48 protein-coding genes and 1 riboswitch (2 of these 49 only partly in view) are annotated in these 57,671 nt (G+C 54.3%); of the genes, 41 read left to right on the top strand and 7 right to left on the bottom strand.

From position 1 onward, the window contains the following. Together MHH78_RS13595 and MHH78_RS13600 are read left to right on the top strand one after the other, a co-directional pair. Nucleotides 1–1,002, top strand: the 3' portion of a protein-coding gene (locus tag MHH78_RS13595) for a pyrimidine-nucleoside phosphorylase (RefSeq protein WP_341167711.1). 330 nt of this gene lie to the left of the window's left edge; 1,002 of the gene's 1,332 nt are visible here — the last part of the coding sequence; the start codon falls outside the window, past its left edge; it ends in the stop codon at nt 1,000–1,002. 867 nt (nt 1,003–1,869) lie between these two features. Beyond that, nucleotides 1,870–4,257 (top strand): hypothetical protein, encoded by a 2,388-nt coding sequence (locus MHH78_RS13600; protein WP_341167712.1) that lies wholly within the window; start codon nt 1,870–1,872, stop codon nt 4,255–4,257. A 119-nt stretch (nt 4,258–4,376) separates the two neighbouring features. On the opposite strand, the gene MHH78_RS13605 is transcribed toward MHH78_RS13600, so the two are convergent. Next, nucleotides 4,377–5,426: a serine hydrolase domain-containing protein gene (locus tag MHH78_RS13605; protein ID WP_341167713.1), complete on the bottom strand. Its 1,050-nt coding sequence runs from the start codon at nt 5,424–5,426 to the stop codon at nt 4,377–4,379. Nucleotides 5,427–5,671: 245 nt separating this feature from the next. On the opposite strand from MHH78_RS13605, the gene MHH78_RS13610 reads away from it, so the two are divergent. From MHH78_RS13610 to MHH78_RS13695, 18 genes are all read left to right on the top strand, one after another. Continuing rightward, nucleotides 5,672–6,622, top strand: a complete 951-nt coding sequence (locus MHH78_RS13610; RefSeq protein ID WP_341167714.1) for a DUF1177 domain-containing protein — start codon at nt 5,672–5,674, stop codon at nt 6,620–6,622. A gap of 102 nt (nt 6,623–6,724) precedes the next feature. Beyond that, nucleotides 6,725–7,393 carry an AroM family protein gene (locus MHH78_RS13615; RefSeq protein WP_341167715.1) on the top strand — a complete coding sequence of 223 codons (669 nt, stop codon included), beginning with the start codon at nt 6,725–6,727 and terminating at the stop codon, nt 7,391–7,393. A gap of 17 nt (nt 7,394–7,410) precedes the next feature. Next, nucleotides 7,411–8,355 (top strand): aminopeptidase, encoded by a 945-nt coding sequence (locus MHH78_RS13620; protein ID WP_341167716.1) that lies wholly within the window; start codon nt 7,411–7,413, stop codon nt 8,353–8,355. A gap of 181 nt (nt 8,356–8,536) precedes the next feature. Next, entirely contained in the window at nt 8,537–9,193 is a 657-nt protein-coding gene (locus MHH78_RS13625) for an aspartate/glutamate racemase family protein (RefSeq protein ID WP_076086865.1), read from the top strand. 1,336 nt (nt 9,194–10,529) lie between these two features. After that, entirely contained in the window at nt 10,530–12,056 is a 1,527-nt protein-coding gene (locus MHH78_RS13630; protein ID WP_339310453.1) for a PucR family transcriptional regulator, read from the top strand. Between the two features lie 241 nt (nt 12,057–12,297). After that, entirely contained in the window at nt 12,298–13,308 is a 1,011-nt protein-coding gene (locus MHH78_RS13635) for an ABC transporter permease (RefSeq protein ID WP_340752795.1), read from the top strand. Nucleotides 13,309–13,338: 30 nt separating this feature from the next. Continuing rightward, complete coding sequence (locus MHH78_RS13640; RefSeq protein ID WP_341167717.1) at nt 13,339–14,235, top strand: ABC transporter permease; 897 nt, start codon at nt 13,339–13,341, stop codon at nt 14,233–14,235. Between the two features lie 142 nt (nt 14,236–14,377). After that, a complete protein-coding gene (locus MHH78_RS13645; RefSeq protein ID WP_076084319.1) occupies nt 14,378–15,979 on the top strand; it encodes an ABC transporter substrate-binding protein in 1,602 nt (533 codons plus the stop codon). A gap of 125 nt (nt 15,980–16,104) precedes the next feature. Continuing rightward, nucleotides 16,105–17,385: a M20 family metallopeptidase gene (locus MHH78_RS13650; RefSeq protein WP_341167718.1), complete on the top strand. Its 1,281-nt coding sequence runs from the start codon at nt 16,105–16,107 to the stop codon at nt 17,383–17,385. 106 nt (nt 17,386–17,491) lie between these two features. After that, on the top strand, nt 17,492–18,469 hold the full coding sequence (locus MHH78_RS13655; RefSeq protein WP_209870152.1) for an ABC transporter ATP-binding protein: 978 nt from the start codon (nt 17,492–17,494) through the stop codon (nt 18,467–18,469). Beyond that, nucleotides 18,466–19,428: an ABC transporter ATP-binding protein gene (locus MHH78_RS13660; protein WP_341167719.1), complete on the top strand. Its 963-nt coding sequence runs from the start codon at nt 18,466–18,468 to the stop codon at nt 19,426–19,428. Before MHH78_RS13655 ends, MHH78_RS13660 begins: the two co-directional genes overlap by 4 nt. A gap of 770 nt (nt 19,429–20,198) precedes the next feature. Continuing rightward, nucleotides 20,199–21,209, top strand: a complete 1,011-nt coding sequence (locus MHH78_RS13665) for an acyltransferase family protein (RefSeq protein ID WP_341167720.1) — start codon at nt 20,199–20,201, stop codon at nt 21,207–21,209. Between the two features lie 211 nt (nt 21,210–21,420). Continuing rightward, entirely contained in the window at nt 21,421–21,735 is a 315-nt protein-coding gene (locus MHH78_RS13670; protein WP_341167721.1) for a hypothetical protein, read from the top strand. Between the two features lie 131 nt (nt 21,736–21,866). Next, nucleotides 21,867–23,105, top strand: coding sequence for a D-alanyl-D-alanine carboxypeptidase family protein (locus MHH78_RS13675; protein WP_081751241.1), 1,239 nt, complete (start codon nt 21,867–21,869; stop codon nt 23,103–23,105). Nucleotides 23,106–23,277: 172 nt separating this feature from the next. Beyond that, entirely contained in the window at nt 23,278–23,631 is a 354-nt protein-coding gene (gene spoIIAA, locus MHH78_RS13680; protein ID WP_036727462.1) for an anti-sigma F factor antagonist, read from the top strand. After that, nucleotides 23,628–24,083 (top strand): anti-sigma F factor, encoded by a 456-nt coding sequence (gene spoIIAB / locus MHH78_RS13685; protein WP_036727460.1) that lies wholly within the window; start codon nt 23,628–23,630, stop codon nt 24,081–24,083. The genes spoIIAA and spoIIAB overlap by 4 nt, the downstream gene beginning before the upstream one ends. Nucleotides 24,084–24,094: 11 nt before the next feature. After that, nucleotides 24,095–24,850 carry an RNA polymerase sporulation sigma factor SigF gene (gene sigF / locus MHH78_RS13690; RefSeq protein WP_036727459.1) on the top strand — a complete coding sequence of 252 codons (756 nt, stop codon included), beginning with the start codon at nt 24,095–24,097 and terminating at the stop codon, nt 24,848–24,850. Between the two features lie 525 nt (nt 24,851–25,375). Next, nucleotides 25,376–25,915, top strand: coding sequence for an RNA 2'-phosphotransferase (locus MHH78_RS13695; RefSeq protein WP_341167722.1), 540 nt, complete (start codon nt 25,376–25,378; stop codon nt 25,913–25,915). A gap of 104 nt (nt 25,916–26,019) precedes the next feature. On the opposite strand, the gene MHH78_RS13700 is transcribed toward MHH78_RS13695, so the two are convergent. Beyond that, entirely contained in the window at nt 26,020–28,191 is a 2,172-nt protein-coding gene (locus MHH78_RS13700; protein ID WP_341167723.1) for a YDG domain-containing protein, read from the bottom strand. A 286-nt stretch (nt 28,192–28,477) separates the two neighbouring features. Here MHH78_RS13700 and MHH78_RS13705 point away from each other — a divergent pair, with 286 nt between their 5' ends. The 12 genes from MHH78_RS13705 to MHH78_RS13760 all read left to right on the top strand — a co-directional run bounded on the left by MHH78_RS13705 (nt 28,478) and on the right by MHH78_RS13760 (nt 42,442). Then, nucleotides 28,478–30,073 carry a sigma-70 family RNA polymerase sigma factor gene (locus MHH78_RS13705; RefSeq protein WP_341167724.1) on the top strand — a complete coding sequence of 532 codons (1,596 nt, stop codon included), beginning with the start codon at nt 28,478–28,480 and terminating at the stop codon, nt 30,071–30,073. Nucleotides 30,074–30,176: 103 nt separating this feature from the next. Then, nucleotides 30,177–30,938, top strand: a complete 762-nt coding sequence (locus tag MHH78_RS13710) for a metallophosphoesterase family protein (RefSeq protein ID WP_341167725.1) — start codon at nt 30,177–30,179, stop codon at nt 30,936–30,938. A gap of 87 nt (nt 30,939–31,025) precedes the next feature. Further along, nucleotides 31,026–31,634: a TetR/AcrR family transcriptional regulator C-terminal domain-containing protein gene (locus tag MHH78_RS13715; RefSeq protein WP_339310434.1), complete on the top strand. Its 609-nt coding sequence runs from the start codon at nt 31,026–31,028 to the stop codon at nt 31,632–31,634. Nucleotides 31,635–31,764: 130 nt separating this feature from the next. Then, entirely contained in the window at nt 31,765–33,459 is a 1,695-nt protein-coding gene (locus tag MHH78_RS13720) for an oleate hydratase (protein WP_341167726.1), read from the top strand. 123 nt (nt 33,460–33,582) lie between these two features. Then, nucleotides 33,583–33,894 carry a hypothetical protein gene (locus MHH78_RS13725; RefSeq protein WP_341167727.1) on the top strand — a complete coding sequence of 104 codons (312 nt, stop codon included), beginning with the start codon at nt 33,583–33,585 and terminating at the stop codon, nt 33,892–33,894. A 198-nt stretch (nt 33,895–34,092) separates the two neighbouring features. Continuing rightward, entirely contained in the window at nt 34,093–35,007 is a 915-nt protein-coding gene (locus MHH78_RS13730) for a phosphotransferase (protein ID WP_341167728.1), read from the top strand. Nucleotides 35,008–35,239: 232 nt separating this feature from the next. Then, entirely contained in the window at nt 35,240–36,298 is a 1,059-nt protein-coding gene (locus tag MHH78_RS13735; RefSeq protein ID WP_341167729.1) for a FecCD family ABC transporter permease, read from the top strand. A 2-nt stretch (nt 36,299–36,300) separates the two neighbouring features. Further along, a complete protein-coding gene (locus MHH78_RS13740; protein WP_341167730.1) occupies nt 36,301–37,335 on the top strand; it encodes a FecCD family ABC transporter permease in 1,035 nt (344 codons plus the stop codon). Nucleotides 37,336–37,362: 27 nt separating this feature from the next. Further along, nucleotides 37,363–38,403 carry an NAD(P)/FAD-dependent oxidoreductase gene (locus MHH78_RS13745; protein WP_341167731.1) on the top strand — a complete coding sequence of 347 codons (1,041 nt, stop codon included), beginning with the start codon at nt 37,363–37,365 and terminating at the stop codon, nt 38,401–38,403. A 179-nt stretch (nt 38,404–38,582) separates the two neighbouring features. Further along, on the top strand, nt 38,583–40,115 hold the full coding sequence (locus MHH78_RS13750; RefSeq protein WP_341167732.1) for a spore germination protein: 1,533 nt from the start codon (nt 38,583–38,585) through the stop codon (nt 40,113–40,115). Then, nucleotides 40,105–41,310, top strand: a complete 1,206-nt coding sequence (locus MHH78_RS13755; protein ID WP_341167733.1) for a Ger(x)C family spore germination protein — start codon at nt 40,105–40,107, stop codon at nt 41,308–41,310. Before MHH78_RS13750 ends, MHH78_RS13755 begins: the two co-directional genes overlap by 11 nt. A 34-nt stretch (nt 41,311–41,344) precedes the next feature. Beyond that, nucleotides 41,345–42,442, top strand: coding sequence for a GerAB/ArcD/ProY family transporter (locus MHH78_RS13760; RefSeq protein WP_341167734.1), 1,098 nt, complete (start codon nt 41,345–41,347; stop codon nt 42,440–42,442). Nucleotides 42,443–42,447: 5 nt separating this feature from the next. Here MHH78_RS13760 and MHH78_RS13765 read toward each other — a convergent pair whose 3' ends face one another. From MHH78_RS13765 to MHH78_RS13775, 3 genes are all read right to left on the bottom strand, one after another. Further along, nucleotides 42,448–42,681, bottom strand: a complete 234-nt coding sequence (locus MHH78_RS13765) for a hypothetical protein (RefSeq protein WP_341167735.1) — start codon at nt 42,679–42,681, stop codon at nt 42,448–42,450. A gap of 143 nt (nt 42,682–42,824) precedes the next feature. After that, the gene (locus MHH78_RS13770) at nt 42,825–43,850 is read right to left on the bottom strand and encodes an ABC transporter substrate-binding protein (protein WP_341167736.1); all 1,026 of its coding nucleotides are present in this window, start codon (nt 43,848–43,850) and stop codon (nt 42,825–42,827) included. Nucleotides 43,851–43,952: 102 nt separating this feature from the next. After that, a complete protein-coding gene (locus MHH78_RS13775; protein WP_341167737.1) occupies nt 43,953–45,539 on the bottom strand; it encodes an AraC family transcriptional regulator in 1,587 nt (528 codons plus the stop codon). A gap of 148 nt (nt 45,540–45,687) precedes the next feature. On the opposite strand from MHH78_RS13775, the gene MHH78_RS13780 reads away from it, so the two are divergent. From MHH78_RS13780 to MHH78_RS13805, 6 genes are all read left to right on the top strand, one after another. Then, the gene (locus MHH78_RS13780; RefSeq protein ID WP_036727434.1) at nt 45,688–46,047 is read left to right on the top strand and encodes a (2Fe-2S) ferredoxin domain-containing protein; all 360 of its coding nucleotides are present in this window, start codon (nt 45,688–45,690) and stop codon (nt 46,045–46,047) included. 110 nt (nt 46,048–46,157) lie between these two features. Further along, the gene (locus tag MHH78_RS13785; RefSeq protein WP_341167738.1) at nt 46,158–46,970 is read left to right on the top strand and encodes a GNAT family N-acetyltransferase; all 813 of its coding nucleotides are present in this window, start codon (nt 46,158–46,160) and stop codon (nt 46,968–46,970) included. A gap of 42 nt (nt 46,971–47,012) precedes the next feature. Further along, complete coding sequence (locus MHH78_RS13790) at nt 47,013–47,744, top strand: SDR family NAD(P)-dependent oxidoreductase (protein WP_341139779.1); 732 nt, start codon at nt 47,013–47,015, stop codon at nt 47,742–47,744. A gap of 101 nt (nt 47,745–47,845) precedes the next feature. Then, nucleotides 47,846–49,003, top strand: coding sequence for an AI-2E family transporter (locus tag MHH78_RS13795; protein ID WP_076084247.1), 1,158 nt, complete (start codon nt 47,846–47,848; stop codon nt 49,001–49,003). A 20-nt stretch (nt 49,004–49,023) separates the two neighbouring features. After that, nucleotides 49,024–50,505, top strand: coding sequence for a carboxylesterase/lipase family protein (locus MHH78_RS13800; protein ID WP_341167739.1), 1,482 nt, complete (start codon nt 49,024–49,026; stop codon nt 50,503–50,505). Nucleotides 50,506–50,902: 397 nt separating this feature from the next. Continuing rightward, nucleotides 50,903–52,135 (top strand): IS110 family transposase, encoded by a 1,233-nt coding sequence (locus tag MHH78_RS13805; protein WP_341167740.1) that lies wholly within the window; start codon nt 50,903–50,905, stop codon nt 52,133–52,135. A 426-nt stretch (nt 52,136–52,561) separates the two neighbouring features. Here the strand turns inward: MHH78_RS13805 and MHH78_RS13810 are convergent, their stop codons facing one another. Next, the gene (locus tag MHH78_RS13810) at nt 52,562–53,740 is read right to left on the bottom strand and encodes a PstS family phosphate ABC transporter substrate-binding protein (protein WP_341167741.1); all 1,179 of its coding nucleotides are present in this window, start codon (nt 53,738–53,740) and stop codon (nt 52,562–52,564) included. A 233-nt stretch (nt 53,741–53,973) separates the two neighbouring features. Next, nucleotides 53,974–54,121: riboswitch (FMN riboswitch) on the top strand. 127 nt (nt 54,122–54,248) lie between these two features. On the opposite strand from MHH78_RS13810, the gene MHH78_RS13815 reads away from it, so the two are divergent. After that, complete coding sequence (locus MHH78_RS13815) at nt 54,249–55,211, top strand: DMT family transporter (RefSeq protein WP_341167742.1); 963 nt, start codon at nt 54,249–54,251, stop codon at nt 55,209–55,211. 146 nt (nt 55,212–55,357) lie between these two features. Here MHH78_RS13815 and MHH78_RS13820 read toward each other — a convergent pair whose 3' ends face one another. Next, on the bottom strand, nt 55,358–56,515 hold the full coding sequence (locus MHH78_RS13820) for a hypothetical protein (RefSeq protein WP_341167743.1): 1,158 nt from the start codon (nt 56,513–56,515) through the stop codon (nt 55,358–55,360). A 187-nt stretch (nt 56,516–56,702) separates the two neighbouring features. On the opposite strand from MHH78_RS13820, the gene MHH78_RS13825 reads away from it, so the two are divergent. After that, nucleotides 56,703–57,368 (top strand): stage V sporulation protein AA, encoded by a 666-nt coding sequence (locus tag MHH78_RS13825; RefSeq protein WP_341167744.1) that lies wholly within the window; start codon nt 56,703–56,705, stop codon nt 57,366–57,368. After that, on the top strand, nt 57,365–57,671 hold the 5' portion of the coding sequence (locus MHH78_RS13830) for a stage V sporulation protein AB (protein ID WP_339249408.1). 119 nt of this gene lie beyond the right edge of the window; only the first 307 of its 426 coding nucleotides appear in the window; the start codon lies at nt 57,365–57,367; its stop codon lies off the right edge, out of view. Before MHH78_RS13825 ends, MHH78_RS13830 begins: the two co-directional genes overlap by 4 nt.

The raw sequence follows: 57,671 nt of genomic DNA on the forward strand, positions 1-57,671 counted from the left end.
GGGCGCGGCCTCGGCCACACCGGAGGCACGCTGGATAAGCTGGAGTCAATCACGGGATTCTCGGTGGAGATGGACCGGGAACGCTTCTTCGCCCAGGTGGGCGAGATCGGCGCGGCGGTGATCGGCCAGTCCGGCAACATCACGCCGGCGGACAAGAAGCTGTATGCTCTGCGTGATGTGACGGCCACGGTGGAATCCATTCCGCTGATTGCCAGCTCCGTCATGAGCAAGAAGATCGCCGCAGGCGCGGACGCCATCGTGCTGGATGTGAAGACTGGCAGCGGCGCCTTCATGAAGACGCTGGAGGATTCCATTGCGCTCGCCCAGGCGATGGTAGATATCGGCACTCACCTTGGCCGCAACACGGTAGCGGTCATCAGCGATATGGACCAGCCGCTGGGCTTCGGCATCGGCAATGCCCTGGAGATCAAGGAGGGCATCGAGACCTTGAACGGTCACGGGCCGAAGGATCTGCAGGAGGTCTGCCTGATCCTGGGCAGCCAGATGCTGGTGCTCGGCGGCAAGGCGAAGGATGAGGAAGAAGCGCGCTCTATGCTGCTGTCCCATATCGAAGACGGCAGCGCCCTCGCTAAGTTCAAGCAGATGGTGTCAGCCCAGGGCGGCGATGTCTCACAGATTGATTCTCCTGACACCTTGCCCGCTGCCCGCAGATTCATCGAGGTCAAGGCTGCGACCGCAGGCTATGTGGAGAGCATCCAGGCTGAAGAGATCGGTGTGGCTGCGATGCTGCTCGGTGCCGGACGCGAGACGAAGGAGTCCGTGATCGATCTGGCGGTCGGCATTCAGCTCTCGCTGAAGGTCGGCGACGCCGTGGCCGCAGGCGATACCCTGGCGGTGCTCCACGTGAACGATGCCGGCGAAGGCAAGGTGAAGGAGGCCGAAGCCAAAGTGCTGGAAGCTTACCGCATCTCTGCCCAGCCAGTTCCGCCGCAGCCGCTGGTCTTTGCGCTGGTGACCAAGGACGGGGTAACGCGTTACTAGCCGGAAACGGAGTATTACGCTGGAATCCTGTTAATACAAACAAGCCGTACGAATCAGCATATTGCTGGCGTACGGCTTGTTTTATTTTTGTATAGGAAACTATAGTTTCCTTCTGCTGTGGAAAAGGTGTGTGTAAATTTGTGGATACGAGTTCTTTGAAAGATTCGTAGAAGGACTTTAATGCTGAATGTGACTGAAGGCTGAGGGTATGCTTACAACCGAATACAATGGGCTGTTACAGCGGAATATGGATCCAATGTATGTGAAAAACAGCATACATTGTGCTCGCAAGCAGGCGCACGGCCTGAATATATGTGAAAAACAGCATACATTGTGCTCGCAAGCAGGCGCACGGCCTGAATATATGTGAAAAACAGCATACATTGTGCTCGCAAGCAGGCGCACGGCCTGAATATATGTGAAAAACAGCATACATTGTGCTCGCAAGCAGGCGCACGGCCTGAATATATGTGAAAAACAGCATACATTATACCCGCAAGTAGGCACACGGCCCGAATGTATGTGAAAAACAGCATACATTGTGTTCGCGCGAAGGTAATCTTATTCATCCTTTAGGATGATTTAGTTCTGAAGACATCTGGGTCATTCCTTCGCCTGTTGCCTGCATATCTAGTAATTCCCTTTACATAAGCCTGAATCTCGTAACGAATGGAACCAAATCACTGATTACTAGGGTCAACAGTATAAGCAATTGAATTTAGCATGAATATGATAGACTACATACTATTTTATTACCGGATTCATATAGAAGGAGCCGATAGGTTCTGGATGAAGCTGCAGTTCATTTAATAGAGATTGACACTTTAAGCAATGAAGTAGCTAAATTCTGGAGAAGGAGGCCAGGGAATGGCGGTATGGAATACGGGGCCTATTGAGAATAACGCTGTTAACGGCTCTAGACCAACGGTATCAACGACTGTAATAATCGCCAATCAAAGTACAACCCAACCCGTGATCGTATTAACTCAGGGTTACAATCTCAGTGGGCTTAGAACATTATTTATCTTGAGCCAGGATGAGATTTTACCCAATACGGTGATTTCAAGAAATTATTACAGTAATCTTAATTCCTTTGAATTTGTATTTACAATCACTGGTGGAGCTGTTGATAACACGGAAATATCTGTATGGGGAAAAGGAAGTTCAGGACAGCTAACTACCCCACATCGCTTAGTTTCTGCAGAATTACTAGGTTATTCTGGAGGGGCTGGTGTGACAGGGGCAACGGGAGCGGCTGGTGTAACTGGAGCCACCGGAGCGACAGGCTTGACGGGAGGAACGGGAGCAACCGGGGCAACTGGAAGTACGGGAGCAACGGGTGAGACCGGGACCACAGGTGTAACGGGAGCAACGGGAGCAACTGGAGCATCCGGAGGAACTGGAGTTACGGGAGCCACCGGAGCAACTGGAGTTACGGGAGCAACTGGGGCAACGGGTGCAACCGGAGCAACTGGAATTACGGGGGCAACGGGTGAGACCGGGACCACAGGTGTAACGGGAGCGACTGGAGCAACCGGAGGAACTGGAGTTACGGGAGCCACCGGAGCAACTGGAGTAACGGGAGTAACCGGGGCAACTGGCCTTACGGGAGCAACGGGGGCAACGGGAGCAACCGGGACCACAGGTGTAACGGGAGCGACTGGAGCAACCGGAGCGACTGGAGCAACCGGAGCGACTGGAGCAACCGGAGCAACTGGAGCAACTGGAGCAACTGGAGTAACCGGGGCAACTGGAGTTACGGGAGCAACGGGTGCAACGGGTGCAACCGGAGCAACTGGAATTACGGGGGCAACGGGGGAGACCGGGACCACAGGTGTAACGGGAGTTACGGGAGCCACCGGGGCAACTGGAGTTACGGGAGCAACGGGAGCAACGGGTGAGACCGGGACCACAGGTGTAACGGGAGCGACTGGAGCGACTGGAGCGACTGGAGCAACTGGAGTAACGGGAGTGACCGGGGCAACTGGAGTTACAGGAGCAACGGGGGCAACGGGAGAGACCGGAACCACAGGTGTAACAGGAGCGACGGGAGCCACCGGAGTAACAGGAGCTACAGGCGCAACGGGAGTCACTGGAGCTACAGGAGTAACCGGGGGAACTGGAGCAACTGGAATTACGGGGACCACAGGTGTAACGGGAGGAACGGGAGCCACCGGGGCAACTGGAATTACAGGGGCGACGGGAGAGACCGGGACCACAGGTGTAACGGGAGCCACCGGAGCAACTGGAGTAACGGGAGCAACGGGTGCAACCGGAGCAACTGGAATTACGGGGGCAACGGGTGAGACCGGGACCATAGGTGTAACGGGAACTACCGGAGCTACAGGAGTAACCGGGGGAACTGGAGCAACTGGAGTAACGGGAGCCACCGGGGGAACTGGAGTTACGGGGGCAACTGGAATTACGGGTGCAACGGGAGCCACCGGAGCAACTGGAATTACGGGGACCACAGGTGTAACGGGAGTTACGGGAGGAACGGGAGCCACCGGGGCAACTGGAATTACAGGGGCGACGGGAGAGACCGGAACCACTGGCGCAACAGGAGTCACTGGAGCAACTGGAGCTACAGGAGCAACCGGAGCAACTGGTGTAACAGGAACAACAGGAGTTACCGGAGTCACAGGAGTGACAGGCGCAACCGGAGTAACAGGAGCGACAGGTGTAACGGGAACAACAGGAGTCACTGGAGCTACAGGAGCAACCGGAGCAACTGGTGTAACAGGAACAACAGGAACAACAGGAGTCACCGGAGCAACCGGAGTAACAGGAACGACAGGCGCAACGGGAACAACAGGAGTCACAGGGACAACAGGAGCTACCGGAGCTACGGGTACACCTACACTGGCATTTACCAACACTACAGGCTCAATAGCTATCTATCCTCCTTTGAATACAGAAGTCGTTGTTGTTTCGGTGACTCAGAACGAAGTGATCTCTCAGCAGCTGAAAATTGATTACGCTATATCATTAGAAGCGATCACTTCGTCCAACTGGTCACTTGTTGCTGAACTTCGTATCTACCGCTCTGCGACTTTGATCTCTACCAGAACACTTAACCGTAGCGGAAATGCATCGGGAACGCAACGTTTTCCGATTGCGGACACTTATGTTGATACAGCTCCGGCTACTGGTTCTGTATCCTACCAAGTTCGTGCAATTGTTACCACGGATAGCAATATAACCTCAGCAACAGTTATCAATCGAAATCTCAATATTATTACGTTCACTCCCTAATCCCACTCCACCTAGCAGATTAAAAGTAAAATAGCCTTAGCCCAGAAACTGAGCTAAGGCTATAAGCGTATCTGAGGACAATTGAATCATACTCCGTAACTTCTAAACGGAACATACCGCTACCCCACCGGCAGATAGCCCTCCATAGCGGACATCATCGTGTAAGCCCCGTTACTCTTGTTACAGAGAGCAGTAATCGTTAGGCCACGTTCGGGATAGTATGCGGAGTGGAAGCTGATCCCGGGATCGTAGCCCATGATATGGTACTTAAGCACCTTTTCGCTGGGGCCGGCTTGTATCCACACGCCATAACCGTAATAACTGTCCTCACGCTCATGAATATGCGGTGTCAGCAGCAGAGCCGTGGTCTCTGCCTGTAACAGCTTGTGTTCAAGCAAGCCGCTCCACAGCTTATGCATATCCGCCGCCGTAACAAATGCCCCTCCGTCCCCGCCTCCGACCACCGGAATGGAGTAGATGTTGCTGGTCTTTTTCCCATTGCTGCTGTCGATGTATCCCTGAGCGGTGTGGGCCGGAAGCGCATCAAGCGCGAAGTAACCGGAATCCTTCATCCCGCAAGGCAGGAAAATATGTTGTTCTACATATTCCGTGAACGGTTGCCCGCTGACGGCTTCTACGAGCATAGCAAGCATGATATATCCTGCATTGTTATAGTGAAACCGCCCGCCTGGGACGAATTTCATAGGAAGTCCAGCAAACAGAGGAAGGAAATCCGCAGGCCGCCTCAGCGTGTACATCGGGGTCACCTTCCACAGTGCCGCGAAATCTTCCATCTCTTCTTCATCGAAGTAATCCGGTATGCCCGAGCTGTGAGTCAATAGCTGATGCACGGTGATCGCTGGGTCGAACAATGGGAATTCCTGCTTCGGCAGGATGTCCAGTATTTTGGCGTCAAAAGAAAACAAACCCTGCTCTGCGAGCTGGCAGACCGCAATGGCGGTAAATAGCTTGCTGCCGGAAGCGATGGCGAAGCGGGTGTGGGCCTGGTTGAGTCGTACGTCCCCGATATTAGCTATCCCAAAAGCTGCCGCTGCAAGGACATGCTCCCGTTCCGTCACTTGTACAACCCCTGAGAACCCCGTCCGCCGGGCCTCTTCACTGATAATCTGGACCAGCTTGTCCTTATTAATCTGATGTGCAGGCTTCATCCTATGAAGCACCTCCTGTCTGAAAATAAGCACCAGTACCCTGTTATATTTCGCTGCTTGGGAGAATTAACCTTTATTCATTGGCGGTAAGCCGTAAGAGTGTACTCTGCGCGTAAGGTTTATCTGCAAAGGACAAGAAATGCTGTTCCAGTTTGGCAGGACGGTACATTGTGGACATTTTGCCGGATGAGATAGTATAAATGCAAACATGACAAACATGAGCATGCATCCGGGGAGGAATTAGAATGGCACTTCATCAAACGATTACAGTCTTGAACGCACTGGACAGCGCTTATGTTAACGGTAAGCAGGTCAAGCAGTTATTCGCAGAATATCCTGCGGTTAAGGTTGAGATTCAGAAGGTGGAAGGGGAGAAGGGCAGCACAGAATTCGTTAAAATCATGATCCCTGGCAGCGAAGGCAAGCTTGGCGGCGGATCTGCCCCAACGTTCGGTATTGTCGGCAGACTGGGGGGTATCGGGGCGCGCCCGAGCCGAATTGGCCTGGTCTCTGATGCTGACGGTGCGGTAGCGGCGATTGCTTCTGCGCTGAAGCTGGCAGACATGCAGACCAAAGGGGATGTGCTGCTGGGGGATGTGCTGGTTACCACCCATATTTGCCCGGATGCGCCGACCCTGCCGCACGAGCCGGTGGATTTCATGGATTCCCCTGTAGATATTCTGCAGATGAATGAGCATGAAGTGCTGCCGGAGATGGAAGCGGTTCTATCGATTGATACGACCAAAGGCAACCGTGTGGTCAACCACAAAGGGATCGCCATCTCACCGACGGTCAAAGAAGGCTATATTCTGCGGGTTAGCGAAGATTTGCTGCGGATCAAGGAAATGACGACCGGGCAGTACCCGGTTACTTTTCCGGTGACGACTCAGGATATTACCCCTTACGGCAACGGGCTGTATCATATCAATTCCATTCTTCAGCCTGCGGTAGCTACCTCTGCTCCGGTGGTGGGCCTCGCGATTACTGCCCAGTCTATGGTTCCGGGTTGTGGTACCGGTGCCAGCCATGAGGTGGATATTGCTCAGGCGGTGCGTTTTGCTATCGAGACGGCCAAGGAAGTAACGCAGGGGACATGCTCCTTCTACAACGAAGCAGAGTTTGCGAAGATTACCGAGCTGTACGGCTCCATGAGCGTGCTGCAGACGCTGGGCAAACCGGCAGTCACCTCTCAATAACTGGATATTGGTATTGCAGGTAGGCGCTGAATTTCCTTCAGCGCCTGCTCTGCAATCACTGGGGGTAGCAGAAGCAGGCAAGACAGCAGAGGAGGGAAGCGCATGAAGAATATCGGGCTGATTACGATTGGGCAAGCACCCAGGCAGGATGTCGCGCCCATCATTGAGAAATATCTGGAAGGCAAGGCGGGAATGGTTCAGTCCGGGGTGCTGGACGGGTTCACGGCTGAACAGGTGCGTGAATTCTACAGTCCAGGGCCGGGAGAGTATGTGCTGACCACCCGCATGGCGGACGGGTCCGCTGCGGTAATCTCGCGGGAGCGGATACAGTCCGTTCTCCAAGGGAAGATTGATGCTATGGAAGCCGCTGGGATTCGGACGATCCTGCTGGCGTGTACGGGAGTTTTTCCGGGACTGCATACGTCTGCTGCCCATCTGATTGAGCCGGACCGGATCATTCCTCCGGTCGTGCAGGCGATGCTGGACGGGCGTCGTCTGGGACTGATTGGCCCTTTGTCGGAGCAGGAGGACGCAATGATTGAGAAATTCGCTGGCGCCGGAGCCAGGCTGCCGTTCGCTGCGGCTTCACCTTATACGGGTACGGAAGCGGATTTTCGCGCCGCAGCAGAGCGTCTGAGCGGTCATGCGGATGTGTTAGTGCTTGACTGTATGGGATATGTGGAGCAGCATAGACAGTGGGCGGCCTCCGCAGGAGTGCCCGCCGTGCTGTCCAATGCCCTGATGGGCAAGCTGATAGCAGAAATGGTGTAATTCGGGAGGAAATGAAGATGAGTGAAGCAAGAATTGGAATTAGCATGAATGTTCTTAAGGATTGTCTCGGGCTTGCCAGCGGAGAACTGCTGGCTGTAGTAGCCGACGATGATAAGCGTGATCTGGCCGAGTCGGTCTATGAGGCGGGCAAAAGGCTGGGAGCGGAATCAATGCTGCTGGTTATGCAGCCGCGGAGCAGATCGGGGGAGGAGCCTCCGGCTCCCGTTGCCGAAGCTATGGCTAAGGCAGATGTGGCCGTATGCATCACGACCCACTCGATGACACATACGGCGGCGCGTAAGCAGGCAGCCGCAGCGGGAACCCGGGTAGCGACCATGCCGGGGATCACCGATGATATGTTCAGCCACGGCGCGATCACTGCGGATTATGGGCAGGTGAAGGCGCTGACCGAGCAGGTTGCTGCGCTGCTGTCTGCGGGCAGCCGGGTGCGCGTGGAGAAGGAGGGGCTTGCGCTCACCTTCTCCATTGACGGCCGCGAGGGCATCCTTAGCACCGGATTATATCTGAATCCGGGAGAGTCAGGCAATCTGCCCTCCGGTGAAGCTTATATTGCACCGCTGGAAGGCACAGCTAGCGGCCAGATTAAGGTGGATGGCTCGGTAGCAGGGATTGGCGCACTGGATGGCCCGATGGTGCTGACCGTGGAAGATGGACGGCTGATCCATGCCGACGGGGAGCATGGCGGCAAGCTGCTGGACATGCTTGGCGATGGCGATGGTCGGCTGCTGGGTGAATTCGGCATCGGGACCAATAACAAGGCCCGGATTACAGGCGTGGTGCTGGAAGATGAGAAGGTGTACGGGACGATCCATGTTGCTTTTGGCAGCAATAATACGTTCGGCGGGGTCGTTGCGGCTGGCGTGCATATTGATGCTGTGGTCATGAAGCCGGATGTGTATATCGACAACAAGCTGATTATGCAGGCTGGGGAACTACTGTAAGCAGAATGGAAGCTGCTGATTGCAAGGTTAAATAAGCCGCACCACAGATTTGGACGGTGGGCGCAATCGCCACTGTAGTGAACCTTTGGATTTCCGGCTGCTATTGCTGTTTACGTTTGAAATAGGGCGGCTGGTTATGCTTTTGCGGTAACTAAATCAAGGCGGATCAGGAGGAGACAGGATGCTTGGAATCATACGTGTTATTACATTGCAGGAGAGCTCTGCAATTCAGTTACATGGGGATCTAATTGAGCGGCGGTATGGTCTGCCGGTGATGAGCCGCTGCATCCCGGATCAGCCTCAGGGTGTGTATGATGCGCAGACAGAGGCGGAATCCATTCCGAAGATTATAAGGCTTGCCGGGGAACTGGAGCAGCAGGGATGCACGGCTATCGGCATCAGCTGTGCTGCCGATCCGGCACTCTTGGAAGCCAGAGCAGTGGTGAATGTTCCTGTGCTGGGAGCGGGCTCCTGCGCGGCCCATATGGCTATGGCTTACAGCAACCGGGTGGGGGTGCTGACGATTCTGGAAGAGGTGCCGCCGCTTATCCGCAGCATTCTCGGCGATGCCTACGTTGGCATGGACCGCCCCGACGGCGTGACAACCACGCTGGATCTGAACACACCCGCCGGACGCGCAGGCGCGCTTGCAGGTGCTGCCCGGCTCGTAGAACGCGGCGCCGAAGCCCTTGTGCTGGCGTGCACAGGCTTCGCCACCATCGGCCTGGCAGCGGAGCTGGAAGAACAGCTCGGCATTCGGGCGTTCGATCCCATACTCTGCCTTGGTGCCGCTGCTGCTGCGTCAGCCTCTGGTGCAGGAGCTGTGCATCGCATATAGAATGGCATTTTGTGTTGGGCAGGCTTTGCAATTTGCTGAGACCCGCCGTTGCTGTGAGTGTGGTGCAGACTACGTGTATAGGCGATGTGTGGCAAGTAATGCGTGAAAACTAATGCGTGAAAACTAATGTGTGGCAAACTAATAGCTATGATCTCCTTAAAGCGCTCCTCCTGGCTCAAGCCCGGGGGACGCTTGTTTGTGGTTATAGGGGATTAGAGGAGCACAAGTGCCCCTGAATTCGGCGTAAGCGGGCAAAAGGAGCGAATGAGGAGCATTAGTGCCCCTGAATTCAGCGAAAGTGGGCAAAGGGAGCGAATGAGGAGCACTAGTGCCCCTGAATTCAGCGAAAGTGGGCAAAGGGAGCGAATGAGGAGCACTAGTGCCCCTGAATTCAGCGAAAGTGGGCAAAGGGAGCGAATGAGGAGCATTAGTGCCCCTGAATTGGGCAGATTGACTATGGGGGGAGTATTGGCGGGGGAGAGCTTTGGGGAAGCAGGAGAGTGGGGCGGCGTGGATGAGTATCTTTTGAGTAACATTTGGCATTTATTGTGTTCAGTGAATGGGAGGGGAGATAAATTAGGGAATAGTTAGTTACAGATCCGTTGAATCGTTAAGCTTAGCCGTACTGAACAGAATAGTTAGTGAGGAGAGCAATCTGGTAAATTATAGTTGGTCAGGTACATAGGGAGTATGATGCAGCGCTATGGAATGGGAAATAGCCAGAAGGTGTAGAGTAACTAATTTGGTTAGAGCACTTAGCCATAGGTAACATATCTGCATACATCTGCCGTTCGAAATCAAAGGGATAAATCCCTCTAAATCCGGCGAAACGTGCCCGCCGCCTGAAATCAAAGGGATAAATCCCTCTGAATCTCGCGAAACGCGCCCGCGGCCTGAAATCAAAGGGATAAATCCCTCTAAATCCGGCGAAACACGCCCGCCGCCTGAAATCAAAGGGATAAATCCCTCTGAATCTCGCGAAACGCGCCCGCCGCTCGAAATTAAAGGGATAAATCCCTCTGATCCGCCCATACACTCCTCAATCCACCAGTCCCTCTCACCAGCTCCCAATGGCCCCCTCTATCGCTCTCTTACGGTCTCTCACTCCTTCCGAACTACCTCCCCCAAAACCGCTTCCGATCCATCTAACGCCATCCAATTTCTTCCTAATGCGCTTTCACACCGAAAATCTGCCGTAACTGGATATCAATTTCCTGTGGCTCGGCGGGAATCTCTGATAAACTAGCGGGAACGCAAAAAGTGGGCTGGCGGCAGAGATGTGGCATATTTCAGGAAAAATCATGAAATACTGAAGACAGCAGAGGGAGGCGGAAGGGTGAATACACGAGGAATTACGCTGCGGGAGCTAATGGAGCTCTCGGTTCTTGGGAAAGCGAAGGTCATCAGCGGAGAGCAAGGGCTGGACCGGGTGGTCCGGTTCGTGGATATTATGGAGGTTCCGGATCTGAAAGGCTGGATCAGCGAAGGGGTGATGCTGCTGACGACAGCCTATTCGATCCGCCATGATCCTTCGCTGCTGACTGAGGTGATCTATACGCTTGATAATCTGGGCGCAGCGGCGCTGGCGATCAAGCCGGCCCGCTTCCTGAAGGAGATCCCCCAGGGGGCCATCGAGGCCAGCAATGCCTGCGGTCTGCCGATTGTGGAGATCCCGCCCGAGATTCCGTACACGGATATCACCCAGCCGGTGATGGAGCTGCTGCTGGGACGGCAGGCGATGCTGCTGCGCCGGGCGGAGGAGGTCTACCGCACGCTGACCACTATGGTGCTGGAGAACAGCGGCATTCAGGCGGTCAGCGACAGTGTGGCCGAGTTCCTTAAGGCCCCGGTGGCACTCGTGGATACGGAGCGGAAGATTATCGTATCCTCCCCGGCAGACTATGACTGGACCCAGAGCGACTCTCCGCTTAGCTGGAACATCCATGTGGACCGCCGGACGGTCGCCCGGCTGCTCGTGGACAAGGAGCGGCTGGATGATATGGAGGAGGTGGGCATCGAGCAAGCCCGGCTTGTTTTTGCCCTTGAAATAATGCGGCGTAAGGTAGCCGAGGATACGGAATTCCGGCTGCGCGGCAACTTCATCGATGAGCTGCTGACCCCGCCGCTGCCGTCGAGGCATGAGGTGCAGCGGCGGGCCCGCCAGCTCGGGATGAATCCGGAGCACAAGTGGGAGGTGGCCGTCATCGAAGGGGAGACGGCGCCGAGCGAGGAGACGGTGAACCGGCTGCTGGAGCGGGAGGCGAAGAAGCGCGGCGTCACGCCGCACGCCGAGTACCGTTCGAGCCGGGCGGTGCTGTTCCTGCCTACGCAGGAGGGGCGCAGGTTCACGCCGGGCGGTGACGCGGAGGAGCCGTGGGAGAAGACGCTGAGCGGCTGGCTACAGGACAAGGCAGAAGGCTTAAGCAGTTACCGCTGCGGTATCGGCACCTCGGAATATCTCTGGGACATCCACACCAGCTATAACGAGGCGCGCAAAGCACTGTCCATCTCCAGAAGACTCGGACAAGGCCCCGGCGGGATTACCCGCTACGAAGAGATGGAGGTCTATCATCTGCTGGAGGGGCTGGGCGGTCCGGGGTTCGAGAAGCTGTTCGAGCGCAAGCTGGGCAAGCTGCTGCAATATGACCAGGAGCATGACAGCAATATGCTGCTGACCTTCTATCATTATCTGGAGTGCCGGGGTAGTCTGATTGAGACGGCGAACAGCCTCTATATCCACCGCAATTCAGTCAAATACCGGCTGGAGCGGATTCGGGATATCACCGGCTTCGATCTGAATGATCCGCGCGAACAGTTCGTCTGCCATTTGTGCCTGATTTACTATTACCTCCAGGAAAAATAGGGCGCTTTGGCAGATTTCTGGAATGTCGTGTGAGTAAATCTAACATTCATAGTCCTTGATAGTGCACAATCGACAAACGGTTGTGCATTTTTTTAGCTGAACGGGACGTAGAGGGGCTGTGAAATTCTATGTAGAATTAGCTCAACACTTTAATAAGACACAGCATACACGTATTACCTGACATGAGAGCGGAATTCCGTCACAGAGGCACAGCAGTCGAAGTCGTAAGGGGGTTGATTCATTGTTTGCTTATACATTAAAAAGACTTGTGCAGATGATTCCAGCCTTGCTCGGCATTATCGTCATCACCTTCATTCTGTCGAGAGTCCTGCCGGGCGATCCTGCGATTATGCTGGCCGGAGAGCAGGCTCCGGAGGAGATTGTGAACAAGATCCGCCAGGATATGGGGCTGGACAAGCCGCTGTATATCCAGTTCTTCGCTTACATCGGGCAACTGCTGCAAGGCGATATCGGCTATGCCTATCACACCGGACATTCGGTCGCCAGCGACCTGGCCTCACGCTTCCCGGCTACGATTGAGCTGACCCTGGCCAGCATCCTGATTGCGGTTCTAATCGCCATTCCGGTAGGCATTGTGGCCGCTACCCGTAAGGAATCGCTACTGGATCACATCTCGCGTGTATTTTCCCTGATAGGTGCTTGTGTGCCGATCTTCTGGCTCGGACTGATGTTCATCTATATCTTCTACTCTATTCTGGGCTGGGCACCGGCACCGATGGGCCGGATCAGCGGGGACCTCAACCCGCCTGTGCATATCACTGGGCTGTACGTGCTGGACAGTATACTCTCCGGCGACACCGCTGCACTTAAAAGCAGCCTCGCGCATCTCGTGCTTCCGGCGATCTGCCTCAGTACCGGTACGATGGCGATCATCGCCCGGATGACCCGCTCCAGCATGCTGGAGGTGGTCGATCAGGACTTCGTCCGCACCGCCCGGGCCAAAGGGCTGCGGGAATCGGCCGTCATCTACAAGCACGCACTGGTTAATGCGCTGATTCCCACGCTAACGGTACTCGGACTCCAGTTCGGCTTCCTGATGGGCGGCGCGGTCATCACAGAGACGATCTTCTCCTGGCCGGGAATCGGCGGCTATGTCACCGACTCCATACTGGCAGCGGATTACGCGCCGATCCAGGCGTTCACCCTGGTCAGTGCCGTGCTCTACTGCGGAATTAACCTGGCGGTCGACCTGATCTACGGGTTCATTGACCCGAGAATCCGTTATGAATAGAACAGCTTGTGTGAGAGGAGGAGATTGCTTGTGAGCACTGCAGCACATTCAGCACAGGGCAGCCCGGCGAAGCCCGCACTGGCCAAGCCGCGGACCCTATTATCCCTGCTGCTGCACAACCGCCTGGCGGCCATCGGGCTGACCTTCATCCTGATCTGGACCGTGGTAGCCATTTTCGCCCCCTGGCTGGCTCCGCATGATCCGTTCGTCACAGATATGGCGAATAAGCTGCAGCCGCCCTCCGGCAGCCATTGGTTCGGAACCGACAACTTCGGCCGGGATATCCTCAGCCGGGTGCTGTACGGCGCACGGATCAGCATCTGGACCGGCCTGATCGCGGTCTCGATCTCCTTCCTGATCGGGATGCCGCTGGGCGGGATTGCCGCTTACTACGGCGGCCGGACCGGAACCATCATCATGCGGGTCATGGATGTATTGTTGTCCTTCCCGTCACTGGTATTGTCTATGGCGATTGCCGCCTCGATCGGCGCCGGACTCAGCAGCGCAATGATCGCCGTCGGCATTGTCGGCATTCCCGAATTCGCCCGGCTGATGTTCGGCCAGACGGTCTCTCTGCGGGAGAAGGAGTATATCGAAGCCAGCCGGGCCATTGGTGTGAAGGATAGAGTCATTCTGTACCGGCATATTCTGCCGAATGCTCTGGCGCCGCTAATGGTGCAGGCTACGCTCGGGATGGGCTTCGCCATCCTGACCGCGTCCAGTCTCAGCTTCCTGGGGCTTGGGGTCAGACCTCCGATTGCCGAATGGGGCGCGATGATCTCCGAAGGCCGGGAATATATCATTTCCGGGCAATGGTGGCTGGTTACTTTTCCAGGCCTCGGCATTGCCACCTCCATCTTAGGCTTCAACCTCCTCGGAGACGGCTTCCGGGATGTGCTTGACCCGCGGTTGCGTTCGGGGAAATGAGGCGAGCAGGGGGATTCCCCAAGGCCGCCCGTCCCGATAGAGATAGATAGATTAACGTCAGCTGGAGCGCAAGCGGCAGACAATCATCAGCAGCACAAGTAGTTGTTATGCAGGCAGGATATAGAAAAGGGAGGAATTATCGATGAAAAAAGTTAAACTGTTGTCCACACTCGTCGCTTTTTCAATCATGCTTGCCGGATGCGCCAGCAGCGCCAATCCGCAGACCCCAGCTGCCACTTCGGCAGGAACGGATACTGCAGCAACAGCAGCCCCGGTCAAAAAGAACCTTACGGTGGCCTATTCCGAGGGCGGCACCACGCTCGACCCGGCGGAAGCTAATGATCTGACCTCCGATACGCTTGTGCTGGCCGCTTATGATCAGCTGGTCACCTACGGCATCAAGACCGAGAATGGCGCCAGCATCGCCAATACCGAAGACATCAAGCCCATGCTCGCAGAGAGCTGGGAAGTGAATGCTGACAACACGGTGTATACGTTCAAGCTGAAATCCGGCGTGAGCTTCCAGAGCGGCAATCCGGTGGATGCCGAGGCGGTAGCGTACTCTTTTGAACGTGTGGCGAAGTCGAGCTCCGGCAGCTTCCTCTACGGCATGGCTTCAATTAAATCAGTGACGGTAAAAGACGCTTCGACCGTTGAAGTTACTCTGACTAATGCCAATCATAATTTCCTGCAGATTCTGGCGATGTACACCTTCTCCATCGTGGACCAGAAGACGGTAGAAGCACAGGGTGCAGACTACCTGAAGACGAATGCCGCCGGTTCCGGCCCGTTCAAGCTTACGAAGTGGGACCCGGCTACCGAAGCTGTTTTCACAGCTAATGACAGCTACTGGCAGGGTGCGCCAAGCCTCGGCAAGGTAACCCTGAAGTTCACCAAGGAAGCTTCGAACCGCGTGCTGCTGCTGGGTAAAGGCGATGTAGACATGGCGATTGAGATTCCTCCGAAGGATGTGTCAACGCTTGAGACCAATAAGGCGCTGACCGTTGCTTCCAATGCAAGTAACCGGATTCTGTTCTTCGCCATGAACAACAAAGTCAAGCCGTTCGACAATGTAAAAGTCCGTCAGGCGATCAACTATGCGATTCCTTACGATCAGCTGCTGAGCGGGGTGATGTACGGCCAGGCCAAGCAGATGAAGAGTGCGGTAGCCAGCAACACGCCGGGCTTCACCGATGCAGGCTATGTGTATGAGTACAATCTGGACAAGGCCAAGGCACTGCTGAAGGAAGCAGGCTATGAGAAGGGCTTTGACTTCGACTTCACGCTGGGCTCCGGCTTCGATGACTGGGAAGATGATGCGGTCCTGATCCAGGCTGAGCTGGCCAAAATCGGAGTCAACATGAAGATCAACAAGCTGGCCCGCGCACAGTTCCTGGAGCAGCAGAAGACCAATAATCTGACCTCTTATATCTCCAAATGGACTTCCTTCGTCAATGATCCTGGCTATCACCTCGGCTTCCTGCTGTACGGCAAGGGCTCTTCCAACTACATCAACTACCAGAATGCTGAAGTAGACAAGCTGTGGGAGCAGGCGAACCTGGAGACAGATACGGCGAAGCGCACAGAGCTCTACAAGCAGGCTCAGGAAATCATCACGACAGAAGCACCTTGGGCGTATCTCTACGAGTATAACCGCATTGTCGGAATGAGCAATAAGATCAGCGGCTACGCCTTCTACCCGGACGAAGTCATCCGCTTCTATCCGCTGTCGATTACAGAATAAGCAGGTTTGGCTAAAAGAGAGCGGGCAGGCCTTAGGCCTTGTCCCTCTTCTTTGTCACAAATTCACAGTTCCTCCTGCCAGCCGCAAGGCGTGCAGCCTGGAACACAAAGGAGAATTCGTAACCCATGACAGACTGGAAAAGCAAAGTGCTGGAAGCCATTGATGCCGGGCAGGAGGAACTGCTTGCGCTCTGCTCTCAGCTGATCCGTTACCCTTCGGAGAATCCGCCGGGCGATTCACGGGAGATCAGCGCTTATATTATTGGTTATCTGAAAGAAGCCGGTATCGATACCGCGATCTATCCGGCCACCGAAACCATGTTCAATCTGGTGTCCACACTGGGCGCAGGCGCGGAGGAGCGCACCGGCAAAAAGCTGATTTACTGCGGACATACCGATGTCGTTCCGGCGGGAGACCGCTCGCGCTGGGATTTCGATCCGTTCTGCGGCGATATTGTGGACGGCTATCTGCTGGGCAGAGGCGCTTCGGATATGAAAGCGGGCCTGGCCGGGTTAATCTACGTCACTGCACTGCTGTCGAAGCTGGGCGTTCCGCTAAAAGGGGATCTGTCCCTGCTGATCGTGCCTGATGAAGAGACCGGCGGTCACCTCGGGGTTCCCTGGGTGCTGGAGCGCGGCCTGATTACCGGAACCGCTGCTGTGATTGCCGAGCCTTCCGGCCCGCTGAACCCGACCATCGGGCAAAAGGGCAGCTGCTGGTTCGAATTCACCGTGGAAGGCACACCGGGTCACGGCAGCTTGTCGCCTGTGGTTGGAGACAGCGCCATTGTGAAGGCCGCCAAAGGGATTGAAGCCTTACAGCGGCTATGGGATATCAAAGTGGACATTCCCGAGGAAGTTCAGGAGATTATTCGCATCTCGCAGGATTACGTGAAGGGCAGCGAAGAAGAAGATTCCCTCGCCTATCAGGTATTCGACCATGTGACGGTCAACATCGGAACGATTCAGGGCGGAACCAAAGTGAACGTAGTGGCGGACCGCTGCACGATTCAGGTCGATTCCCGCGTACCCTTCGGGGTAGACTACCGGGATGTGCTGGACCGTGCCCGCTCCCTGCTGCTTGAAGCCGGCATTGAATCGGAGGTGAAGGGCTTCGGCTTCCAGGGCAATGCCAACTGGACCTCCAATGAGGAGCCGGTGGTCATGGATCTGGTTGAGAGTATCTGTGAGGTAAGCGGGGAAGAGGCCTACGGTGTGCTGCAATGGGCTTCCAGCGATGCACGCCATTTCCGCACTCATAACATTCCCGTGCTGCAATACGGACCGGCCGAGCTGTCAACCATTCATAATTTCAACGAGAAAGCTCCTGTCTGGCAGATTATCCAGTGTGCGAAGGTGTATGCTTTAACGGCGCTTAAATATCTGGGCGTAGAAGAAGAGAACTAATGACTTCGTAAGATACTTTATTTTGTTTTTGGGGCCCCCGCAAAGTACCTGAATAATCTTCGGAGCTAAGCATCACTTTGTGGGGATGAAGAAGGGAGGGGCAATCATGACAGAACTGCTGGAAGTATCAGGGCTATGCACCGAGTTTCAGACAGCGGCGGGTACAATCCGTGCGGTGGACGGCATCAGTCTGTCAGTGCGCAAGGGAGAGACACTGGGCATTGTAGGCGAATCGGGCTGCGGCAAAAGCATTACCTCACTCTCAATCATGCAGCTCTTGCCCAAACGGATCAGCCGGATTGCTTCCGGCCAGATCCGCTTCGAGGGCAAGGATATGCTGGAAATGTCGATGAATGAGGTGCGGAATATCAGGGGGAACCGGATTGCGATGATTTTTCAGGAGCCGATGACCTCGCTGAATCCGGTGTTCAAGATCGGGCGCCAGATCTCCGAATCCGCCCGTTACCATCTGAAGCTGAGCAAGAAGGAAGCAGACGCCCGGGCAGTAGAGATGCTGCGCAAGGTGGGAATTCCCCGCCCCGAGAAAATTGCCCAGCAGTATGCCCATCAGCTCTCCGGCGGGATGCGGCAGCGGGTGATGATTGCAATGGCGATGGTCTGCAATCCTCAGCTGCTCATAGCCGATGAGCCGACGACAGCGCTGGATGTGACGATTCAGGCGCAGATCCTTGATCTGATGCGGGATCTGCAAAAGAACGAGGGCATGTCGATCCTGATGATCACGCATGATCTGGGGGTCGTTGCCGAGATGTGTGACCGGGTCGTCATCATGTACGCGGGTCAGATCGTCGAGGAGACGGATGTGGCTACCCTGTATAGCCAGCCGCTGCACCCGTATACTCAAGGGCTGCTGGCTTCCCTGCCCCAGCTGGCGGGGGATGAGGACCGCCTCAGCTCGATACCGGGCCAGGTGCCGAATCCGGCCAGCCTGCCGCCCGGCTGCCGGTTCGCACCGCGTTGTCCGGTAGCGGTGGACCGCTGCCGGGAGCAGCTCCCGGAGCTGCTTGAGGTACAGCCGGGCCACACATGCCGGTGTATCCTGCAGCAGGAGGGAGTACTATGACCACATTACTGGAAGTCCGCAATCTGAAGAAGCATTATCCGATCCGCAAGGGCTTCTTCTCTAAGCAGGTCGGTGCAGTCAAAGCCGTTGACGGTATTACCTTATCCGTCGAGCAGGGAGAGACGCTGGCTGTAGTCGGAGAATCCGGCTGCGGGAAGTCGACTACCGGACGGGCCATTCTGCGGCTGATTGAGCCGACAGAAGGCGAGATTATATTCGGCGGCACCGATGTGCGCAGCCTGAATACCGAGCAGCTACGCAGGTTCCGTACCGATATGCAAATGGTGTTCCAGGACCCTTACGCTTCGCTCGACCCCCGCTGGACCGTCCAGCGCATTCTGGAGGAGCCGCTCCGTACCCACGGATCAGCTCCCGCCGGAGAGCTGAAGAGCAGGGTCGAGCAGCTGATGGAGGTGGTGGGCCTGTCCCCCTATCAGGCCCACCGTTTTCCCCATGAATTCTCCGGGGGCCAGCGGCAGCGGATCGGGATTGCCCGGGCGCTTGCGCTGAATCCGAAGTTCATTGTCTGCGATGAGCCGGTATCGGCACTGGATGTCTCCATCCAGGCCCAGGTGCTGAATCTGATGCAGGATCTGCAGGAGCAATACGGCCTCACTTATATGTTCATCTCGCATGACCTGTCAGTCGTGAAGTTCATCAGCGACCGGGTGGCCGTCATGTACCTGGGGCGGATTGTCGAGCTGGCGCCGACGAAGGCACTCTTCGCGAAGCCGCTGCATCCGTATACCCAGGCGCTGATGTCTGCCGTTCCGGTACCGAATCCGGGCCTGAAAAAGCAGCGCATCGTCCTGACGGGGGATGTTCCGAACCCTGAGACTCCGCCCACAGGCTGTGCCTTCCACCCCCGCTGTCCGCATGCGATGGACCGCTGCAAGTCGGAAGCGCCGGTGCTGCGGGAGCTGGACTCAGGCCATCAGGTGGCCTGTCATTTGTATTAAGCATATGTGCAGTGTGAGGAGGGGCCATCCGGCAGCGGGTGGCTCTTTGCTTTTGCTGGATGCGGAAAACAGCATACAATGGACCGGGCGAAGACAAGTGGACCGAATGTATGCTGAAAACAGCATACAATATGCACACACACAGGCCCGTGGACCGAATGTATGCTGAAAACAGCATACAATATGCTCACACACAGGCCCGTGGACTAATGTATGCTGAAAACAGCATACATTGTTCTCGCACGCAGGTCCGTGGACCGAATGTAATCGGAAAACCGACCATATTCGGCGCTGCCGAGTTGCGTGGGTCCAATGTAATCGGAAAACCGATCACATTCGGCGCTGCGGAGTTGCGTGGGTCCAATGTAATCGGAAAACCGACCACATTCGGCGCTGCCGAGTTACGTGGGTCCAAATGTAATCGGAAAACCGATCACATTCGGAGCTGCGGAGGCGTGTGGTCCAAATGTAATCGGAAAACCGACCACATTCGGCATCCCGCTTCCTACTTCCCCGCACCATACCAGACGCTTTTTCTGCCCGCTACGTCACCGGCAACACCGCCGGACTTTAGCCCTATTTATTACCCGGATGGGACAACGTCTCCCGTCTAGGCAGAATGACTTATTTTTACAGAGTTTGCTCCGTTGTTAAGTGAATATCCTTTCAGAAATAACGCTGAAATATTTCATCGGAATTTGAAAATAAAAACAAACCCTTTTATAATTACTTTAAATTAAAACTGATTTGGGAGGAGATGGGAGGAAGACGTGAACAAACCACGACAATTATGGATTGATGCCGCCAAGGGATTCAGTATTATTTTTGTAGTAATGGGCCACTCCGGCGATGCGGCAGCGAATCATTATCTGTCCTGGTTCCGGATGCCTTTGTTCTTCATGCTTAGCGGACTTGTATTTAAGCCGGTTGAACCCGGGCGGTATTTGGGCTGGGCGTTCAAACGGACCAAGGGGCTGATGACTCCCTATTTTGCCTACGGACTCCTGATTGCTTCCGTGCTGCTGCTGTTCAACTTCAGTATACGAGGGTTCGCCGAGAATATAGCGAGACTGCTCTACGGGGGACTGTCACTTACGGGTCCTTACGGGGTGTTCTGGTTCATCACCTGCCTGCTGTTCACACAGCTGCTCTTCGGATACATTGTCCGTTATTCCCGCCGCACGCAATTTCTCCTGATCGCTTCTGCTTATCTCCTGTCACATCTCATCTCCCTGACCGCGCTCAGGAACTTCAATCTTCCCTGGAATGCAGATGTGTCCCTGCTCGCCATTACTTATTATGCGATCGGATTCTACGGCAAACAGGTGATCCCTTCGCTCATCCGCCGCTATTCGGCGCTGCCGGTGCTGCTTCCGTTATGTGCTCTTGTGCTGCTGCTGGAGCGGACTGGTGTCCTTCAATACAGCCTGAATATGAAATACAAGGAGTATACTTCGCTGCTGCTCGATCTGGCCGTGCCGCTGCTCATCTCATTGACTATCTGCGCCGCTGTGTACCGTCTCTCGAAGCTTGTTCCGCTGGACTGGATGGGCAGCCTGGGACGTAACTCCATTGCGATTATGTACCTGCATTTGCCTTTGAATTACGGGCTCAAATATCTCCTTGGGACGGATTACGGGCTGTTGCCCTTTACGCTGATCGGAGTGGGGGTGCCGCTGCTGGCCGCCAATTGGGCGGTGCGCTCACCTCTATTGTCCAGACTGTATCTCGGGCATAAGGGCGGCAGCCGTCCGGCAGTGAATTATAGCAACGCACGTTAATAAATAGGTGGGACTAGTAATAGAAATGCACAAGCTCTTTTTCATATCTTTCATATACTTTAGTAGAATATGAAAAGGAGTGATAACGCATGGCCAAAACACTTTTGGATTATAACGCATCCGTAGTTACACCTATTACTAACGGGTTACTAACGGGGTCTCCATCCCTGTTCCTATTTCTCCGGCTGGTATACAGATTGCAGGAACATCGGTGTATATCGATCCCGCAGTTCCAGGACATTTCCCCAATAAGGTGGAACTGAAAGCCACCATCGGCGTGGATGTTACGCTGGATACGCCCAATGTGCTGGTCCGCATCTGGCGGGCAGGTACCGAAATCTTCTACGCTCGGACAGAGCTGGAGGAGAATTTCAATGACGACGGTATTATTTCACTGCATATGGTAGATGTCAACGTTCCGGCCGGGGTCCAGAACTATCAGCTGATTGTAGAGAACCAGGATGTCGGCTCCGTTGCTACAGTGGTGGGTCCTGTAATTTTCAGCGCTTTGGCTATCGGCGGCTAGGCTATCATAGCAGTACCGGAAAGCGGCTTTCTCAAGTATCTGTGAAGATACCGGGGGAAGCCCTTTTTTTTGTGCGTGAAATGGAATAATTTCCTGCGATTCTGACGAAACTGGAACACAGTACCTGTGAAATGAAGGTTAAGTTCAGGAGGGGAACCATTGTGAGGAAAATTCGTTATGTTACGCTTGTGTTGTGCATTGCTGTATCGGTTCTGGGAGGCGCTACCGGAGCCTGGGCCGAGGAAAAAGCCAAAGGCACCGCAAATTCCGGCAATGCCGGAGGGGCGGCTGCGGAGCTGGCGCCGGGGGCGCGTTCTGCCATTCTTATGGATGCCAGCACGGGCACGGTCATCTATGAGAAGAACAGCCATGATAAACTTCCGCCGGCCAGTATTACCAAGATTATGACCATGCTGCTTACGGTGGAGGCGCTGGACGAGGGCAAACTGCAGCTGACCGACAAGGTGCGGACCAGCGAGTATGCGGCATCGATGGGCGGTTCACAGATTTTTCTGGAGCCGGGTGAAGAAATGACGGTTGACGATATGCTGAAGGGCATCGCGATGGCCTCCGGCAATGATGCTTCCGTAGCTATGGCGGAGAAAATCGCCGGCTCGGAGAGCGCCTTCGTCGATCTCATGAACCAGAAGGCGCAGGACCTGGGCCTGAAGGATACTCATTTCGCCAACTGCAACGGCCTGCCGGCTGCGAATCATTATTCCTCCGCGCATGATATTGCCGTCATTAGCCGGGAGCTGCTGAAGCATGAGCAGATTATCAAATACACCGGCTCTTATCAGGATTACCTGCGCAAGGACTCCACCAAGCCGTTCTGGCTGGTTAACACCAACAAGCTGGTGCGCTTCTACACGGGGGCTGACGGGCTGAAGACGGGATATACGTCCGAAGCGAAGTTCTGCCTGTCGGCAACGGCGGCCAGAGACGGCCTGCGCGCTGTAGCGGTGGTGCTGGGCGAGCCGAACACCAAGACCCGCAACAGCGAGGTCTCGGCGATGTTCGACTACCTCTTTTCCCAATATAAATTGCATACGATTCACAAGGAAGGCGACACCATCGGCACGGTGAGGATTGAGAAGGGCGTGAAGTCGCAGCTCCCGCTGGTGGCGAAGGAAGACTATAGTGTCCTGCTCCGCAAAGGAGTAACCCAGGAGGGGATCCGCCATGAGCTGGTGCTGAATGAGCAGGTGAAGGCTCCGGTGGCCGAAGGTCAGACGGTCGGCAAGCTGGTAGTCTACCAGGGGAACGATGTATTGAAGGAATACGAGTTGAAGGCAGGCGAAACGGTAGCCAAGGCGGGCTGGTGGAAGCTGTTCAAGCGGGCAACGGGCGCTATGTTTACGAATGATTAATTTCTTGCATTTTGTAGATTGAACCGGGGGCTTTGTGTAAGTTCTTAGGGGTTTTCTTCTAGTTTTGTCGTGAGGCAGGAATCCTCAATTGCGGTGTAGAAACCTTGTCCTTGTAGGGGAAAGAAATAGTTACAGGGCGGTTGTCCAAGCAACGAAGAGGAGAGTGGCAAGCATGAATTCTCATGTGGAGATGGAGCATCACCGGGGTGTGCTGATTGTCCGGTTGTCCGGGGAACTGGACCATCACGCAGCCGATTATGTACGTATGGATATGGATGAAGCGATTATGCGGGGCCAGGTGGAGCATCTGATCCTGAGTCTGAAGGAGCTGCAGTTCATGGACAGCTCGGGTCTCGGAGTGATTCTGGGGCGGTACAAGCTGATCCGCAGTAAGGGCGGCAAAATGGCAGTCTGCGATGCCACAGCGCCTGTGAAGCGCCTGCTGGAAATGTCGGGCCTGTTCAAAATCATGCCCCTATATGACGACGAGAGCGCTGCACTCTCGGATTTGGAGGTCGCGTTATGACTAGTAGCGAAGCTCGTAACTTCATGAGTGTCCAGTTTGCTGCGCTGTCGGAGAATGAATCGTTCGCGCGTGTGGTAGTGGCTGCCTTTGTCTCCCGGCTCGACCCGACGATGGAGGAGCTGAATGACTTGAAGACGGTAGTCTCGGAGGCTGTCACCAATTGTATTATTCACGGTTATGACAGTGATCCCGCAGGTGTTGTCAGCATATCCGCTTCGCTTGAGAATGAGACCGTGCATCTGACGATTGAGGATAAGGGCCGGGGCATTGAGGATCTGGAGCTGGCCCAGCAGCCACTATATACCTCGAAGCCGGAGCTGGAGCGGTCAGGTATGGGCTTCACCATTATGGAGAATTTCATGGATGAATTCGAGGTTATCAGCGAACCGGGACGCGGAACCTCAATCTCCATGAAGAAAACCATCGTCTCAAAAAAAGCTTTATACAATTAGGGGTTGGAGCCATGGATGCAGAATCAAAAAAAGCTCCGCCGACCTATTTGGACGATGCGGAGGTCAAACGTCTAATCGCGCTCAGTCAAGCCGGGGACCATACGGCCCGCGACACGCTGGTCAACTGCAATATCCGCCTCGTCTGGTCAGTGGTGCAGCGGTTTATGAACCGCGGATATGAACCGGATGATTTGTTCCAGATCGGCTGTATCGGACTGCTGAAGTCCGTTGATAAATTCGACCTCAGCTATGAGGTCAAGTTCTCCACCTATGCAGTGCCGATGATTATCGGCGAGATCCAGCGGTTCCTCCGCGATGACGGCACGCTCAAGGTCAGCCGCTCGCTGAAGGAGATGGCCAACAAGGTGCGCAAGATGAAGGATGAGATGTCCAAAACGCTCGACCGCCTCCCGACCATCGGTGAAGTGGCCGAAGCGCTGGGCGTCACGCCCGAAGAAATCGTCTTCGCCCAGGAAGCCAACAAGCCGCCGACTTCGATCCACGAGACCGTCTTCGAGAACGACGGCGATCCGATCACGCTGATCGACCAGATCGCCGACGAGTCGCAGGAGCGCTGGTTCGACAAGCTGGCCTTGAACGAGGCCATCGGTGCGCTAACCGAGCGCGAGCGTCTGATCGTGTATCTGCGCTATTACCGCGATCAGACCCAGTCGGAAGTCGCCAGCCGCCTCGGCATCTCGCAGGTGCAGGTGTCGAGGCTGGAGAAGAAAATCCTCGCGAACATCCGCGAGCAGATTGCGCAGTAGCAGTGGAAGTTACAGCGCGTCTCGGCTGATACTGCCGCAGCTCAGTAAGTCCGATACAGCAGTCGGGTTAGCTGTGGTGCTTAGCAAGAGTTAAGTATGTGATGTACAGTGACGGGTGCAAGGGAGCCGCCTCCTAGAGGGGCGGCTTTTTGCGTGCGCTCAAAGTGAGACCATGCCCCTCACTGCCGATCATTGTACGAACCGGACTCAGATTCCCTTATTTGGCCGAAACGTCTCTTTTTGAGCCTGAAACGGACTGAGATTCCGTTATCTTGTCTATCCGGCTCCTAATCAAGCGGAATCTGGTCACATAGCGGATTCTGTGTCCGCGTGCCCCGGCATATCCGGCTCATACGCAGACATAGCTGAATCTCAGTCCTCTTTGCTTGTTGACGGAGCACGCCTATAGCCTTGCGCATGGTTATACCGGAAGCTTCACATATGCTAAACTAGGCTAAACTCGTAACAATCGATGATTTTGAATACTGACAACAATGCTAAATGACTATGGAGGGCTAAACACAGGTGGATTATGCAAAGCTCAGCAAAGAGGTCTCCTACGCCCTGCGTCACGCACCGTGGGAATATGAACTGGAATTGGATGCACAGGGATGGGTGGATATCGAGCAACTGCTCCACTCGCTGCATCAGGACAAGAAGTGGGAAGCCGTCGGTGCAGAGGATCTGGACAAGATGATCGCAGCATCGGATAAGCAGCGGCATGAGCTTGCGGATGGCAGAATCAGGGCGCTGTATGGTCACTCTGTCCCGCAAAAAATAATCAAGCAAAATGAAACTCCGCCCCCCATTCTGTACCACGGTACAGCCAGGCAATGGGTGGAGACGATTCTGCACGAAGGACTGAAACCCATGAAGAGGCAGTATGTTCATTTCTCGGTGGATACGGATACAGCGAAGCTGGTGGGAGGACGAAAGGATTCAAGTCCTGTGATCTTAACCATCGATGCCGGGCGGGCCGCACAGGAAGGAATCAAGTTCTATCACGGAAATCATAATATCTGGCTCGCAGACTATATTCCGCCCGAATTCATTGCTAACTCGTAGCCTAGTTTATCCAACCCCAACCAATTACAACAAAAGCGCCCCAACCAGCCGGTTCACGGCTCGCGGGACGCTTTTATTCATACCATGTGTTCACAGATATCTTCTTAAGGCGCTACAATCACACCCGTGGAAATCATATAGTTCCCCGGTGCCGCATAGTTACCAGCATCGTCGCCGGATAAGGTGTAGACCACGGTGATAAGTTTGCCGCTGCCCGCAGCAGCATCGCTGTAGGTTGCGGTTGCACTGACGGTAACATCATCCCCCGGAATAACTCCGATCAGGGTACCTGGAGTGATCTGGGCCGATGCATTTCCATCGTAGGTCTTGGATTCTGTGATCACTGGTGCTGTAATGTCCAACTGTAAGGCGGTGATGATACCTGTGCTGATGGTATAGCTAACAGGTGGGAAATAGTTGCCTGCGTCTATACCTGTTAGGGTGTAGGAGATGGTGATGATTTTGTTCACTCCCACGTTAGGAGTGTCATAGGTCCCGGCAGCATGCACAGTCACATCATCCCCGTCGATGATACCGGTTACCGCACCAACGATTACCGCTGCCGCAGTCGTTCCGTCATAGACTCTGGAGCGTGTGATCTGATCCCGGTCAATTTCCCCGTTGGTGACAATGTAGCTCGCAGGTGCAATATAGTTGCCTGCATCTGCTCCGCTAAGGGTATAGACTACAGTTATGGTTTTGTTCGTCCCAATGGATGATGTGTCATAGTTGGCAACGGCGCTCACAGTGACATTTTCCCCGGGAACTACCCCTATAAGCTGTCCGGGAATCACCGCTGCTGCCGTGGTTCCGTCCTTGAACTTCGCCAAGGTCAAATTCGGAGCTTCGATGGTTAAAGGATGGAGTGAGATACTGCCCGTATTCACGATATAGGGAGCGGGTGCGATATAGCTGGCTGCCTGGGCTCCGCTTAATGTGTAGGTAACGGTTATGGTCTTGTTCACCCCAAGCGCCGCGCTGCTGTAGGAAGCAGAGGCATGAATATTAACTGTGTCTCCGGCCAATACACCGGACAGCGAGCCCCCGGTTACTGCTGCAAGAGCATTGCCGTCATAGAGTTTGGATTCCGTCAGGGAGATTGGAAGCCCTATAGTCAGTTCAATCGCTCTAACCTCAATCGTGCTGGAAGGGGCCGAGATATTGCCGGAGCCATCTACAGCATACACAATATAATGACCGGCAGGCAGACCCTGCGTATTCAGCGGGGAATAGACGGAGGCGGTTACCGCCAGCTTTTTACCCAGAGCGGCATGAACAGAATCTTCCAGACCCGTTGTCGTTACGGCCACTGTGGAGGGGACCAGATACAAATAACCCGCTTCGTTGCTTGTTCCGTATACATTATCTCCTACAGTAACCGCTCCAAGGGTCACACTGGTAAGTAGAGGGGCTGACGTATCACCCGGATCAGGAGTAGGTGCTGGTGTAGGAACTGGTGAAGGTTCTGGTGTAGGTGTAACTGCAGGTGTTGGTGTCGCTACTGGTGTAACTGTAGGCGCAGCCGTTGGGTCGGAAGGGACATAGGTGCTCCGAACCGGCGTAGGTGTAGCAGTTGGTGTGGATGTTGGACTAGCTGTCGGTGAGGCGGTTGCTGAGGATGTGCCTCCACCATTTACTGGAGTATTAGCCGGAGCCTCCTCAATAGCTTTGGTCCGTGTTAAGGATACTACTGCTTCCGCACGGGTAATTTCCCTGCCGGGTCTGAAGCTGTTATCTTCGGAGTAACCCTTCATGACTCCTGCGGCAGCCACGGCGTTGACAGAATCCAGTGCCCAGGCGGCAATATCCTTGGAATCGCTGAAAAGAGCGCCGGTCTGCGCGGCATCCAGCTTCAATAACCGGTTGATAATCACTGCGGCTTCCTGTCTGCTGATCGTCTTGCCGGTACCGATGGTACCATCTGAATATCCGCTGATATATCCGGCTTTCACGGCTTTGGCAACCTCGGTGTAGGCCCAGTTGCTTGTAGAGAGGTCCTTATAGGCAACAGGTGCCGTCTCGGTGAATCCGAAGGCACGGTTGATGAGCGCCATGAACTCTGATCTTTTCAGACTATTGTCCGGTTTGAAGCTGCCGTCGGCGTATCCCTGAATGAGCCCTTTGTCAACCCAATCGGTAACTTCATTCTGTGCCCAGTGGCCTGTGATTCCAGTTAATTGAGGAGCTGCTGCGCCAAAAGCTGTTCCGGCAGAAGAATATAGTGCAGTTACTATCATTAGTGTAGAGAGAAAAAGCTTGCCCGGTGTATGATTCAATATTAAGCCTCCTGAAAGTGTATTGTCTTCGCTGATATAGGCCTTGGGTATCACTTAATATCCTCCGGGCAACAGTTTTGGCCTCCGAGCTTGGCTAAATGAAATAATAGTAACACATATCATTCGAAATTGATTTAAATAAATATAATCATTGCAAATTTAATTTACCAAAATATAAATCTAACACTGGTCAATACATTCTGCACCCTCTTTGTAACCTTTTCCTCCCGGACCGGCACTTATCATTAGAACACGATAAAAATACAGAAATGAGGTTTGCAGACGTATGCTGCATTGGATTGAAAAGGCGCAGAAGGGCGATGCCGAAGCCTTCCGGGAGCTTAGCGGGCATGTGCGGGGGATGGCTTACGTAGTGGCCTACGATATGCTCGGGGATGTGCAGCTTGCGGAAGACGCGGTACAGGAAGCCTTGCTGGAGGCGTATATGAACCTTGCCAGCCTGCAGGAGCCTGCGGCGTTTCCGGGATGGTTCAAAACCATTGTGGTCAGACAGTGTCACCGGCTGCTGCGGCGTAAGCGTCAAGCCCTGCTGCCTCTGGAGGCGGCGGTGCATGTCGCGGGCTCTTCTCCAGGGGTTGCGGAGATTGCCGAACATAGAGAATGGACGCAGGTGCTCCACAGGTCAGTGTCGGAATTGTCTGCCAAGCTGCGGGTACCGCTGCAATTGTTCTACTTCTACGGGTACTCGCTTCATGAGATTTCCGTGTATCTGGACCTTTCCGTTGCTACGCTGAAGAAAAGGCTGTATGACGGCAGACGCAAGCTGAAGGGGGCATTGCCTGTTGTCGATCTGGCGGCTGCATTTCATTTGTTACATGAGGGAGGACAGCGAATGCTGCATATTGTGAATGGTGACACGGTGGGAGACAAGCTGAAGCAGGGGATTGTCCAGGGGGAGGTGCTGGTGTGGAGAGAGATCTATTCGGCGGGGCCGATTTTCATAGATCCGGTGGCAGAGCAGAATCAGCAGCTGCGGGCTGAGGTGCTACAGGCCACGATGGGCATTCCGGCGGCTGAATATATGGCGGGCTGTGCGGAGCAGGAGCAGAGGATTAGCGGATTCCGTCAGTATGATGAGGTGGTGCTGTGGTTCGAGCATGATCTGTTCGACCAGAGTATGCTGGCCTATCTATTACACTGGTTCAATGGGCAAAAGCTGGGCAAAACGAAGCTGAGCCTGCTCTGCATCGGAGAATTCCCCGGGATTGAGCTGTTCCATGGTCTGGGACAGCTGACGGAAGCTCAGCTGAGTACCCTGCCGGGAACCTGGCGGAATATCGGCCGCAAGGAGCTGCAGCTGGGAAGCCTGCTGTGGGAGGCTTACGCCGCTTCCGATCCCCGGAAGCTCGCGGACCTGCTTGCGGCGAAGCGGGAGGAGCTGGCGGGGGGCGCACTTGCTTTTGCCTATGACGCCTTCATGGCCCATCTCTCCCGCCTGCCTTCCGTAGAGAATGGTCTCGGGATCGTCGAACAGACCACCCTTCAAGCCGTGGCTAATGGAATGGACACGCCGCTTAAGCTGTTCCGGCAGGTGACGGATGAGCTGCACCGGCTTGGCATGGGCGATACGGAATACTGGAAGATCCTGCGCACACTGACAGCCGGGGAGAAGCCTCTGATTGAGATCGATGGTGTAGCAGAGCTAACAGATTACAGGGAAGTGCCGGAATTCCTGCATCGCAGCGTTACGCTGACTGGATGGGGAGAGCAGGTGTTGGCCGGAGCAGCCGACCGGCTACAGCTGCAAAGTATCGATGAATGGTACGGCGGCCTGCATCTGGAGGGGCATGACGCCCTCTGGCGCTGGGACCGTGCTGCGGAACGGCCGGTACAGCACCCGTCATCCGCGCGGATGGAATAGAATGTAACCAGGAGGTTTCCCTGCTAAGCTGAACGCTTGGCGGGTGAACCTCTTTTTTATGCCTATATAGTATAATGAATACTCCAGGTCAAGACAGTTACAAGTGAAGAAGGAGGAGAGCGGCATCAGAACATTAGTGATCAGTGACATTCACGGCTGTATAGAGGAATTCAGCCTGCTGCTCCGCCGGGCGGAGTATAACCCATCCAAGGATCAATTGATCCTGCTGGGCGATTATGTAGACAGAGGGCCGGACAGCAGAGCGGTCGTGGAGCAGGTGAAGCGGCTTGCTGAAGCAGAGGGGGTTATTGTGCTGCGGGGCAACCATGATCAGATGGCCTGCGATGCGCTGGCGGGAGAGGATGATAAGCGGGATACCCACTGGATAACCAATGGGGGATTCCACACCCTTCTGAGCTACTGCGGAGGGCGGGATTCGGTGCTGCTGCACCCGGATTCAGGCTGGAAGGATTACACGGAGATGAAGCGGTTCATGCGTACGGAGTATAAGGAGCATCTGGATTTCCTGGGTTCGCTGCCTTACTACTATGAGACGGAGACCCATCTGTTCGTTCATGCGGGCATTGATCCTTCCCTTGCCGACTGGCGGATGCAGCGGGAGTATGATTTTATCTGGATTCGGGAGCCTTTCTACAATCATCCTGTAACTTCTACGGAGAAGACGGTCGTCTTCGGCCATACCTCTACGGTAGATCTGCAGGACGGTGCAGGCGTCTGGTTCAGTCCGCTGGGCGACAAAATAGGCATCGACGGCGGCTGTGTGTACGGGGAGCAGTTGAACTGCCTTGAGATTAGCGAAGCGGGATACAAGACCTATGCAGTCCGGCTGGGGGAGCGGGAGTAACAAGAGCTGCGGAGCAGGCGGGATGAAAACAAACTCCCAATTGGTTATAATTGGAATATCAAATCCAAGCGCTCACAGGAGGCAGAGATGTCCAATTCACTCTTAACGAAGAACGCGTTAGCCCGGTCTCTGAAGAAGCTTATGCTCACCAAGCCCCTGAACAAAATAACGATCCAGCAGCTTACCGCAGATTGCGGGGTGACCCGTCATACGTTTTATAATCATTTTCAGGATATCTATGAGCTGCTCGGCTGGATCTACAAGTCAGAAGTGATTGAAGGACTGGACCAATACTGCTGCTGGGCGGGCTGGAAGCAAGGATTCTTAAGCGTCCTGCGTTACACCGTAAATAACAAAACCATCTGTCTGAATACCTTCCATTCGCTGGGACGAGAGCATCTGGAGCAATTCCTGTACGGAGTCATTTACCGCGTCATGATCAGCGTAGTGGAGGAGCTGGACGGGCAGGCGTGGCCGGGACAGGAGCAGATTCCGGAGCCTGTGAGAATGCAGGCCAGACTCGATATAGCCGATTTCTACACGCTGGCCATCCTTGAACAGGTGATCCACTGGCTCAGAGCCGGGGCGAATACAGATCCGGCCGGAGTGGTGGACAAGGTATCACGGATTATGGACGGATGCATTGCCCGGGGGCTTGAGCATTATCAGTCTGCAGTTCATCCGGTGAAGTCATGACACAATATCGGGCGGATGTGTAATCCCTAGACAGTTGCGTCCGGCTGTCCATAGAATCCCTGGTTCACGGCGGTTATAGTGAAGGCAGTTAGCAGGCACTTATCCCCTGATCAAGGAAGGAAGAGGACACATGGGTACATATCAAAGAATTCATCCGCAGGTACAGGAAGGCATCGCTTCACGCAAGGCTTATCTCGTCGGAGGAGGGATCGGCTCCCTGTCGGCGGCGGCATTCCTGATCCGTGACGGGCATATGCCCGGCCGGAATATTCATATTCTGGAGCAATCAGCTGTATACGGCGGTTCCATGGACGGGGCGGGCAATGCCAAGGACGGTTACAGCGCCCGGGGCGGACGCGAGATTGAAGAGCACTTCGAATGCTTCATGGAGCTGTTCGGCTTCATCCCTTCCCTGACCAATCCGGACCGGACAGTGCTGGATGAATTCCGGGAGCTGAACCTGGCTGAACCGATTGAATCGCATTGCCGTTTGATCGAAAAGCAAGGCACCCCCGCCGACTTCTCATCGCTTGGGCTCTCTACCGCACATGCACTGCAATTAGGTAAGCTGACGCTGGCTACCGAAGAGAGACTGGGCGCGGTGACGATTGAGCAGTTTTTTGACCCGAGCTTCCTGGAGACGAATTTCTGGTATTTCTGGCGCTCCATGTTCGCCTTCGAGAATTGGCATAGCGTGGTAGAGGTGAAGCGTTATATGGAGCGGTTCATGCACCTGATCTCCGGGATGAACCAGCTGAAAGGAATTTTGCACACCGAATACAACCAGTTCGACTCGCTGATCCTGCCGCTGATGAAATGGCTGGAGCGTGAGGGCGTTCATTTTGACAAAGGGCATGAGGTTACGGATCTGGAGCTTAGTATGAGCGGCGATGAGAAGGTTGTAACCGCGATTCAGGTGCAGGTTAATGGTTCCCCGAAGACGATTCCGGTGACACGCGGGGATCTGGTCATGGTCACGAACGGCTCAATGACAGAGAATTCTACCCTTGGCGATCTGGACCACCCGGCGGTGCTGAACCGGTCCGTTACTGAACGCGGGTGCTGGAGCCTCTGGGAGAAGCTTGCTGCCAAATCCCCGGATTTCGGCCGCCCTGAAGTGTTCTGCGGGGATATCGACAAGTCCAAATGGCTGTCGTTCACAATGACTTTTACCGATGATGAGATTGTATTCCCTTATCTGCTGGAGCTGACGGGAGATGCTCCCGGCATGGGCGGCGTGGTCACGATCAAAGACTCCAGCTGGATGATGTCCTGGACCGCACCGAAGCAGCCGCATTTCATCAACCAGCCGGACAATGTGAAGGTACTGTGGGCGTATGGCCTGTTCCCGGATGCCGAAGGCGACTATATCAAGAAAAAAATGAGCGACTGCACCGGACGCGAGCTGCTGGAGGAACTGTGCTACCATATGGGTCTTGCGGACCGCATTCCCGGGATTCTGGAGCATACCACTAACGTCATCCCTTGTATGATGCCTTATATCACTGCGCAGTTCATGCCGCGCGTTCTTGGTGACCGTCCGCAGGTCGTGCCGCAGGGCAGTGTGAATCTAGCCTTCCTCGGCCAGTTCGCCGAAGTGCCGGACGACTGCGTGTTCACCGTGGAGTATTCGGTCCGCTCCGCAATGATGGCCGTCTATAATCTGCTGGCGCTGGACAAAGAAGTGATTCCTGTTCATCCCAGCAAATATGATGTCCGTGTGCTGCTGACCGCGCTCCGCACCTGCCTGGGCAACAAGCCGCTGCCGCTCGATAAGACGCTAGGTGAGCTGCTGGCGGGAACGGTACTCTCGAAAATGATCTAGAGACGAATACGAGGATTACACGAGGTAGCTGATTCCGCTGCCCAGGCATGCCTGGGGTCCGGCAGACATAGGATGGTAATAAGCAAGCGCTTAACCATTCAGTCATTGCAGGAGGAGAATAGTGTGAACGAGAGACTGGCGGCTGTTATTCTGCGGATTGATGCTATTGCTACAGATATTCTTGTACCGCTGCGCCGTAAGATCATTAATGAGACGGCTCTGCTTCAGCTCTATGAGGCGCTGGATGAGACGTATGCTCTGATGGAGCATGAGCGGCAGATTGACCGGGAGCTCGCGGCCATCCTCTTCCTGCTCTATTCACAGCTGGTAACCCAATCCAATTATGTGTATGACAAAAGCCTCTTCGTGCCGCATATCGGCAAGCTGCAAGGGTACATCCGCAAAATATTTGGCGGCACGCTTCAGAATGTATAGAACTCAACTAACCGCCAATCTGACAGCCTATGCTCCAGTTACATCTCTAACAGGATGGAACCGGGAGGATAGGCTGTTTTTATAAATATGGCTATGTTAAACTTTGTTGTTGATAGCATAAAAAATGAGGCGACCTCATAGGTGGGTTCGGTTTATCGAATGCATGATTGAGGGAAGGAACGAGGAGGCAGACAATTCATGGGAGGAACGAATGTATGGGATGCGGAGTGGGAGGTTAACGAAGAGCAGGCGCGGACGCTGATCGGCAGACAATTCCCTCAGCTGTCATCGAAGCAAGTGAAGCGATTGGGCTGGGGCTGGGACAATACGGTTTTTCTCATCGGTGACGAGTACGTGTTCCGGTTTCCAAGAAGAACGTTTGCAGTTGGCGCGATTCGTATGGAAGGGAAGCTGCTGCCGAAGCTGGAGGCATATTTGACCATCCCCTATCCGAAACCGTTGTTTTATGGCGAAGCAAGTGAAGAATATCCGGCACCATTTCTTGGCTATGGCCACGTGCCGGGAGATTTCCCCATCGGTTTGACGGAAGAACGCCGGGCTTTATCGGCAGAGACGCTGGCGAGATTTTTGCGGAGATTACATGAGTTTCCGGTGCAGGCGGCGCTGGAGTGTGGAGTTCAGCAAGATCATCGAAGCTTGACGGACATCGCATCGCGCAAAGTGAAATTGGAGGGCTTTCTATCGAAGGTGGCTGAACACTTGTCGCCGGAGGAGTCCGGTGTGATCGAAGCGTATATTAACAGTCTGCAAAAGGACCGTGTCGAGGCGGTGAATGCACTGCTGCATGGCGATCTTCATTTCAAAAATATGCTTGTGAATGAGAACGGGATCGTTTCCGGCATCATTGATTGGGGCGATCTGAGCGTAGGCCATCCGGCTTGCGATTTGAGCGTTGCTTACAGCTTTTTACCACCTTTCGCCCGCGGCGTGTTTTTCGAAACGTATGGAGGAGCGGACGAGGAGACGAAGCTGCTGGCGCGGCTGATGGCGGTATACATCCCCATGTTGATCTTAATGCAAGCGGTCGATGACGGGAATGAAGCGATTGCGGCAGAGGCGAAATCCAATATTATGCGGGCACTGTCGGATTAGGCTCATTATTTGGTTGCGGCTATGGGGCTAGGGCTAGCAGCACCATTTGGTCGTTTAAAGGCCGCGATAAGGTACGATCCGCCTTCTCGCTGAAACGGCTTTGCCATCCTTTTAAAGGACGGCAAAGCCGTTTCTACTTGTTTTTATTTTGTCCATTGCCAAACCTTGACCTGTTCCTTTACAATATTGATAATGATAATGAGAATCAATTTCAAAGAAACAGGTGACATTCATGAATCAACAGGCAGTGTCCGGGAGCGGGCTGGATCAGAAGGCAAAGCGGCTGAAGCTGCGGTCCCGTCCCTGGGCGGCAACATTAATTCTTATTGGCGGTTTGATTGCGCTGGCGCTGGGTATCGCTATTTCCGTATCGTTCGGGGCCGCAGATATTAAGCTGTCGGTCGTATGGACCGCAGTCTTTCATTTCAATCCCGAACTTACCGAGCATCAGATCATCCGCGAGCTTAGGCTGCCGCGTGTGCTGGGCGGCGTAATGGTGGGAGCCGGCCTCGCTGTGGCAGGGGCGATTATGCAAGGGATGACCCGCAATCCGCTGGCGGATTCGGGACTGATGGGCATTAACTCTGGAGCAGGCTTTGCACTGGCTGTCTGCTTTGCATTTTTTCCGGGATTGCCGTTCATGTATCTCATACTCTATTCCTTCGTTGGCGCCGGAGCCGGAGCGGGAATTGTCTACGGTGTAGGCTCGCTGGCGAAGGGCGGACTAACCCCGGCCAGGCTCGTATTGGCAGGTGCTGCTCTCAGTGCGCTGCTCTCTGCGCTAAGCGAAGGCATCGCCCTTTATTTCCGCATCGGACAAGATCTTGCCTTCTGGTATGCCGGTGGTCTGGCAGGAACGAAATGGTTCCAGCTGCAGATCATGTCCCCATGGGTGATAGCGGCTATCCTGGGAGCCATTGTGCTGTCCCGTTCGATTACGATGCTCAGCCTGGGTGAGGATATTGCCAAGGGGCTTGGGCAGCGTACAGGACTGGTGAAATTGGCTGGTACGCTAATTGTCCTGATTCTGGCCGGAGCCTCGGTAGCTGTAGTGGGAGCTGTTGGGTTCGTCGGCCTGATCATCCCCCATCTGACACGCTATCTGGTGGGTGTGGATTACCGCTGGATTATTCCCTGCTCTGCGGTGCTGGGTGCGCTGCTGGTGGTCGGGGGCGATCTGACCGCCCGGATGATCAATCCGCCGCATGAAACGCCGGTGGGTGCGATTATAGCCCTGATTGGGGTACCGTTCTTCCTGTATCTGGCCCGAAAAGAAAGAAGGGAGCTGTAAAGATGCAGAGCCATAAGATAATTTCTTCAGAAGATGCAAGGCGTAAGTATGGCCTGAGAGTGATCGGCGTGCTGGCCGTTCTGATTGTGATAATGTTCATTATAAGTATGAATACAGGATACATAAGACTTACTCCGCTTGAGCTGCTGGATACGCTGGTCGGCAAGGGGACGGAGAAGCAGGAGCTGATTCTGTTCCAGTTCCGTTTGCCGCGGATTGTCATTTCTCTGTTAATTGGTACCGCACTTGCCGTATCCGGCGCAGTGATGCAGGGGGTCTTCCGCAATGATCTGGCCGATCCGGGTATTCTCGGCATTAATGCCGGGGCGGGACTGATGGTCATGCTGCTGATCTCTTTCTATCCGACGACCTCGGCGGCACCGGTCTATCTGTTGCCTGTGGTTGCCTTTGCCGGGGCGGCCTGTACTGCTGCTCTGATCTACAGCCTCGCCTACAAGCGTCATCAGGGCATTTCGCCGATCCGGCTGCTGCTTACCGGGGTCGCAGTGGCGGCAGGCATGAGCGCGGCGATGATCGTGCTGACGCTTCGCCTCGATCCGGACAAGTATCAGTTCGTTGCCACCTGGCTGGCGGGCAGCATCTGGGGCACAAGCTGGAAGTTTGTCTTATCCCTGCTGCCCTGGATCGTGATTCTCCTGCCTTATGTCATCTACAAGGCACGGGTGATGAATGTACTTAATCTGGGCCAGCAGACAGCGACAGGACTCGGTGCTAATGTGAGCAGAGAGCAGTTCCGTCTGCTGGCAGCAGCGGTCGGCCTTGCGGCTTCCAGCGTAGCGGTCAGCGGAGGTATCGGCTTCGTCGGGCTGGTCGGCCCGCATCTGGCGCGGCGGCTGGTTGGACCGAAGCATCAGCTGATGCTGCCCGCCTCTGCGCTGATCGGCGCGCTGCTTGTCATTGCGGCGGATACGATCGGACGGCGGATTCTGCAGCCGTCCGAGATTCCTACCGGCATTGTGGTAGCTGTCATCGGTGCTCCATACTTTCTGTATCTTCTGGCCCGTACCAAATCTTAAATACAACCAGACCTTGGAGGGATATCAATGAACGAAGCAATGGAATTATACGATGTGACGATTATTGGCGGCGGCCCCGCAGGCATGTATACAGCGTTCTATAGCGGAATGAGGGATCTGAAGACTAAGCTGATTGAAGCGAAGGATGAGCTGGGCGGCAGAATGCTGATCTATCCTGAGAAGATGATCTGGGATGTCGGAGGAGTAACACCTATTCTCTGCCGCCAGTTAATTGATCAGCTGGCAGAGCAGGCGCGTACCTTCGATCCTACCCTTGTATTCGGACAGCAGATTGTTCACCAGGCCCGCCAGGAGGACGGAACGTATATCCTGACCTCAGCCACAGGCGAGCAGCACTGGACCCGTACCGTCATACTTACCATCGGATACGGTATTCTGCAGATGGCGAAGCTGGAGATTGAAGGCGCGGACCGCTATGAGGTGACGAATCTGCACTACACGGTACAGGAGCTGGAGCCCTTCCGCGGCAAGCGGGTACTGATCTCGGGCGGCGGCGATTCCGCAGTGGACTGGGCGAATGAGCTGGAGGGGATTGCCGCCAGCGTAACCGTGGTGCACCGCCGGGAGCAGTTCGGCGGGCATGAGAAGAATATTGCCCGGATGAAGGCCTCCTCGGTGGATGTGCGTGTGCCTTGTGCGGTAAGCCAGCTGCACAGCAGCGATGGAGAGCAGATCGATCAGGTGACCGTCTGCCATATACAGACCGGGGAGCATGCGCAGCTTGAGGTCGATGCCGTCATTGTCAACCACGGGCTGAGAAGCGACTTCGGTCCGCTCAAGGACTGGGGGCTGGATATGGGAGAATGGTGGGCGAACGTCAGCGGTAAGCTGGAGACCAATCTGCCGGGTATCTTCGCTGCCGGAGATTTCGTGGATTATGAGAGCAAGGTACGGCTTATTGCCGGAACATTCACCGACGCGGTGCTTGCCCTGAACAGCGCGAAGCTGTACATGGACCCTACCGCTGAGAAGGTAGCCTACGTCTCCTCCCATAATGACCGGTTCAAGGAGAAGAACAAGGCGCTTGGCGTAGTAGATAACCACTAGCATTCCTCCTTCTGAGATACCAGCCGGTGTACCGGCGCTATACCATAAGCTGTATCTGCACAAGCTGTCCCTTACACGGATTATTCCGTACCGGGGACAGCTTGTTCTGCTTTTACACATTCCATATGCTGTATAAAAAAAGGATAGCGGGCGAATAGTAAGAGCCAGGAGGTGCGGATATGGAGAATATAAATTCGCCGGTCTCCCCTAAGCTGGAAGACAACATCAGTACCATTCAAGCAAGGCTCGGGAACAGTCCCGATCTGGTTATACGCACCTATGAATTAATTAATAGAACAGCCCGTGTGGCTGCAATATATATCGCCGGCATTACCGACAGAGTGATGGTCGATGACTACATCTCGCATGTGATGTCCTTTCAAGCTCTGAATGACCGTGCGCGGCTTGCGGTAACCCCGGAGGAAGTCTACAGCTATATTAAAGAGAATGCCCTTAGTATCGGCAAGGAGAAGCTGGTCAGCGATATCAACGGATTGCTCGAGGCACTGCTGTCGGGAGACACAGTTATTCTGGTTAACGGAGTGGAGGGAGGTATCAGTGGAAGCACCTGCGGCGGGGAGTCCCGCGCGGTTACTGAGGCGGGCACCCAGGTCGCCATCCGCGGCTCCAAAGAAAGCTTCACGGAGACCATCAGCACGAATATTGCCCTGGTCCGCAAAATCATCAAGAACCCGGACCTCTGGACCGAAACAATGAAGCTGGGCGATGTGACCCACACCGATATCACGATTATGTATATCCGCGGCATTGCCGACGAAGAGACGATTCAGGCATTCAAGGATAAGCTTCAGGAGATTAAGGTCGATATGATTCTGGAGTCGGGATATATTGAGCAGATCGTGGAGGACAATAAATATTCCCCGTTCCCCACGATGTTCAATACGGAGCGCCCGGATAGTGTCGCGGGCAATCTGCTAGATGGACGGATTGCCATTTTCGTAGACGGTACTCCGTTTGTGCTGATTGCCCCCACTACCTTCTTCATGTTCTTTCATACGGTGGAGGATTATTATCAGCGGTATGATATCTCCTCGCTGATCCGGATGCTCCGCTTTGTGTGCCTGGTCATTTCAATGTATGGTCCGGCGATCTTCGTCGCGGCGCTGAACTTCCATCAGGAGATGATTCCGACCCCGCTGCTGATCAATCTGGCGTCACAGCGGGAGGGGGTGCCGTTCCCTGCCTTTGTAGAAGCGGTTCTGATGGAGGTTACCTTCGAGATTATCCGGGAAGCAGGGGTCCGCATGCCTTCGCCGATCGGCCAGACCGTATCCATCATCGGCGGTCTGGTGCTTGGGACAGCGGCGGTTCAGGCAGGGATCGTCTCGCCGGCGATGGTAATCGTGGTCTCGCTCACAGGAATCTCCAGCTTTGCTACACCTGCCTTCAACATGGCGCTCTCCATCCGCATGCTGCGGTTTATCATCATGGCGATCGCCGCATTTATGGGGCTGTATGGCATCGCTATATTTACTATTATGCTGATTGCCCATCTGTGCAGCCTGCGCTCACTCGGTGTTCCTTACATGACGCCCATCGGTCCCTTTGTTCCGGGGAATCTGAAGGATACCTTCATCCGTTCCCCTAAGAGCTTCATGAAGCTCAGAAAACGTCTGGTCAACAACGGTGGGAGCTCGGCATCTGCTTCCGCAGGCAAAGGGGCCTCCACGAGGGAATCCAATGAACGCTAAGGGGCTGCTGCACCTGATTGCCATCGCAATGCTGGTCATGCCGCTCAGCGGCTGCTGGAACAGCCGGGAATTGAATGAGCTGGCCATCGTAAGCGGCATAGGGATGGATCTCGTTCCGGAGACCGATGAATACCGGGTCACCTTTCAATTGGTCAATCCGTCTTCCACATCGACGAGTACCTCTCCCGGGAGCGGCAAGCCTGCTGTAGTGGTGGTGTCGGCCACAGACAAAACGATGTTCGGCGCGTTGCGGCGGGCGTCAAAGCATGTAACCCGCCAGCTTTTTTTTGCCCATACCCAGCTTATTGTGCTTGGAGAGTCCTTGGCGCGGGATGGGATTAACGATATCTTCGACATCTTCGAGCGGTCCCATGAGCTGCGGCTCAATTCAGAAATACTGGTTGCCCGTGGCAGCGATGCCGCCTCTGTCATGAAGCTGCTGACCCCTGTAGAGAGTCTGCCGGCTCTGGGACTGGTCAAAAAAGCGCAGAATACCTCCAGCGTCTGGGGGGAGAACCGGATCATTAGAGTATTCGATGTCATTCAAGGCATTACTGGAGAAGGGGATCTGACGATCAATGCGGTGAAGATCAATGGAGATGCGGAGGAAGGGAAGAAGAAAAGCAATCTGGAGGGGTCTGAGACCCTGACCGAGACGATGATGAGCGGGCTTGGGGTCTTCAGGCAGGGCAAGCTGCTCTATTGGATGAAAGACTCAGAAGCACGGGGAACCGAGTGGCTGCTTAACCAGATAGAAGAAACAGTGCTGGATATTGATTCAGATGATAAAAAAGAATCCATTGCCGTCAATATCATCTACTCCAGAACGGAGGTAAAGACCACGATGGAAGACGGCCTTCCGGTCTTTCATGTGACGATTGCCGAGGAGGGGAGCGTCAATGAAACGGACAGCTTCGTGGATCTCAGCAAGCGGGAAGAGATCATGAAGCTTGAACAAGAGCTGGAGAAGAAGACGAGGATTGAAGTGATGCAGGCTTTTCATAAGGGACAACAGCTGGAGAGCGATATTTTCAATTTCGGCAATGAGCTGAAGCGGACGAATCCGCAGGAATGGGCGGCGCTGGACGGGGACTGGGGCCGGATCTTCGCGGAGGGGAAGCTGGACCTCAAGATCAAGGCTTACATCCGCAGTACAGGCATGAGTCTGAAACCTTATATCCCCGAAGATAAATAATTGGCTTAACCGCAGAAATCAGGTGATTGATGTTATGAAAAAAGAAGTGATCGGCCCGAGCCAGCTGCTTGCATTGATCATTCTGTTTGAGCTGGGAACCGCCGTGCTTGTACCTATTGGCCTGGAGAGCGGACATGCAGTCTGGCTCGCCATTCTGATTGCCCTTCCCGGGGGCGTTCTGCTGTATCTGGTGTTCGCACATCTCTGCCTCCAATTCCCGAACCAGATCATAAGCGGGTATACGCGTTCTATTCTCGGGCCATGGCTGGGCTGGCCGGTAAGTCTGCTGTTCCTGCCGGTGCTTCTCTATAACGGTTCAAGAAATCTGCGGGAAGCGGGTGATCTGCTGATCTCGGCCTCCTATGACAAAACCCCTATTCTGATCATTAATTCAATCATGATTATTGCAGTGATGTATATCCTGAGCAAAGGGATAGAAGTGTTCGCGAGGACTGCCGAGATTGTCCTGTGGATCGTGATCATTATGGGGTGCGTTTGTATTATTGCTGTAATCTCAGCCGGGCTGGTAGAGTATAAGAATCTGTTTCCGCTTCATATGAATGATTACAAGCAAGCCTTGAAATCAGCCTATCCCAACATTCTGATCTTTCCGTTCGGCGAACTGATGTGCTTCACTACCATTCTGCCCCACTTCAATAAATCCCGGAAAATTAAGAAAACCGGAATCGCAGCCATCATTGTCAGCGCCTGTCTGCTCAGCTTCACGCATGCAATCGAAATGTCTGTGCTTGGCGAGAACCTGTACAGCCGTACCGCCTTTCCCATGTTTACGACCATTACCCTTGTGAATATGGCCAATTTCATTCAACGGCTGGATGCCCTGGTTATGCTTACACTGATTATCGGGGCGTTCTTTAAGCTGACCGTCTACTGTTATGCTGCTGTTGCGATTGCCAACGATCTGTTCAAGGTTAACGATACAAGCAGGCTGGTTATTCCGGCAGGCGTGATTATGCTGTTCAGCTCTTTTGTCAGCGCGCAGAATTATTCGGAGCATATGAATGACGGGAAGACTTTTCTGCAGACGATTCTGCCGGTATTCTGTGCGGTGATTCCAATCCTGCTGCTGCTGATTCATCTTGTCCGGCGCAAGTTCGGATTGTACCGTTAGCAGAATTAAGACGGTTTCCGGTGGGATTGACGCTTCTTAGAGGCATGAACGGCTACCTGAACGAACGGGAGAAGCAGGAAGATTGTGATACATATGGCTTCCTGTAGTGTGGTTGTAGCAAAGATGGTCGAGAGCGAATGAATGGATGCACGCAGGCTGATGCCGGACATCACATCAATGATGACTATTAACGTAAGCGTAAGAACAGCTAACAGGACATAGATACTGATAATCTTCATGGAGGTCTCCTTGTGCACCGCAAGAATAATTCACCGGTTCCGGTGCGGCGGGCTACAGCTATTATCTCCGAGTAATGGATAGGGTAAACGCCAAAAGCTGCCGGAAGCCATTGAAGGCTCCGGGCAGCTTGTTCATGACTCCATTATTGTTGTGCCCCGGTCAGCCAATCAGCCAGCTCCTCCGTCTGGGCCAGAACGGCAATCGGATCATAGTACCAGGAGCGCTCTTCTTTCCATACGTAGATCTTCCCGTTCTTGACTGCCGGCAGGCTGCCCCAGATCGGGTCTGCCTGGAAATCTTGAGCAGCCCAGGTATTGTCGGTGATGACCAGATAATCACCCGCATATTTACCCAGGGTCTCAGCGGATAATTCTGCCCATTGCTTCTCCATAATTTCAGCAGCCACTCCAGCCGGCGGCTTGCGCCCCAGCGCCTGATAAATAGGCTGTCCTCCGCGTCCGAAGTTATCCCCATAGACCCAAGTGGACTTGTCTGCATGCTCCAGAATACTGAAGGTGGCCCCGGCAGGAATGGCTGCATCCACACGGGCCTTGGCGTCAGCAATACGCTTATCGTAATCAGCCAGCCAGGCTGCTGCTTCCTGCTCCTTGCCCAGCAGCTTACCGAAATAGGTCAGCTCTTCATGCGCATTCTTCAAATCGCCATATGGCACAATGACCGTTGGGGCAATCTGACTGAGCGCCGCATAGCTGTCTGCATTGCCGGAGATAATCAAGTCGGGATTCAGCGCGATGATATTCTCCGGTGACATTTTACCGTATGTGCCGGTATCTGCGACTCCTGTGAGGAATTCTTTGTAATACATATTCTCCAGGGTAAGCCCGGGCGCACCGACCGGTATCGTATCCAGGGCAATCAAGCTGCCCAGATATTCCTCGGCAACAATCCGCTTCGGTGCTGCCGGCACCTCAATATCTCCATTCACAGTTGTCACAGTATGGAAGGCGGGAGCTGCGGTTGCAGCAGCCTTCTCTGGCTGAGTGGAGGAAGCGGGTGTGCCGGTAGCCTTAGCTGAAGCAGCACCATTGCTGCTATTAGAAGAGTTGTTCCTACAAGCCGAGACGATAAGAGTCAATGCCAGAAGCAAAGACAGGACCATCCAAGCTTTCGGGTGAATGCGGAGAGAACGTAAATACGGGATTTTCAAGATGCAGCCTCCTTAATGTAGAACGATTATCATTCTCAATAACACTTTACAGAGTTTGCTATGATTAGACTATGGCTGAATGTGATGTCCGGCTATGTAAATTTATGATGTCAACGCCTGCACCAGGACCTTCAGCTGAGCCTCGGAGGAGAGCGGGTCGAACCCGTAGAACATGCCAGGCTGATTCAGGTAATAGATTCTTCCGCCTGGAGAGTCATCGATATGATATTGCTGTACAGGATGAAGAAAGCTCTGCAGCGGCTCCAGCGCTTCAGCAGCCTCCCTACTAGAGGTAATGAAGATATGGTCAGCGGGGTAGCGGGCGATGTTATGGAAGGCAATCTCCAGATAGCCCTTATCCAGCAGTCCCTCGGCAACGAGGCCAAGCGGCGGGCGGAAACCAAGATCATGATACAGAATCTGCGTCCCGCGCCCGTAGCTGCTGCTGAAGCAGTAGGCCGTCTCTGCGCCAAGCTCCAGGACCATGGCGGTTCCACGGTCACCGATCCGCCGGTCCAGCAGCTGATTAGCCTGGTAACAATGCCAGTCATAGAGGCTTAGCCAGGCCTCAGCCTGCGGCTGACGCCCAGTCACCTCGGCAATCAGCCGGAATTGCTCCCGCCAGTCCATTTGCATGAAGGGAATCTCAATTACCGGTGCGACGGACAGGAGCTGCTTGCTCTTGTCAGGCAAGGAGTAGCTGATAATGACATCCGGCCGGGCTGACGACAGACGTTCGTATAGACCTGCGGAGCCGATTCCTTCATCCAGCAGCTTCCTGGAGGGAACGGGCTGCATGCTCTCCATCCAGGACGAATAGACTCCCAGCCGGGGAACGACTTCGAGCGCATGGAGGCTGGCCGTATGATTGAAGTTCAGGGAGACTACGGATTTGCTCTTACGGTGATAGGCTGAAGGCGAAATTCCTACCACCTGCTTGAATTTGCGGCTCAAATAGGTTCCTTCGCTATAACCAACCTCAAGCGCCAGCGTACTCAGATTCGGGGCTCCTGTAAGGATACGCTGCTGGGCCTTACGGATGCGCAGCAGCGTTATATATTTGTTGAAGGTCTGCCCGGTGAATCTGCGGAAGGCACGGGAGAAATGCTCCGGGGTCACTCCGGCAAGTCCGGCCGCCTGTTCTCTCGTCAAATCTTCATTATAATTAGACTCTATATGATGTAGTACACGGTCAATCCACTGAGCCTGCGGTTCTTTGTACTCGGCAGCACTATTATGCAGCTCAGTGAGCAGCTCTGTGAACAGAGCTTGTAAGGCAAATGGCGTGCGCTGCTCCGGCTGGTTCCAGCTGCTAAGAAGCTGCACAGCAAGCGTGCTTACCTGGGGAGGGCAGCTTCGGACCGGCAGATCATGGTTCAGCGGGCTGAAGGGCCGGCTGTTGCCGGAGATCACCGCATATTCGATCCACACACCCTGCAGCTTATGGCTGCGGGGCAGCCTGATATCCACCGGACTGTCACTGCACAAGGTATGACCGCCGGATAGACGGATACGTTCTCCATCTAGCCCGATGACTCCGCTTCCGCCGGTGACTACTACCAGGAATGAGGTGAAGGGGGGAATGGGATTTTCCCGGTCAAAGGTAGCCTTATCCAGTGCCGTTACATGTACCGGAATATAAAAGCTATGAGGAGTAGGCATTGAACTGCCGGCATTTCGCGTCTGCATGTTACAAGTCACTCTTTTCTTGGATGATAATCATTCTCAGTAATAGTATAACAGTCTTTCCTGCTATTGACGATCCTCGAATCGAAAGGTAAAGTTTAGGGTCAGAGACAAGCAGGGTATAGTTGTATTAGAGGGGGCGAAGAAGGCCATGACAACCTGGAATCTGCAAGGAACGGTCAGCCATTTGCTGATCTGCAACGGAAGTGACTGCAAGAAGCATAAGGGTGAAGAGGTAGCGGAAGCGATTGAGGATGAGATTACGAAGCAAGGGGCAGATGCACTGATACATACAACAGTAACCCGCTGCAACGGAAGATGCTCGGATGCCTGTGTCGTGATCTCTTACCCGGAAGGCGTATGGTACAGGGATGTCACCCCTAAATCTGCCAAAAGCCTGGTGCGAAAGGTGCTGAAGGGAGAACAGCTCGAAGAGAATCTGCTCTATACGTATGAAGAAGGCTTCAAGGCCGCTACTCCCAAGGGTGCCAAAGGTAAGAAGAAGAAATGATAATATAGTGATCAGTGTAGCCCGCCGCTGGAATTCTCCGGCTAAGGGCTGTTTATTTTTTCCAAGGGGAGCATTACAATAGATAGAAAAGTCTAAAAGGGGGAAGCGGGATGTTCGTAAGCTTTGGGCCGGGGGATGATGTGCTGCACACAGGGCTGTTCATGCAGGAAGAGGTGGAATATAATCTCATCCATCTGATTGTGGAGAACGGGGAAGCCCTGCGGCTCAGGACAGAGGAGAATGATCTCATCTTCGCCCATGCCGCCGGGCGTAACTCGTGGTTGTGGTTATCACCGGAGCTGGCTGAAGAAAGGCGCCGTTCCCTTGTCCGGGAGCTGGCGGAAATGCTGGAGGACCGCGAATTGCCGGGGGTTAACGGAACGCCGGAGACGGGGAAGCTGTTCGCCGATGCGTACAGCAAACTTACCGGTAAGTCTCACCACGTACGGATGATGATGGAGGCCTATCACTGCCCGGAGGTGCAGCTGCCGCATGGTGTTAGCGGCAAGCTGCAGCAGGCGGGGCCAGGTGATATTCCGCTTATCGCCGGGTATTTAGCCGGATTCGTGCAGGATTGCTTCGGTACGGAGAGTGCACCGGAGGATCATCTGGACTATGCCGCAGCGGTTACGGAGTCGGGCAAGCTCCGTCTATGGATCGACCGGGAACAGCCGGTGTCCATGGTTAATCTGGCCCATCAGTCTGCCAGGCAAGCGCGGATTAATGAAGTGTTCACTCCGCGTGAGTTCCGCAAGCACGGGTATGCGAGTGCGGCTGTAGCTGCCCTGTGTGCTGAGCTGCTCAGCACACAGGGCGTGACGCCCATGCTCTACGCCGATGCGGCGAATCCCGATTCCAATAAGGTCTATCAGTCGGTGGGCTTCAAGCGGACCGGAAGCATTGTTGATTTGCGCTTTCAGTAAGGTTGTAATTATTAAGTCTATTACAAGGAGGAATGTCAAAGGATGCTGCAAGGAATGAAAATAATAGTGACCGGTGCTGCTTCAGGTATTGGTAAGGCCATTGTCAGACATAGTCTGGAGGCGGGAGCTGAGGTCATTGGTTGTGATCTGGATGGTCCCCGTCTGGAGGAGTTGAAGCACGAAGCCGCTTCGGATAAGCTCTACACCTACCGGCTGGATGTCGCCGATTACAGCGGGGTGGAGCACTTCTTCTCAGCCCTTCAGCAAGAGCATGCCGATGTGAGCGGGCTGGTCAACAATGCAGGGATCTATCTGGGCCGCAGCCTGCTGGAGTATACACCGGAGGAGATCAACCGGGTGATGGATATCAATATCAAAGGGTATGTCTACTTCTCCCAGGCCTTCGGACGCATGCTGCTGGAGCAGAAGCAAAAGGGCGTCATCGTCAACATGTCATCAGTCTCCGGCCAGGAAGGCAGCTCCGATGCAGTATACGGTCTAACTAAGGCTGCTATTCTTGGCTTGACCAAGAGCTGCGCAATGAATTTTGCCCCTTTGATCCGCGTGAATGCAGTGGCTCCGACCATGGCGGACACCCCGATGATGGGACATATCCCCGCCTGGAGGCAGCAGGAATACCGGGAACACCAGTTAAATCCTGAACCGCTGCTGGCGGAGGATGTTGCCGATACGGTGATTTTTATGCTGAGCAGCAGAGCCAGAGCTTATACAGGAGCCACCTTTGATATTAACAATGGCTGCTATTTGCGTTGATTGTCCCTGATTTGACTTGCAGCCACAGGGTTACTATGCTTATACATAGTGCAAATAATCACACTTAACAGGTAAGAGTTGCAGCTAGGGGGCGGCAGGATATGGATAGACGGCAGGTATGGCCGGATAAATTCAAGAAGTTTTTTCTGAACAACAAGTTTGTGGTGGGTCTGCTGATTGCGCTGCTGGTGGGCTTAACGATACTCGTATTCTCAAAGATTCCGTTTGTATTCAAGCCTCTGTCTGTGCTTCTGCATACGGTGGCAGCGCCGCTGCTGCTCTCAGGGATCGCCTATTATCTGTTGAATCCGCTGGTGGACCGTCTGGAGAAGAGAAGCCGGGTGAAGCGGGCGTATGGTATTGTCATTCTATATCTGATCATCATGGGGATCATTACTCTGGTGCTGCTTATGGTCATCCCGATCATCCGCACCCAGCTTATGGGCCTGATTGACAACTTCCCCGTCTACAGTGAGCAGATTCAGGAGGAATTCGTCCAGCTTACCGGCAGTGAACTGTTCAATAAGATTCAGTCGAGCGTAGGCACGGACCTTAGTGATATCACCAGCAAGGTGACGACTTGGGCCACAACCTTCCTGAATAATGCTGTCAGCGGCGTAGGCAGCTTCGTTGGAACCCTGACCGAAATTGTGCTGGCTGTAGTGACTACACCCTTCATTCTCTTCTATCTCCTGCGCGACGGCAAAAGATTGCCCGACTATCTTATGAGACTCATCCCTACCGCACTGCGGCCGCAGTCCCGGATGGTGATGCAGGAAATGAACAATCAGATCGCATCATATATCCGCGGCCAGATTATTGTCAGCTGTTGCATCGGAGCACTGCTCTATATCGGGTACCTGATTATCGGGCTGGAGTATTCGCTGGTTCTGGCAATCGTTGCCGCTTGTACGGCTGTAGTTCCTTATCTGGGGCCGGCCATTGCGATTACCCCTGCGCTGATCGTGGCGATGGTTACCTCACCGTTCATGCTGCTGAAGATGGTCATTGTCTGGACCGCAGTTCAACTGATCGAAGGGAAGTTCATCTCGCCGCAGATTATGGGGAAATCGCTTAGGATTCACCCGATTACGATTATTTTTGTGATTATTTTTGCCGGAAAAATGTTCGGTGTACTCGGTATCATACTGGCGGTTCCGGGCTACGCCGTGCTTAAAGTGGTAATGACCCATATCTTCCAGTGGTTCCGCTTCCGCTCCGGGCTCTACAGAGTCATTGAAGAAAAGACTGAGGAATAAAGCGAAAAGGAATGAGTGCAATGTCAGGACAACTGGTGAATACAGCTTATGGGCAACTGAAGGGAGAAGCGGGAAACGGCGTGAACGTGTGGCGCGGCATCCCGTTCGCTGCTCCGCCGCTCGGAGAGCTGCGCTTCCTGGCACCGCAGCCGCCGGAGTCCTGGAGTGGCGTACGGGAGGCCATCAAGTTCGGACCGGTCAGCCTGCAGCCGGTCAGCACCAGCGGGACGCGGTTCGGTGGTACCACCCCGGTCTACGATGAAGATTGTCTGTATCTGAATGTCTGGTCCCCGGCGGTAGCTGAGGAGACAGAATCGCTGCCGGTGATGGTGTGGATTCACGGCGGCACCTTCGTTACCGGCGCAGGCAGCCAGCCGATGTTCGAGGGCAGCAAACTGGCTGTCTCCGGGAATGTCGTGGTGGTTACCGTGAATTACCGGCTGGGTCCGCTCGGGTTCCTGCATCTGTCTCCGCTGGGCGGAGGGCTGGGCAGCAACCTGGGCCTCCTGGATCAGATTGCTGCCCTGGAATGGGTGCAGCAGAATATCGCTGCATTCGGCGGTGATCCGGCGCGGGTCACGGTCTTCGGTGAATCGGCAGGAAGCATGAGCATTGCCGCGCTGCTGGTGATGCCTGCGGCGAAGGGACTGTTCGCCCAGGCCATTATGGAGAGCGGGGCGGCGCAGACGCTGAATGGGGAGCAGGGCGTGCAGATTGCCGCCGCATTGCTAGCCGAGCTGGGCCTTCAGCCCGGCAGCGATACACAGCTGTTACATAAGCTCCCGGCCGGAGAGATTATGGAAGCCGCAGCCCGGATGGCGTACAAGCTGTCTGGAGACTCGATGAATATGTTCTTCCAGCCGGTCGTTGAGCCGGGAACCCTGCCGGTTGAACCGGTACAGGCCATTGCGGCGGGAGCCGCCAGCGGCATTCCCGTGGTGATCGGAACGAATCTGCACGAAGGCAATCTGTTCTTCCGCGAGGGGCAGAAGGCCGATAACTTCGAGCAATCGCTCAAAGCGCTGGAGCAGCTGATGGGAGTGGACGACCTCTCCGAGCTGACCTCGGATTACAGCCATACCTGGGAAGGACAGGCGGAGGTGCTGACCGACCTGTTCTTCTGGGCCAGCTCGATTTCGTTCGCGGAGAAGCAGCAGGGACATGCCCCCGTCTGGATGTACCGTTTCGACTGGACGGTGCCCGGGCATCCGCTGCTGGAGAAGGCCATTCACGGAGCGGAGATTCTATATGTCTTCAACAATCTCCCGCTGCTGAAGCAGTACGGCCTGAACGTGACGCCGGACATGGAGGCAGTGGCGGAGGCAATGCAGACCGCCTGGACAGCCTTCGCCCATGGTGGAGATCCGGCAGCGCCGGGACTGGATTGGCCGCAGTACACACCGCAGACGTGGGCAACCATGATATTTGACCAATCCTCGGGCGTGGTGAACGACCCGGACGGGGAGAAGCGCAGACGGATTTTTGAGTATTATAAGGGATAAGTTTACAGACAGCAGCCCTCGCCGGAGGAAGACCTCCGGGAGGGCTGCTGTCTGTGTGCGGGCCGGAATGTAAGTGGAAATCCGGACACAATGGGCAGGCGCGGGGCGCGTGGACCAAATGTAATCGAAAAACAGGCATGACAAGACAGAGGCCTTGTCACCCCCAGGAATGAAAATAAGTGGGTGGCATCCGTCGCATCCATTCTAAAAGAGGCTGTAGTCGTCAACACTACATATACAAATCAAAGGGCGGAAACGGTTACTGGGATACACCCCGTGCGAAAAACCGTTCTATTGCGCTTTTCGAGCATCGCCTATTGTAGCCCCAAAAGTACGTGTATTAAATTACACTCACTCGAGCGCATGATTTGTAAACTGACGATGGAGGATGGTTGGAATGGATGCTGTACGTATGTGTTGCGCGGGTCTAGACGTGCACCAGGAAACCGTTGTGGCCTGCGTGTTGAAAGGACCGATCGAACAGAAACCACAATGTCACCTGAAAACCTTTGGGACGACAACCAAAGAATTACTAGGCCTGCAAGATTGGCTGAGTGAACACGGCTGCCGGGAGGTGGTGATGGAGAGCACCGGCGTGTTATGGAAACCGGTATGGAACATCTTAGAGGGCAGTTGTGATCTGGTCTTGGCCAACGCCCAGCGGGTAAAGAATATGCCGGGTCGAAAAAGTGACATGCAAGATGCGCGCTGGTTAGCGCAATTGCACCGTTGCGGGCTCATTGAAGGCAGTATGGTGCCAGAACAAGACATCCGGGATTTGCGAGACTTGACCCGTTATCGGAGTAAGATGGTGCAGGCGGTGACGGCGGAGAAGAACCGCATCCACAAAATCCTGCAGGATGCTAACATCAAGCTAACCACCTTTATGTCCGATCTATATGGGGTTTCAGGACGGGGCCTGCTCCAGAAGATCATGGACGGCGAGGTCATCGACGAAGGGACCGTTAAGAACCTGGTCAAAACCCGTTTAAAAAAGAAAGTTCCGCAGTTGCTAGACGCGCTCAATGGCAAGTTGCGCCGTCATCATCGCGAGATGATTCGAGACCACTGGGACCACTTGGTCTATTTGGAGAAAAGGATCACGGAACTGGAAGCTCGAATCGAGGCGAAGGCAGAACCGTACCTGGAGAAGATTGAACAAATTGACTCCATTCCAGGGATTGAGCGGACGTCTGCCGTGACCATCTTTGCCGAAGTGGGGCCGCATGTCGCGGAAATGTTTCCGAGTGATGCGCAGTTTGCTTCATGGGCGGGGGTGTGTCCAGGGAACAACGAAAGCGCGGGAAAGCGAAGAAAGTCAAAAACGATGCAAGGGAACAAGCATCTGAAAGGGGCCTTGTGTCAGGCGGCTTGGGCAAACTCTCGCTCCTCGAACCGGATCGGCCAATTCTTTCGACGAATTCGTAAGAGACGGGGCGATAAAAAAGCAAACGTCGCCACCGCGCATTTGCTGATTCGAATCCTCCATGCCCTGATGCGGGAGAAGAGGTCCTACCAAGAAATAGACGTCTCACTAGGCGATGAGACGTCCAAGAAAAACACGTTAGATAGGTACGTGAAATATATCCAGCAGTTAGGATATAGTGTTCAATTGAATCCTATCCCATAGTCTTCCCTTTTTCAAAAAAACGAAACGTTTTTTTGGGGCGGTGGGTCTTTTTTTGTCAAAATCCGTTCTGCGGCGCATTTTCCGGTACTTTTATTTTCGTATTAAACCGATTACAATGGGCAGGCGCGGGGCGCGTGGACCAAATGTAATCGAAAAACCGATTACAATGGGCAGGCGCGGGGTGCGTGAGCCAATTGTAATCGAAAAACCGATTACAATGGGCAGGCGCGGGGCGCGTGAGCCAAATGTAATCGAAAAACCGATTACAATGGGCCGGCGCTTGGTGCGTGGACCAAATGTAATCGAAAAACCGATTACAATGGGCAGGCGCGGGGCGTGTGGACCAAATGTAATCGAAAAACCGATTACAATGGGCAAGCGCAGGCACCAGCATCCTTCCCCGGTAAAGGATGCTGGTGCCTCTGCTTATTTAACTGGCGTATATCCGGTCTTCTCAACCAGCTCCTGCCCTTCGGCGGACAGAATCCAGTCCAGGAACGGTTCGATGTTCGGGTTGGTGCTGCCGGCCGTTATGGCATAGAATTCCACGGCGAGCGGGTATTCGCCGCTGCGGATGGTCTCCTTGGAGGGTGGCACCTGATCGATGGCCAGCAGCTTAATCTCATCGCTGGCATTCATCTGTGAGGCGTAGAACAGGAAGCTGAAGCCGAGCGCGTTATTGAAGTTGCGGTAGCTGGCGGTCAGGCTGATAATCCCGCTCATCACATCCGCGACATTCTCCTTCGGGGGAGCCATCAGCTGGCGGTCCTCCATGATTTTTTGCAGCTTGGTCTGGCTGCCGCTGTTCTCTGCACGCTGAAAAGCACGGATAGACGCCTTCTTGCCGCCAACCTCCGACCAGTTCGTGACGGTGCCGGAATAGATGTCCTTAATCTGCTCTATCGTTAAGCTGTCCACCGGATTGCGCTTGTTGACGAAGAAGACGAACGCTTCGCGCCCGATCGGGGTGAGCTTCAGTTCACGGCCTGCCAGCTTCGCCTGCTTTGTCTGGGCCAGCGAAGGTGCCGCAGCGAAGATAATATCAGCGTTTCCGGCGATCAACCGCTTGTAAGCCTCGGAAGTGCTGGTGCACAGGACGAGATCATTTCCGGTCAGCTCAATGCTGGAGTTATAGGTATCTTGCGGATACACCGCCTGGACAAAAGCAGAATACAGCGGATACAGCGCGGTTGCACCATCCAGACGGGGCATTTGCTCCGTAAGCTGATAGGACGCCTTATGCTCAAGAGAGGCAACTTTGGTATTCGCCTCAAATGGGGCATATTGGTACAAGTCCACTTCAGGCTCCCTCACTTCCGCAAGGCTGTTCACATACGATTGCCTGATCTCATGGCCTGCGGCTGTCAGCACACAGATTCCGGCAAAAGCGGCCAGGATCATCCGCCGTACCTTCCTGCTGAACAGGCCAAAGATGCTGAACACGGAGAGTACAGCCAGCCCTGAAGCGACGACGAGGGCCAGCGGACCATAGAAGAGCATCCCTCCTGTAAAAGCGGCGACAACATAAGCCATGAAGCCGATGATTGCAAGGCCGGCCAGAGCTAGGATGGAATACAGCAGATTGGTCGGAAAGCTTCTTTTCATGATGACCTCCAAATAAAATCTCTATAATGGGTATGATTAATGCTCATACTATAGTGTATCGCAAGCCGCCGTTTCTGCCAAACGAACCAGAACCTGGATACGGTACGCAGATTTGCTTGGCAGAATGATTGTTTTGATGATTATTGAATGAAATATAATGATTATTTTCATAAAAAGCTGGACGAAATGAAGAATCAGAGGTATTCTGGGATTGTGAAAATAATAACAGAATACAAGATTCTCGGGGTAAGGTGAAATTCCTGACCGGCGGTGATGTTCGTGAGAACTAAGCCCGCGACTCGTTACTCTATCACAAGAGGAAGCGACTGATCTGGTGACAATCCAGAGCCGACGGTAAAGTCCGGATGGGAGAGGATCATAAGATAAAGGCAGGCGGGTCTATTCCGTATGTCTTTATTGATAACGCCCCCGATGTTTGTCCTGTTCTCAGGACTCACGGGGGTTTTTGGTCTCTATCGAGGGTTTGTATCGACAAGGAGAATGAAAGATGAGTAATGTATCTGCTTCATCCCAAGGCGTGCGTACCGCACCGGTGCGCAGCGGATTCTGGCTGGTGGTTCTGGGGGCGGCCTTATGGGGAGTTGACCCGCTGTTCCGCATTATCCTGCTGAAATCCCTGACTTCGTCCCAGATTGTACTGCTTGAGCATGTTGTGCTCTTCCTGGTTGCCGCTCCGGTAATGTGGCGCAATCGCGCAGAGCTGAAGGGTGTACGTCTGCGCCAGGCCGCAGCGCTGCTCGTGGTATCGTGGGGCGGCTCAGCCGTAGCGACCATTCTGTTCACCAAGGCCTTATCCAGCGGAGACTTCAATGCCGTGCTGCTGCTCCAGAAGCTTCAGCCCTTGTTCGCCATTGGTCTTGCCGCTGTTATTCTAAAAGAACGCCTGCCGCGCAATTTCGCACCGCTGCTAATTGTTGCGCTGGCTGGGACGTACCTGCTGACCTTCGGCTGGACGATTCCCTTCGGCCATGTGAACAGCTTCATGGGCGTAGGAAGCCTGATGGCGCTGGGCGCTGCGGCTTTGTGGGGCGGCTCTACAGTCATGGGGCGTTATCTGCTGGGCTCAATGAAATATGAGACGGTAACCTCACTGCGCTTCATGCTGGCGCTCCCGTTGCTGTTCGTAATTACAAGTATGGAAGGCGCCCCGTGGCAGATGAGCGGCGGAGTCAGCGGCTCGGCGGCAGTTGCCGTTAACCTGCTGCTGCAGGCGCTGCTGCCAGGACTGCTCAGCATGCTGCTCTACTACAAGGGACTGAATACGACCAAAGCTTCGGTAGCAACCCTGGCCGAACTCAGCTTCCCGATGACAGGTATTCTAATTAACTGGGTAGTCTATCATCAGCTTGTAACCCTGCCGCAGATTGTCGGCTTCGCGCTGATCTGGACGGCACTGTTCTTCATCTCCAGTCAGCAGAGGGATCAGCTGCAGCCGGCCAAACAGAATTAACTTCATAGCGCTACAGTCTGAGGGGACAGACCCCAGGACCCAGCGCAACATACAAAGAGGATGTTCCTACACGGCCGCGCCGTCCGGGAACATCCTCTTTGTTGTATAGGCAGACTTGGGGCAAGGTTGCCGCCGCTGGAGTGATTTTATTTCACATATGGAGTGATCTTGATGCTCTTGTACCCAAGCTCCTTAAGCTGCGCTGGTGCGATATACAGCCTGCTTGCCGAATTGAAGCTGTTCACAGGCGTAAGAACCGCGTGATTGCTGCCGTTTGTGATTTTATAGATATAAGCCGCAGAAGGGTCGCCGGTTGCGCTAATGTTCATGACTTCGATCTTCCAGCCGAGGGCCGCTGCAAGCGGCTTCACCGGTATCCACTCTTGTCCGCCCTTAGTGAATATGGTGGATACATCCACACTTTTTCCGTCCAGATTCAGGTTGTGTTCATAGGCTAAGGTGATCGGCATCTCCGTGACAGGCAGCTCTTTCAGCAGCATCCCCTTAGGGAATGTGACTTCCGGTCTTGAAGATGGAGCAGCAGGGAACAAGGCTTCAAGCTCGCGGGCATCCTTGACCAGCCGTGACGATCCGTCCTTCAGATTGTAGATCCATGGGAGGCGTTTGGGCTCGTTTTTGACATATTGCAGCAGTCCCTTCGATAAGTTCGAGTTGTTCAAGGTCCCCCTCAGCAGCTCCTGCCGCTTCCCGGTGGACGGATCGTACGTACTGATCACATTCTGCTTGGCAGCCTCATTATATCCGCTCTCAAGCAGCGTATGCTGGTTAATCCACCGGGCATTGTAGTACCGCTGAGTAGAATAATAGACGGAGACTTTGCCGGTTGCTGTGTTTCTCAGATACTGATCGTTGAATTTTGCGATATAGCCCTCCGGCTGACGTTCGTAACGGGAACGCTCCAGTACACCCCAGCGGCCGTCAGGGGATAGGGCGTATTCGCTTTTGCGCATAATGGACTGGCTCTGCGTATCGTAGACATAGGCTTGCTCCGGATCATCCATCCCCGTCAATTGCAAATTCCCGCTGTCACTCTTCCGGAAATGTGGAAAAGCCTCCGGCCATTTACTATAGGTCCCATCCGGCTGCCGGGCAATGACAGCATTGATGAACTGGTTCCCGTCCAATTGACTCACCGAATATAGCTGGACGTTGCTGCTCTTGCTGGTATAGGAATCGTATACCTCGATCTTCTCGGCTGCATGTGCTGTGAGTGGCGCAGCGAATGCCAGAAGCATCGATGCAGAGAGAACCATCCGTAAGGAGTGGTGCAATGCTTTTCTCATATGAACTTCCATCCCTTCTGTGTAAATAACTGTAACTATAGACGGCCCTGAGGCAGGAAAAGTTTCGGTGGTCCTGCTTCATCACGATGAATTGCGGAGGAGAAGAGTAAAAATAAGCCTTTTTTCCCATACTACCCTTATTCTTGCCGTAGGACCGCATCACACCTGAGCTTAAGGAGGCCCGCAGATGAACACTGATTCCCCGGCTACATGCATATATATCCAGCTTAAGAACCGGGTGACGGTGCCCAAGGGCAAGGGGGTGCTGCTGCGCGATGTCGCTTATCTGATCACTGATCCGCAGTGGCGGGAGCCGCTCTATGCACTGCTTGTGCTTCAGCCGAAGGAGAGTGACGGCAATCTGATCCTGATTGATCTGCTGACCGTCATTCCCCGGATTCAGGATGTGTACCCCGATGCGGAGATTCAGCCGATTGGCGAAGGCCGCACCATTGTACAGATTGAAGGTCCGTCTACGGCTGCTAAACCTTCTATAGCCCTGTTCGTGCTGGTCTGGCTGCTGCTGTTCTTCGGCTCGGCGCTGACGATTATGAATTTCCATGCCGATGTCAGCATGCTGGAGGTACAGATCCGGATTGTGGAGATGCTGACGGGACGCAGGGACGAGCATCCTTATCTGTTTCAGATCGCCTATTCGCTGGGCATCGGATTTGGGATGGTGATTTTTTTCAATCATTTGTTCAAAAAGAAATGGAACGAGGAGCCTACCCCTCTTGAGGTGGAAATGTTTCTGTATCAGAAGAATATCGATCAATATGTAATCAACGAGGAGTACCGCAAAATGAAACGCCGCAGTGACGAAGCACCCGGCAGACGGGAGGGGGGCACATGACCGCACCGCTGTCGCTCGGACTTCATCTGCTGCTCGGAATTGCCGGGGGAATCGCGGTGGGCGGAGGAGTGATTGCATTATTCGTAGTGCTGGACATCATCCCCCGTCTGGCGCAGCTTACCTCCTCCTATGACAAGGTTCACTGGTATGAGGGAGCGATGGTCGGCGGTTCCCTATTGGGAACGGTAAGCGACTTCTGGAACTGGAAAATGGCGGCCGGCCCGCTGATCGAGCTGGGGGTCGGCCTGTTCAACGGCATATTCATCGGCATGCTGGCGGCGGCTCTGACCGAGGTGCTGAATG

This window comes from Paenibacillus sp. FSL H3-0333, assembly GCF_038002805.1.
Lineage (GTDB): Bacteria > Bacillota > Bacilli > Paenibacillales > Paenibacillaceae > Paenibacillus_AQ > Paenibacillus_AQ silagei.

Excerpts from the sequence above, each read along its gene's own strand:
- MHH78_RS13600 (WP_341167712.1), top strand. The coding sequence starts at position 1,870 with ATGGCGGTATGGAATACGGGGCCTATTGAGAATAACGCTGTTAACGGC.
- MHH78_RS13605 (WP_341167713.1), bottom strand. The coding sequence starts at position 5,426 with ATGAAGCCTGCACATCAGATTAATAAGGACAAGCTGGTCCAGATTATC.
- MHH78_RS13610 (WP_341167714.1), top strand. The coding sequence starts at position 5,672 with ATGGCACTTCATCAAACGATTACAGTCTTGAACGCACTGGACAGCGCT.
- MHH78_RS13615 (WP_341167715.1), top strand. The coding sequence starts at position 6,725 with ATGAAGAATATCGGGCTGATTACGATTGGGCAAGCACCCAGGCAGGAT.
- MHH78_RS13620 (WP_341167716.1), top strand. The coding sequence starts at position 7,411 with ATGAGTGAAGCAAGAATTGGAATTAGCATGAATGTTCTTAAGGATTGT.
- MHH78_RS13625 (WP_076086865.1), top strand. The coding sequence starts at position 8,537 with ATGCTTGGAATCATACGTGTTATTACATTGCAGGAGAGCTCTGCAATT.
- MHH78_RS13645 (WP_076084319.1), top strand. The coding sequence starts at position 14,378 with ATGAAAAAAGTTAAACTGTTGTCCACACTCGTCGCTTTTTCAATCATG.
- MHH78_RS13650 (WP_341167718.1), top strand. The coding sequence starts at position 16,105 with ATGACAGACTGGAAAAGCAAAGTGCTGGAAGCCATTGATGCCGGGCAG.
- MHH78_RS13655 (WP_209870152.1), top strand. The coding sequence starts at position 17,492 with ATGACAGAACTGCTGGAAGTATCAGGGCTATGCACCGAGTTTCAGACA.
- MHH78_RS13660 (WP_341167719.1), top strand. The coding sequence starts at position 18,466 with ATGACCACATTACTGGAAGTCCGCAATCTGAAGAAGCATTATCCGATC.
- MHH78_RS13675 (WP_081751241.1), top strand. The coding sequence starts at position 21,867 with ATGAAGGTTAAGTTCAGGAGGGGAACCATTGTGAGGAAAATTCGTTAT.
- spoIIAA (WP_036727462.1), top strand. The coding sequence starts at position 23,278 with ATGAATTCTCATGTGGAGATGGAGCATCACCGGGGTGTGCTGATTGTC.
- spoIIAB (WP_036727460.1), top strand. The coding sequence starts at position 23,628 with ATGACTAGTAGCGAAGCTCGTAACTTCATGAGTGTCCAGTTTGCTGCG.
- sigF (WP_036727459.1), top strand. The coding sequence starts at position 24,095 with ATGGATGCAGAATCAAAAAAAGCTCCGCCGACCTATTTGGACGATGCG.
- MHH78_RS13705 (WP_341167724.1), top strand. The coding sequence starts at position 28,478 with ATGCTGCATTGGATTGAAAAGGCGCAGAAGGGCGATGCCGAAGCCTTC.
- MHH78_RS13715 (WP_339310434.1), top strand. The coding sequence starts at position 31,026 with ATGTCCAATTCACTCTTAACGAAGAACGCGTTAGCCCGGTCTCTGAAG.
- MHH78_RS13720 (WP_341167726.1), top strand. The coding sequence starts at position 31,765 with ATGGGTACATATCAAAGAATTCATCCGCAGGTACAGGAAGGCATCGCT.
- MHH78_RS13730 (WP_341167728.1), top strand. The coding sequence starts at position 34,093 with ATGGGAGGAACGAATGTATGGGATGCGGAGTGGGAGGTTAACGAAGAG.
- MHH78_RS13735 (WP_341167729.1), top strand. The coding sequence starts at position 35,240 with ATGAATCAACAGGCAGTGTCCGGGAGCGGGCTGGATCAGAAGGCAAAG.
- MHH78_RS13740 (WP_341167730.1), top strand. The coding sequence starts at position 36,301 with ATGCAGAGCCATAAGATAATTTCTTCAGAAGATGCAAGGCGTAAGTAT.
- MHH78_RS13745 (WP_341167731.1), top strand. The coding sequence starts at position 37,363 with ATGAACGAAGCAATGGAATTATACGATGTGACGATTATTGGCGGCGGC.
- MHH78_RS13750 (WP_341167732.1), top strand. The coding sequence starts at position 38,583 with ATGGAGAATATAAATTCGCCGGTCTCCCCTAAGCTGGAAGACAACATC.
- MHH78_RS13755 (WP_341167733.1), top strand. The coding sequence starts at position 40,105 with ATGAACGCTAAGGGGCTGCTGCACCTGATTGCCATCGCAATGCTGGTC.
- MHH78_RS13760 (WP_341167734.1), top strand. The coding sequence starts at position 41,345 with ATGAAAAAAGAAGTGATCGGCCCGAGCCAGCTGCTTGCATTGATCATT.
- MHH78_RS13765 (WP_341167735.1), bottom strand. The coding sequence starts at position 42,681 with ATGAAGATTATCAGTATCTATGTCCTGTTAGCTGTTCTTACGCTTACG.
- MHH78_RS13775 (WP_341167737.1), bottom strand. The coding sequence starts at position 45,539 with ATGCAGACGCGAAATGCCGGCAGTTCAATGCCTACTCCTCATAGCTTT.
- MHH78_RS13780 (WP_036727434.1), top strand. The coding sequence starts at position 45,688 with ATGACAACCTGGAATCTGCAAGGAACGGTCAGCCATTTGCTGATCTGC.
- MHH78_RS13785 (WP_341167738.1), top strand. The coding sequence starts at position 46,158 with ATGTTCGTAAGCTTTGGGCCGGGGGATGATGTGCTGCACACAGGGCTG.
- MHH78_RS13790 (WP_341139779.1), top strand. The coding sequence starts at position 47,013 with ATGCTGCAAGGAATGAAAATAATAGTGACCGGTGCTGCTTCAGGTATT.
- MHH78_RS13795 (WP_076084247.1), top strand. The coding sequence starts at position 47,846 with ATGGATAGACGGCAGGTATGGCCGGATAAATTCAAGAAGTTTTTTCTG.
- MHH78_RS13800 (WP_341167739.1), top strand. The coding sequence starts at position 49,024 with ATGTCAGGACAACTGGTGAATACAGCTTATGGGCAACTGAAGGGAGAA.
- MHH78_RS13805 (WP_341167740.1), top strand. The coding sequence starts at position 50,903 with ATGGATGCTGTACGTATGTGTTGCGCGGGTCTAGACGTGCACCAGGAA.
- MHH78_RS13810 (WP_341167741.1), bottom strand. The coding sequence starts at position 53,740 with ATGAAAAGAAGCTTTCCGACCAATCTGCTGTATTCCATCCTAGCTCTG.
- MHH78_RS13815 (WP_341167742.1), top strand. The coding sequence starts at position 54,249 with ATGAGTAATGTATCTGCTTCATCCCAAGGCGTGCGTACCGCACCGGTG.
- MHH78_RS13820 (WP_341167743.1), bottom strand. The coding sequence starts at position 56,515 with ATGAGAAAAGCATTGCACCACTCCTTACGGATGGTTCTCTCTGCATCG.
- MHH78_RS13825 (WP_341167744.1), top strand. The coding sequence starts at position 56,703 with ATGAACACTGATTCCCCGGCTACATGCATATATATCCAGCTTAAGAAC.